The organism is Faecalicatena orotica (genome assembly GCF_905197545.1).
Classification (GTDB): Bacteria; Bacillota; Clostridia; order Lachnospirales; family Lachnospiraceae; genus Faecalicatena_A; species Faecalicatena_A orotica.
Map to the genome: position 1 here is coordinate 173,014 of NZ_CAJJZH010000003.1, position 57,671 is coordinate 230,684.

Annotated in this window: 52 protein-coding genes, 1 tRNA gene and 1 pseudogene (2 of these 54 only partly in view); 46 read left to right on the forward strand and 8 right to left on the reverse strand. The window is 45.1% G+C overall.

Going from position 1 to position 57,671, the window contains the following annotated elements:
- Positions 1-117 carry the beginning of a type I glutamate--ammonia ligase gene (gene glnA / locus ABIN22_RS07585; RefSeq protein WP_109732025.1) on the reverse strand. Its footprint begins 1,311 nt before the window's first position, so 117 of the gene's 1,428 nt are visible here — the first part of the coding sequence; the start codon lies at positions 115-117; its stop codon lies off the left edge, out of view.
- Between the two features lie 125 nt (positions 118-242).
- Positions 243-1,127 carry a MurR/RpiR family transcriptional regulator gene (locus ABIN22_RS07590; RefSeq protein ID WP_346907708.1) on the reverse strand — a complete coding sequence of 295 codons (885 nt, stop codon included), beginning with the start codon at positions 1,125-1,127 and terminating at the stop codon, positions 243-245.
- Positions 1,128-1,466: 339 nt separating this feature from the next.
- Here ABIN22_RS07590 and ABIN22_RS07595 point away from each other — a divergent pair, with 339 nt between their 5' ends.
- From ABIN22_RS07595 to ABIN22_RS07690, 20 genes and pseudogenes are all read left to right on the forward strand, one after another.
- A complete protein-coding gene (locus tag ABIN22_RS07595) occupies positions 1,467-2,150 on the forward strand; it encodes a cyclase family protein (RefSeq protein WP_109732027.1) in 684 nt (227 codons plus the stop codon).
- Positions 2,151-2,175: 25 nt separating this feature from the next.
- Positions 2,176-3,192: a sugar ABC transporter substrate-binding protein gene (locus tag ABIN22_RS07600; protein ID WP_109732028.1), complete on the forward strand. Its 1,017-nt coding sequence runs from the start codon at positions 2,176-2,178 to the stop codon at positions 3,190-3,192.
- A 78-nt stretch (positions 3,193-3,270) separates the two neighbouring features.
- Positions 3,271-4,773: a sugar ABC transporter ATP-binding protein gene (locus ABIN22_RS07605; protein ID WP_346907711.1), complete on the forward strand. Its 1,503-nt coding sequence runs from the start codon at positions 3,271-3,273 to the stop codon at positions 4,771-4,773.
- A 14-nt stretch (positions 4,774-4,787) separates the two neighbouring features.
- A complete protein-coding gene (locus ABIN22_RS07610; RefSeq protein WP_346907713.1) occupies positions 4,788-5,777 on the forward strand; it encodes an ABC transporter permease in 990 nt (329 codons plus the stop codon).
- A gap of 16 nt (positions 5,778-5,793) precedes the next feature.
- Positions 5,794-6,411 (forward strand): KpsF/GutQ family sugar-phosphate isomerase, encoded by a 618-nt coding sequence (locus tag ABIN22_RS07615; RefSeq protein WP_109732031.1) that lies wholly within the window; start codon positions 5,794-5,796, stop codon positions 6,409-6,411.
- Positions 6,408-7,469 carry an alcohol dehydrogenase catalytic domain-containing protein gene (locus ABIN22_RS07620; RefSeq protein WP_346907715.1) on the forward strand — a complete coding sequence of 354 codons (1,062 nt, stop codon included), beginning with the start codon at positions 6,408-6,410 and terminating at the stop codon, positions 7,467-7,469. The genes ABIN22_RS07615 and ABIN22_RS07620 overlap by 4 nt, the downstream gene beginning before the upstream one ends.
- Before the next feature lie 31 nt (positions 7,470-7,500).
- Complete coding sequence (locus tag ABIN22_RS07625) at positions 7,501-8,820, forward strand: NAD(P)H-dependent oxidoreductase (RefSeq protein WP_109732033.1); 1,320 nt, start codon at positions 7,501-7,503, stop codon at positions 8,818-8,820.
- 13 nt (positions 8,821-8,833) lie between these two features.
- On the forward strand, positions 8,834-10,348 hold the full coding sequence (locus ABIN22_RS07630) for an FGGY-family carbohydrate kinase (RefSeq protein ID WP_346907717.1): 1,515 nt from the start codon (positions 8,834-8,836) through the stop codon (positions 10,346-10,348).
- Between the two features lie 252 nt (positions 10,349-10,600).
- A pseudogene (locus tag ABIN22_RS07635) lies at positions 10,601-11,272 on the forward strand (Rpn family recombination-promoting nuclease/putative transposase); the annotation flags it as partial.
- A gap of 78 nt (positions 11,273-11,350) precedes the next feature.
- A complete protein-coding gene (locus tag ABIN22_RS07640; RefSeq protein ID WP_346907719.1) occupies positions 11,351-12,085 on the forward strand; it encodes a DUF6198 family protein in 735 nt (244 codons plus the stop codon).
- A 186-nt stretch (positions 12,086-12,271) separates the two neighbouring features.
- A complete protein-coding gene (gene rplS, locus ABIN22_RS07645; RefSeq protein WP_109732038.1) occupies positions 12,272-12,619 on the forward strand; it encodes a 50S ribosomal protein L19 in 348 nt (115 codons plus the stop codon).
- Positions 12,620-12,702: 83 nt separating this feature from the next.
- The gene (lepB, locus tag ABIN22_RS07650; RefSeq protein ID WP_118620647.1) at positions 12,703-13,368 is read left to right on the forward strand and encodes a signal peptidase I; all 666 of its coding nucleotides are present in this window, start codon (positions 12,703-12,705) and stop codon (positions 13,366-13,368) included.
- Between the two features lie 13 nt (positions 13,369-13,381).
- Complete coding sequence (ylqF, locus tag ABIN22_RS07655) at positions 13,382-14,233, forward strand: ribosome biogenesis GTPase YlqF (RefSeq protein ID WP_109732040.1); 852 nt, start codon at positions 13,382-13,384, stop codon at positions 14,231-14,233.
- A gap of 33 nt (positions 14,234-14,266) precedes the next feature.
- Positions 14,267-14,812: a signal peptidase I gene (lepB, locus tag ABIN22_RS07660; protein WP_118620870.1), complete on the forward strand. Its 546-nt coding sequence runs from the start codon at positions 14,267-14,269 to the stop codon at positions 14,810-14,812.
- Positions 14,805-15,569: a ribonuclease HII gene (gene rnhB, locus ABIN22_RS07665; RefSeq protein WP_109732042.1), complete on the forward strand. Its 765-nt coding sequence runs from the start codon at positions 14,805-14,807 to the stop codon at positions 15,567-15,569. Before lepB (ABIN22_RS07660) ends, rnhB begins: the two co-directional genes overlap by 8 nt.
- 149 nt (positions 15,570-15,718) lie before the next feature.
- A complete protein-coding gene (locus ABIN22_RS07670) occupies positions 15,719-16,081 on the forward strand; it encodes a YraN family protein (RefSeq protein ID WP_109732183.1) in 363 nt (120 codons plus the stop codon).
- Positions 16,082-16,123: 42 nt separating this feature from the next.
- Positions 16,124-16,981, forward strand: coding sequence for a peptidoglycan editing factor PgeF (gene pgeF / locus ABIN22_RS07675; protein WP_346907723.1), 858 nt, complete (start codon positions 16,124-16,126; stop codon positions 16,979-16,981).
- Positions 16,982-16,984: 3 nt separating this feature from the next.
- The gene (locus ABIN22_RS07680; protein WP_118620868.1) at positions 16,985-17,887 is read left to right on the forward strand and encodes a mechanosensitive ion channel family protein; all 903 of its coding nucleotides are present in this window, start codon (positions 16,985-16,987) and stop codon (positions 17,885-17,887) included.
- 3 nt (positions 17,888-17,890) lie between these two features.
- The gene (locus ABIN22_RS07685; RefSeq protein ID WP_346907725.1) at positions 17,891-19,117 is read left to right on the forward strand and encodes a metallophosphoesterase; all 1,227 of its coding nucleotides are present in this window, start codon (positions 17,891-17,893) and stop codon (positions 19,115-19,117) included.
- Between the two features lie 100 nt (positions 19,118-19,217).
- Positions 19,218-19,290, forward strand: a tRNA-Thr gene (locus ABIN22_RS07690).
- Positions 19,291-19,363: 73 nt separating this feature from the next.
- Here the strand turns inward: ABIN22_RS07690 and ABIN22_RS07695 are convergent.
- Both ABIN22_RS07695 and ABIN22_RS07700 read right to left on the reverse strand, forming a co-directional pair.
- Positions 19,364-20,221 carry an Ltp family lipoprotein gene (locus ABIN22_RS07695; RefSeq protein WP_346907727.1) on the reverse strand — a complete coding sequence of 286 codons (858 nt, stop codon included), beginning with the start codon at positions 20,219-20,221 and terminating at the stop codon, positions 19,364-19,366.
- Between the two features lie 184 nt (positions 20,222-20,405).
- On the reverse strand, positions 20,406-20,567 hold the full coding sequence (locus ABIN22_RS07700; protein ID WP_181368744.1) for a hypothetical protein: 162 nt from the start codon (positions 20,565-20,567) through the stop codon (positions 20,406-20,408).
- 206 nt (positions 20,568-20,773) lie between these two features.
- Between ABIN22_RS07700 and ABIN22_RS07705 the strand changes: the two genes are divergently transcribed.
- Together ABIN22_RS07705 and ABIN22_RS07710 are read left to right on the forward strand one after the other, a co-directional pair.
- Positions 20,774-21,217 carry a MarR family winged helix-turn-helix transcriptional regulator gene (locus ABIN22_RS07705; protein ID WP_109732047.1) on the forward strand — a complete coding sequence of 148 codons (444 nt, stop codon included), beginning with the start codon at positions 20,774-20,776 and terminating at the stop codon, positions 21,215-21,217.
- 1 nt (position 21,218) lies between these two features.
- Positions 21,219-21,989 carry a sulfite exporter TauE/SafE family protein gene (locus tag ABIN22_RS07710; RefSeq protein WP_109732048.1) on the forward strand — a complete coding sequence of 257 codons (771 nt, stop codon included), beginning with the start codon at positions 21,219-21,221 and terminating at the stop codon, positions 21,987-21,989.
- 55 nt (positions 21,990-22,044) lie between these two features.
- Here the strand turns inward: ABIN22_RS07710 and ABIN22_RS07715 are convergent, their stop codons facing one another.
- Positions 22,045-22,770 (reverse strand): GntR family transcriptional regulator, encoded by a 726-nt coding sequence (locus ABIN22_RS07715; protein ID WP_346907730.1) that lies wholly within the window; start codon positions 22,768-22,770, stop codon positions 22,045-22,047.
- Positions 22,771-23,177: 407 nt separating this feature from the next.
- Here ABIN22_RS07715 and ABIN22_RS07720 point away from each other — a divergent pair, with 407 nt between their 5' ends.
- Genes ABIN22_RS07720 through ABIN22_RS07745 form a run of 6 tightly spaced genes read left to right on the forward strand, consistent with a single transcriptional unit; the run spans position 23,178 to position 30,635 of the window.
- Entirely contained in the window at positions 23,178-24,968 is a 1,791-nt protein-coding gene (locus ABIN22_RS07720) for a glycoside hydrolase family 2 protein (RefSeq protein WP_346907732.1), read from the forward strand.
- 19 nt (positions 24,969-24,987) lie between these two features.
- Positions 24,988-26,301 carry an extracellular solute-binding protein gene (locus ABIN22_RS07725; protein ID WP_346907734.1) on the forward strand — a complete coding sequence of 438 codons (1,314 nt, stop codon included), beginning with the start codon at positions 24,988-24,990 and terminating at the stop codon, positions 26,299-26,301.
- Between the two features lie 54 nt (positions 26,302-26,355).
- Positions 26,356-27,258 carry a carbohydrate ABC transporter permease gene (locus ABIN22_RS07730; protein ID WP_346907736.1) on the forward strand — a complete coding sequence of 301 codons (903 nt, stop codon included), beginning with the start codon at positions 26,356-26,358 and terminating at the stop codon, positions 27,256-27,258.
- Between the two features lie 14 nt (positions 27,259-27,272).
- A complete protein-coding gene (locus ABIN22_RS07735) occupies positions 27,273-28,088 on the forward strand; it encodes a carbohydrate ABC transporter permease (RefSeq protein ID WP_346907738.1) in 816 nt (271 codons plus the stop codon).
- A gap of 30 nt (positions 28,089-28,118) precedes the next feature.
- Positions 28,119-29,435, forward strand: coding sequence for a family 4 glycosyl hydrolase (locus tag ABIN22_RS07740; protein WP_346907740.1), 1,317 nt, complete (start codon positions 28,119-28,121; stop codon positions 29,433-29,435).
- A gap of 21 nt (positions 29,436-29,456) precedes the next feature.
- Positions 29,457-30,635 (forward strand): SIS domain-containing protein, encoded by a 1,179-nt coding sequence (locus ABIN22_RS07745; RefSeq protein ID WP_346907742.1) that lies wholly within the window; start codon positions 29,457-29,459, stop codon positions 30,633-30,635.
- A 73-nt stretch (positions 30,636-30,708) separates the two neighbouring features.
- On the opposite strand, the gene ABIN22_RS07750 is transcribed toward ABIN22_RS07745, so the two are convergent.
- Positions 30,709-31,836: a glycerate kinase family protein gene (locus ABIN22_RS07750; protein ID WP_346907744.1), complete on the reverse strand. Its 1,128-nt coding sequence runs from the start codon at positions 31,834-31,836 to the stop codon at positions 30,709-30,711.
- A gap of 158 nt (positions 31,837-31,994) precedes the next feature.
- Positions 31,995-33,047, reverse strand: coding sequence for a CdaR family transcriptional regulator (locus tag ABIN22_RS07755; RefSeq protein ID WP_346907746.1), 1,053 nt, complete (start codon positions 33,045-33,047; stop codon positions 31,995-31,997).
- A gap of 78 nt (positions 33,048-33,125) precedes the next feature.
- On the opposite strand from ABIN22_RS07755, the gene ABIN22_RS07760 reads away from it, so the two are divergent.
- The 15 genes from ABIN22_RS07760 to ABIN22_RS07830 all read left to right on the forward strand — a co-directional run bounded on the left by ABIN22_RS07760 (position 33,126) and on the right by ABIN22_RS07830 (position 54,743).
- The gene (locus ABIN22_RS07760) at positions 33,126-34,220 is read left to right on the forward strand and encodes a CPBP family intramembrane glutamic endopeptidase (protein ID WP_346907748.1); all 1,095 of its coding nucleotides are present in this window, start codon (positions 33,126-33,128) and stop codon (positions 34,218-34,220) included.
- Positions 34,221-34,249: 29 nt separating this feature from the next.
- Positions 34,250-35,110, forward strand: a complete 861-nt coding sequence (locus ABIN22_RS07765; RefSeq protein WP_118620862.1) for an NAD(P)-dependent oxidoreductase — start codon at positions 34,250-34,252, stop codon at positions 35,108-35,110.
- Positions 35,111-35,156: 46 nt separating this feature from the next.
- Entirely contained in the window at positions 35,157-35,987 is an 831-nt protein-coding gene (locus ABIN22_RS07770) for an MBL fold metallo-hydrolase (RefSeq protein WP_346907750.1), read from the forward strand.
- A 181-nt stretch (positions 35,988-36,168) separates the two neighbouring features.
- The gene (locus tag ABIN22_RS07775; protein WP_346907752.1) at positions 36,169-44,952 is read left to right on the forward strand and encodes a prepilin-type N-terminal cleavage/methylation domain-containing protein; all 8,784 of its coding nucleotides are present in this window, start codon (positions 36,169-36,171) and stop codon (positions 44,950-44,952) included.
- A 36-nt stretch (positions 44,953-44,988) separates the two neighbouring features.
- Entirely contained in the window at positions 44,989-45,540 is a 552-nt protein-coding gene (locus ABIN22_RS07780; protein ID WP_346907754.1) for a hypothetical protein, read from the forward strand.
- Between the two features lie 15 nt (positions 45,541-45,555).
- Entirely contained in the window at positions 45,556-45,870 is a 315-nt protein-coding gene (locus tag ABIN22_RS07785) for a type IV pilus modification PilV family protein (RefSeq protein ID WP_346907756.1), read from the forward strand.
- A gap of 53 nt (positions 45,871-45,923) precedes the next feature.
- On the forward strand, positions 45,924-46,526 hold the full coding sequence (locus ABIN22_RS07790; protein WP_118620858.1) for a type II secretion system protein: 603 nt from the start codon (positions 45,924-45,926) through the stop codon (positions 46,524-46,526).
- Positions 46,527-46,694: 168 nt separating this feature from the next.
- Positions 46,695-47,117, forward strand: a complete 423-nt coding sequence (locus ABIN22_RS07795) for a type II secretion system protein (protein ID WP_346907758.1) — start codon at positions 46,695-46,697, stop codon at positions 47,115-47,117.
- Between the two features lie 39 nt (positions 47,118-47,156).
- Positions 47,157-47,594, forward strand: a complete 438-nt coding sequence (locus tag ABIN22_RS07800; protein WP_346907760.1) for a hypothetical protein — start codon at positions 47,157-47,159, stop codon at positions 47,592-47,594.
- Between the two features lie 99 nt (positions 47,595-47,693).
- A complete protein-coding gene (locus ABIN22_RS07805; protein WP_346907762.1) occupies positions 47,694-48,482 on the forward strand; it encodes a prepilin peptidase in 789 nt (262 codons plus the stop codon).
- A 50-nt stretch (positions 48,483-48,532) separates the two neighbouring features.
- The gene (locus ABIN22_RS07810) at positions 48,533-49,735 is read left to right on the forward strand and encodes a type II secretion system F family protein (protein ID WP_346907764.1); all 1,203 of its coding nucleotides are present in this window, start codon (positions 48,533-48,535) and stop codon (positions 49,733-49,735) included.
- Positions 49,736-49,747: 12 nt separating this feature from the next.
- Positions 49,748-51,235, forward strand: a complete 1,488-nt coding sequence (locus ABIN22_RS07815) for a hypothetical protein (RefSeq protein ID WP_346907766.1) — start codon at positions 49,748-49,750, stop codon at positions 51,233-51,235.
- A gap of 17 nt (positions 51,236-51,252) precedes the next feature.
- Positions 51,253-51,942 (forward strand): hypothetical protein, encoded by a 690-nt coding sequence (locus tag ABIN22_RS07820; protein ID WP_346907768.1) that lies wholly within the window; start codon positions 51,253-51,255, stop codon positions 51,940-51,942.
- A 47-nt stretch (positions 51,943-51,989) separates the two neighbouring features.
- On the forward strand, positions 51,990-53,675 hold the full coding sequence (locus tag ABIN22_RS07825) for a GspE/PulE family protein (RefSeq protein WP_346907770.1): 1,686 nt from the start codon (positions 51,990-51,992) through the stop codon (positions 53,673-53,675).
- 18 nt (positions 53,676-53,693) lie between these two features.
- Entirely contained in the window at positions 53,694-54,743 is a 1,050-nt protein-coding gene (locus tag ABIN22_RS07830; protein ID WP_346907772.1) for a type IV pilus twitching motility protein PilT, read from the forward strand.
- Between the two features lie 109 nt (positions 54,744-54,852).
- Here ABIN22_RS07830 and ABIN22_RS07835 read toward each other — a convergent pair whose 3' ends face one another.
- Entirely contained in the window at positions 54,853-55,704 is an 852-nt protein-coding gene (locus ABIN22_RS07835; RefSeq protein ID WP_243099325.1) for a prepilin-type N-terminal cleavage/methylation domain-containing protein, read from the reverse strand.
- A gap of 307 nt (positions 55,705-56,011) precedes the next feature.
- Here ABIN22_RS07835 and ABIN22_RS07840 point away from each other — a divergent pair, with 307 nt between their 5' ends.
- The 3 genes from ABIN22_RS07840 to ABIN22_RS07850 all read left to right on the forward strand — a co-directional run.
- Complete coding sequence (locus ABIN22_RS07840; RefSeq protein WP_509909730.1) at positions 56,012-56,755, forward strand: P-loop NTPase family protein; 744 nt, start codon at positions 56,012-56,014, stop codon at positions 56,753-56,755.
- A gap of 180 nt (positions 56,756-56,935) precedes the next feature.
- Positions 56,936-57,646 carry an ABC transporter ATP-binding protein gene (locus tag ABIN22_RS07845; protein WP_109732064.1) on the forward strand — a complete coding sequence of 237 codons (711 nt, stop codon included), beginning with the start codon at positions 56,936-56,938 and terminating at the stop codon, positions 57,644-57,646.
- Positions 57,647-57,671, forward strand: the 5' end (the start) of a protein-coding gene (locus tag ABIN22_RS07850) for a putative ABC exporter domain-containing protein (protein ID WP_346907774.1). The gene runs 1,553 nt beyond the window's last position; the window shows 25 of its 1,578 coding nt (coding positions 1-25); it begins with the start codon at positions 57,647-57,649; its stop codon lies beyond the right edge, outside the window.

The following is a 57,671-nucleotide window of genomic DNA, read 5'->3' on the forward strand; positions in this document are numbered from 1 at the left end:
CCTCTCCACTGGGATCGTAATATGACGCCATCTCCCGTCTAAGTCTGTCATCTTGAAATCAATCATCCTGATTCCATTCTCACTGCATACCTTTCTGATATCCGTGCTGTTTAACATGCTATCCCTCCAATTAATACGTTATTTTTTATGTGCCGTACCTTAGGTTGTTAGTATCATTCTAACATAGGAAGAACATAAAAAGGAAGAGGTTATAAAACTAAAACAGATGCTCAAACAGATGCTTACTGCTTATTGAGAGAAAGGTACTCATTGACGTTGTCAAGGAGCGGCTGCAGGCTGTCCTGTCTTTTCATCAATACAGAGAGGTACAGGGTATCCAGCAGGCACAATGCAGGCACACGCTTAGCCAGCACCTCATCCATTACCTCATAAGAAAAAGATGCTGTCAGTAAAAGGATGTCAGAGTGCTTTGCCAGCGGGGCACCGGGGAAATTGGAAATTGTAATGACAGGGATGCCATGTTCCCGTGCCACCTTAGCCAGATTGCAGACATTACGTGTCTTCCCGGAATGTGAGATACAGATAAGTGCATCTTCCGGAGTCATCTGGGAGAGTGCGATCAGCTGGGAATCGAAGTCAGAAGATGCTGTTGTCTGATAGCCGATGCGCATGAACTTCTGTGCAGCTGAAGCGGCGATAAAATGTGCATCTCCTGAAGCGGCAAATACAAGCCGCCCTGACCCGGTGAGCTGGTCGATTGCCCGGGACAGCGCTTCATAGTCGATGGACTGCAGGGAATCCTGAAGATATAGTACACAGGAATTGAAGACACTGGATGCGATTGTCTCAAGACCGTCTGATGCTGAGATGCCGATATAATGGAAGATATCTTCATATTCTTTCGCACGGATGCTGGCTCGTAATTCAGGGTATCCAGTATATCCAAGACGGCGCGCCAGACGCACAAGGGTGGCCTCGCTGCAGCCGCTCCGTTCAGCAACCTCGCTGATAGTCAGAGTAGCTACATCAGAAGGGTTACTCAGACAAAAATCAGCGGCTTTTCGTTCTGCTGATTTCAGATTGTCATAAATAAAATGAAATTTAATGAGACAAGCGTGTGATATTTCTTTGCTTTCTTTATTGGTTGGCCTGTTTTTGGTAATCAAATCTTTCCGCCTCCACAGTTAATTTTACCTTTGCGTGAGTTCTTGTAAGGTTAAGTGCATTCTACCATATATTGGGGGAAATGACAATGTGGTATTGGCATAAATCTGAAGAAAATGAACCGGGTGAAAATGTATGGTGGCAGAATAAACAGAATTTGAACCCTGATTTTGTACAAAATGTAGAAAATGCTTTCATTTTCACTTTTTATAAATAAAAATGAAAATATGTATTGAAAAGTAAAAATCCATGTGCTATGATTTGCCTAACAGGAGAAAAGGTTTCGAATAAAAAAGAAAGCAAAACCTGTACAAAATAATAAAAAAGAAAAGGAGGATATTATGAAAGTAAAAAGAGAGGATATTGTAGAACTGAACCATGTTTTAGAATCTGGGAAAGAGAATTTCCCCTTTGAATCTTCTTATCGTGATGTGGTAGAACTGGATCCGAACGGAAATGCCCGTGCGCATGCAAAAGATGTGTGGTACATAGAGAGTGAAGTAAAAATGCATTCTCATGTCGGCACACATGTGGAGGTGCCTTTCCATCATAAATTTGACGGGCCGGACTGCGCACAGTATCCTGTTGAACGTTTGGTGGGTGAAGCGTTTGTCATGGATTGTACAGGGAAAAAAGCCGGGGAATTCATTACTCTGGAAGAGATCAAAAGATATGAAGATCAGCTTGAGCCGGGCGACATGATACTTTTTTACACCGGATTTGATAAAAAATTCCATGATCCGGACTGGGAACCTTTTCCACATGTAGAGAAAGAAGCGATCCTCTGGCTTCTGGAAAAATTTAATCCGCCGGTTATTGGTACGGATGCGTCAGGTATCGAGGTGCCTGATGATGACCGCCAGCCAAACCACACAAATTGTTTTGAAAATAATACGGCAATCATCGAATCACTTACAAATCTGGAGTCAGTAAAAGAGGAGCGGGTAACCTTATTTGTTCTGCCATTACGGATGAAACGGGTTGATTCATGTGCTGCCAGAGTGATTGCAATCAGGGGTATCTGATGAAAGAAAGTGGAGGGAAAAAGGTATGAAGAGAAAAATAATTGCATGGATCATAACGGGACTCATGGTTTTGTCATTGGCAGCGTGCGGAAATTCGTCATCTGATGAACCAAAAGAAGCGGATAAGTCAACAGAAGATACAGCAGACGGTGAAAAGACGGACGGATATACGATTGGCTGTGTCATCATTAATGATGCTAATACACATTGTATTGCTTTTGCCGAGAAGTTTAAAGAGATTGTAGAGTCAAAAGGTGATACGGCAATTGTGCTGGCTGCAAATGATGATTCTGAGACGCTCCTTCAATGTATTGACGACCTGATGGCAGCGGGTGTGGACGGTATTGTCATGGAATCCCCAAATGCAACTGCGCCGGTAGAGGCGTTGAGGGAAGCAGCAGGGAAGGGTGTTGTAATCTCCGCGGCTGATGTACTGCTTGATATTGAAGAGAGCGAAGGCGTCCTTGTATCTCAGACGGTATCTGATAATTACGGTGCAGGCGTGCTCTGTGCAGAGGACTTTATTAAAAGGCTGGATGGCAAAGACGGTACGGTCTGCCATATGATTTATGAGGAAAATGAGGCTGTAACGACACGTGTGCAGGGATTCCTTGATACAATAGCAAAACATGACAATATCACTGTTCTGGAAGGAACACAGCCGACGCCTGTAACACAGGAGGCAGAGATGGCGGTTGCAGAATCCTGGGCGGCAAAATACGATGAGATTTCCTGTGTGTTTGGAGGCGGAGGTCCCATTTCCATCGCATTTATGCGTGGCCTTGAATCAGCAGGCGTAGACTGCGGGCCGGACGGCGGATGCCTGATATATGGCGTGGATGGTTCTCAGGATGAATATGCTTGTATCGTGGACGGAGACTATACAGGAACAGCGCGTCAGCAGCCGGATGAACTGGCAAGGATTGCGACGGAGGATGTTTATACTGTCCTTGGCGGCGGGAAGATCGACCATGACTGGCTGACCTATGTAGACGTTATTTATGTAGATGCTTCTAATGTGGATGATTACTACGAGAAATAGGCGGCATGTAAAGAGCGCACAGCAGCAGTGTTAGTGCGCTCTTATATTAGAAGACTCACGAATGAAAAGGATGGGCTTATGGAAGAAATCATTTTAAGGATGAAAGACATTACAAAATCCTTTCCCGGAGTAAAGGCTTTGAAGGGAGTCAGCATGGAACTGCGTAAAGGGGAGGTTCATGCGCTGCTGGGAGAGAATGGGGCTGGGAAATCCACATTGATCAAATGCCTTGGCGGAATCTATCCGATCGACAGCGGCAGTATTGAGCTCGATGGACGAAAAGTGGATATCAGGACACCGGGCGAATCCATGAAGCTGGGAATTAGTGTAATACATCAGGAATTGGTGCTGGCAGAACAACTGACAGTGGCCGATAACATCTTTATGGGAATGGAACCGGCGAACAGGGCTGGGTTCATTGATAAGAAGAAAATATTCGGGGAATGTGAAGAAATCCTTCAGTCTCTGAATGCAGGTTTTCATGCCTATAACCGGGTGTTTACACTGAGTACGGCCCAAAAGCAGATGCTGGAGATTGCAAAGGCGATTAATAAGCAGGTCCGCATACTGGTGATGGATGAGCCCACTGCATCTGTGTCACAAAAAGAAGTCGATAAGATTTTTGATCTGGTACGCAGGCTGAAAAGCAGGGGGATTACAATCGTGTACATTTCACACCGTATGGATGAAATTTTCCAGATAGCAGACCGGATTACAGTACTCAGGGATGGCAGCAATGTGGCAACTGCTGAGGCAGAAAGCATTACACAGGATGAACTTGTACATATGATGGTCGGATACGATCTGGAACAGTATTTTGCCAGAAGCAGCCGGAAAATCGGTGAAGTGGTTATGAAGGGAGAGGGGCTTACCCGGAGTGACGGAAAAGTAAAGGATGCCAGTTTCGAACTGCGTAAGGGTGAGATTATCGGGTTCGCCGGACTTGTGGGTTCGGGCAGGACGGAACTGGTGGAGATGCTGTCAGGGATTGTTCCGCCCGGAGCAGGAAAGCTGGAACTGTCCGGCAGAAAAGTGTTTTTCAGGAATCCCAGACAGGCTCTGGATGCAGGGATATGCCTTGTGCCTGAGGACCGGAAGCACGAAGGGCTCATTCTCCGCAATAATGTACGGTTTAATCTGAGCATAGGGATTCTGCCCCATTTTATCCGGTGGAATTATCTGGGGGTAAACAGGCGGAAGGAAGAGGAGATTGCTCAGAAATATATTGATAAATTAGCAATCAAAGTATCAGGACAGCAACAGCTTGCAATCAATCTTTCGGGAGGCAACCAGCAGAAAATCGTGCTTGGGAAATGGCTGGCCGCATCGAAGGATATTATTATCCTCGATGAACCGACCAGAGGGATTGATGTCGGCGCAAAGGCAGAAATCTATGCATTGATGGATGAGCTTACGAATCAGGGAAAAAGCATCATCATGGTGTCATCGGAACTGCCTGAGGTAATCAATATGAGTGACCAGATATATGTAATGCGGGAAGGGAGCATCTGTAAAGTATACAGGGACAGGAGCAGCTTTGATCAGCAGGAGATTCTGAGATATATGCTGGGTCTGCAGTGAATGGAGGGAATGTCATGAAAGAAAAAGAAAAATTACCCGGCAGCCGGCAGCGGAATGTCGTGGATGCCTTAAAGATAAACGGAGGCGTACTGGCTGCTTTTGTACTGATCTTTATCATAAGTTCATTATTAAATTCCAGATTTTTAACTGTTAACAATATGATGACCGTTTTGCGGACGAATGCATGCACGGCTCTCTGTGCATTTGGCATGACATATGTAATACTGACCGGAAATATTGATCTTTCCGTCGGATCATTCATGACATTATGCGGGTGCCTGACGAGTATTCTGATCGCACAGGCCGGGATGCATACCTTTCTGGCGATAGGATTATCATTAATTGTGGCGCTGATATTCGGGGCCATAAACGGAATCCTGATTACAAAGATGAGAATCCCCGCATTCATCGCCACACTGGCGTCTATGAATGTACTTCGGGGGGCCTGTTATGTGATGACGAACGGGAAGCCTGTTGTATTTTCAAAGGGCCTGTTCACCAGCATAGGCGGAGGGTATCTGGGAATATTTCCACTGCCTGCAGTCTATATGGTTATTGCTTTCGTTATTCTCTGGATTGTACTGAACCAGACCAAATTTGGAAGACGGATTTATGCAGTGGGTGGTAATCAGATGGCTGCCCGTTATTCAGGTGTGAATACTGATCGTACAATCATTCAGGTCTATATGATTTCAGGATTTATGTCGGCGTTCTCAGGGATCCTCCTGATATCGAGACTCGGATCCGGACAGCCGGTAATCGGCGAGGGTGCTGAATTGGATGCAATTGCGTCCTGTGTTGTAGGTGGCGTTTCTATGACAGGTGGGAGCGGTACTTTATTTGGAACACTCATAGGCTGTCTGATGATGGGAATAATCAGTAACATATTGAATCTGGCAGGTGTCAATTCTTATATGCAGCTGATCGTTAAAGGTATCATCATTGTTTTGTCTGTATATATTGATATTCTGCGGATGAGCCTTGCTACAAGAAGCAAGAATTAGTACAGGAGGCGTTTGTATGAATGACAAAGAGATACTTTGTGAGATAGACAGGTGTATCAGTATGGAAGCGGATGCCCTGCAGAAATTGACGGAACTGCCAAACGACGATGGGGTTTTACAGACAGTACATGCAATCAAAGAATGTAAAGGGAAGATTGTTCTGTCCGGCTGCGGGACATCGGCTATGGCTGCCAGAAAAATTGCCCATTCCTTAAACTGTGTGGACAGACCGGCTCTGTTTCTTGTGCCATCGGACGCGGTGCATGGCGGACTCGGTGTACTTGCTCAGGAGGACCTGCTGATTTTAATCAGCAAAGGCGGAAATACGCAGGAATTAGTCCGGCTTATACCGGCGTGCAGGAAAAGGGGCGCGGTACTGATCAGCGTTTCGGAGAATCCGGAATCCATACTGGCCAGAGAAGCGGATATTTATCTTCAAATTAAGGTTGAGCGGGAACCCTGCAGATTTAACATGCTGGCTACGGCAAGTACGCTGGCCGTGATATCTACGTTTGATGCTATTTGTATCGCGATGATGCAGCTCAGAGGTTATACAAGAGAACAATTTGCAGTGATCCACCCGGGCGGTGCCGTGGGGGACAGACTGCTTGGAAAGGCTGGGGATGTGAAATGAAAGGAATCATGAATGCGGCAGTGTTTAAAGATATTGGACACATGGAAATTGAGAAAAGACCCATCCCGGACTGCCCTGCAGATGGTGTTTTGATCAAGATATATGCCTGTGGGATCTGCGGAAGCGACGTGAGGAATTTTCATAACGGGCTTAAAGACGGCATCCTGGACCAGATTATGGGGCATGAAATAGCGGGGGAAGTCGTGGAGACCGGAGAGCAGGCCGAGGTTTTCCATACGGGACAGAGGGTGGCGCTTGCACCGGATGTGAGCTGCGGCAGCTGCTGGTATTGCAAACGGGGGCTTGTGAATCTTTGTGAACACCATAAGATGCTGGGGACGCATTACCCGGGCGGCTATGCGCAATATATAGCGCTCCCCGGTGAGGTGCTTAAGCGGGGGTTCGTGGAACTGATACCGGAAGGTATGAGTTATGAGCATGCTGCTTTTGCAGAAACCTGTTCTGCCGTTCTTGCCTGTCAGGAGAGGAACCAGGTATCATTGGGGGAAACGGTAGTCATCATAGGGGACGGTCCCGTGGGATGCCTGCATTGTGAGGTGGCACGTTCCAGAGGGGCGGCGCAGATTATTATGATTGGAAGAGACAAGCTTGATATGGCGGCGTCTTTTCAGCCGGACCTGCTTCTTGACGGGGCAAGATGTTCGGAAGAACTGGTTGATGAAGTACGATCTAGGACTGGAAACAGGGGAGCGGATATTGTCATCTGTGCGGTTCCTTCAGTCATGGTTCATCAGGAGGCGCTGGAAATGGTGCGTAAGCGCGGCAGAGTAGTGATTTACGGAGGGGTGCCGAAACATAATGAGATCAGCAACCTGAATTCAAACCTCATACACTATGGGGAAATCACACTGACAGGAGCTTTTTCGTATCCGGCTTCCGGGCTGTATGACGCACTGTCGGCACTTGAAAACGGGCATATACATGCAGAAAAATATATCAATGCAAAGGTGTCGCTTTATGATGTAGTGAAGGGAATGGACATGATCACAAAAGGACAGGCACTCAAAGTTATGATAGACCCGTGGCTGGAGCCATAGGGAGGATCAGCGGGATAGAAAGGAGAGAAATATGTACGAGATAGACAGCAAGCTGCTGGAACTGGAAGCAAAAGGGACTCCTGTCCATGTCAGCCTGATTGGCTGCGGCCAGATGGGAAAGGATATTGTGGCACAGATTAGTAAAATGAAGGGGATTTCATGTGATATTGTAGTGGATATTGATCCTGCAATTGCAGTGGATGGCTATCAGCAGGCAGGTTATCAGGCAGGGGACATTGTAGTGACAGATGACCTGAAAGCTGCTGAGAAAGCGGTCTCAGAAGGAAAAAAGGTCGCGTCTGCGGATTACCGGATGGCTGTTGCGGCATGCCAGACACAGGTAGTGATTGATGCGACGGGTTCCCCGGAGATGGGGGCAAGAGTTACGATGGAATGCATTTTTTATAAAAGGCATATTGTGATGATGAACGTAGAATGCGATGTTACAGTCGGACCTATTTTGCGCAAGCTGTGTGATCAGGCCGGGATTGTCTATTCACTGACAGCCGGGGACGAGCCGGGATCTATCTGTGAAATATACCGTTTTGCGAAGGCTTTGGGATTCAAGGTAGTGGCAGCAGGGAAGGGCAAGAATAATCCGCTGGATTTTTATGCAAATCCGGGAATGAAGGAGTGGGCCGATAAGGCGGCCGCACGCAAAATGGCGCCAAGGATGCTGATTGAGTTTGTTGATGGTTCCAAGACCATGATTGAAATGTGCGCGGTATCGAATGCAACGGGACTTGTGCCTGATATCCGGGGAATGCATTGTGCAAAATGTAATGTTAAGGATCTGACGAAGGTATTCAGTCTTAAAAGCCAGGGCGGGATACTGGAAAAAGAGGGCGTGGTAGATTTCGCGATTGGTGATATAGCGCCCGGTATCTTTGTTGTTGTCACAACAGATAACCAGAGGATCATTGATGGCCTGGTACAAAGAGACATGGGGGATGGCCCAAATTACCTCTTATACCGGCCTTACCATCTGTGTTCCATTGAGACACCGATAACAGCGGTGCAGGAGGCAGTATATGGAGAATCTACAGGACAACCGATGGACCACCTGACCAGTGAATGTATTACAATAGCGAAGAAAAATCTGAAGGCGGGAGAAGTACTGGATGCGATTGGTGAGTACTGCTACCGTGCCAGCATAGAACTGGCGGATGTGGCAAGACGGGGGAATATGCTGCCGGTTGGACTTGCAAAGGGCGCAAGGATGAAGGTGGATGTCCAAAAAGATGAAGTGATTACATATGATATGGTGGAACTGAATGAAACCTCAGTACTGTTGCAGCTTCGCCGGATGCAGGACCAGCTGTTGTGTAGTGCTGCCGTGCAGGCACAATAAAGGGGGGACTCATGTGGACAGGGCTTATCTGTTAGGGCTTGATGTAGGGACGACGGGATGCAAGACAGTAGTATTTGATCAGGAGGGCAGAGAACTAGGACGCGGTTACAGAGAGTACCCGGTGTTCTGCAAGGAACCTTTTCAGGCAGAGCAGAATCCGGATGCGGTATTCAGTCTGCTTGCAGAGAGTATGCAGGAGGCTGTAAAAAATGCGGGGATTCAGAATGCCGCCGCAGTCAGTCTGAGTGTTCAGGGGGATGCAGTGATACCGGTAGATAAGTCCTATGAAGTACTGCACCCGGCGGTGCTGGGAATGGACTACAGGCCGGAGAAACAGTGTGAAAAATACCGGGAGGACTTTGACGAGCGGCAGTTATATGAAGTAACAGGGCAGCCGCTGCATCCGATTAACATGATGGCTAAAATCATGTGGTTTCTGGATGAGAGACCGAAAATCTCAGAAAAGGCATGGAGATTCATTACGTATGAAGAATTTATCTTTCAAAGACTGGGCGGAGAACCGGTACTGGATCTGACAATGGCAAGCCGCTCGATGGGATATAGTCTGGAAGAAGGAAAATGGTCGGGGCAAATACTGGAGAACATGGGGATTTCAGAGAGTCTGCTTTCACCTCTTGTGAAATCAGGAGATGTCATTGGAAAGCTATCGTCACAATTGGCAGACAGGATCGGTCTGAATAACAGGCCGCTGCTTGTGGCGGGCTGCCATGACCAGCCCGCAGGCGCATTAGGGGCAGGAGTAATTGATAACCGGATGGCATTAGACAGTACGGGCACGGCAGAAGTACTGTCGGTTACCTTTCCGGAGCCGATCTTAAGTCAGAGTATGTGTGACAGTTTTTATTCCTGTTATGTGCATGCTGTGCCGGGGCAGTATTTCTCCTTTGCACATATGCAGACAGGCGGAATCCTGCAGCAATGGTACAGGGACCAGTTTGGATACCGGGAATTGGAGGAGGCCGGGCACTTGAATATGGATTTCTATACATATGCGCAGAGTAAATGTCCGGATGGTCCTTCCCCGATATTAGTGCTGCCATATTTTAACGGCAGCGGGACACCTTTGTGCGATATGGAAAGCAAAGGTGCTATTGTGGGATTAACGCTTTCAAGCACCCGGCATGATATATTGAAGGGGATTCTGGACAGTTTATGTTATGAACTGAAGTTCAATATAGAAACGATGGAGAAGTCAGGGATTCCGATCCAAGGCCTGCGGGCCACCGGCGGAGGAGCACGTTCACCCTTGTGGCTCCAGACGAAGGCGGATGTTACCGGGCTGACGGTCGGGACACTGGAATGCAAGGAAGCAGGCTGCTTAGGCAGCGCTGTTCTGGCTGCTGTCGGGGCAGGAATATACGATACCATTGAACAGGCAGTAAAACAGATGGTAAGGCCGGGCATAAGCTACCGGCCGAGGGAAGAACAGTCGGGCAGGTATCAGGAGCAGTATCAGGTGTATAAAAGTCTTTATGGATGCCTGAAACCTGTTTTTCATAAAATGTAACATAACGAGGGAAGAGGGGCAAATAGTAAATGGGGAATCCGATGCTGCATGATTAAGCTGCGGCATCGGGTTTTTCTGTGCCTTTCAATTTTCACCTTTCATTTTTCAATCGGCAGTTCGCCGGTTTACCCAATTAATTACTTATTTAGAACCGCAGAAAAAAATAAAAACACTACATTTTGAAGGTATTCCTGTCTTTTACATATCTGTATTTCATGATATGATAATAATAAATCAGAAGAACTTAAAGACGGGACGCAGATGAACATGGAAATGCAGGTCAAATACTTTGAATACTGGGATGAACGCGCCTTGTTCTACTTAAGTAAGATGTTTGACAGCCAGATCCGTAAAGGTGAGTCCTATGAAAAGCTGCAGAAGTGTATCCATGTAAGTATTTTAGACTTCATCCATTTTCCGAATGACAACAAGTGTTACCGCAGGATTCATTTCCGGGATGATCAGACATCACAACTGTATTCCGATAAAATGGAACTTCAGATACTGGAGCTGAAAAAACTGCCTCCTGAGGTTAAGACCGGAGAAGATGTTCTTGCATGGATGAGGTTCTTCAGCAGCAAAAACAAGGAGGAATTTCAGAATATGGCTAAAACTAACGAATATTTCGATGAAGCATACAATACATTACTCAATCTGAGTGCTGACGAGAAGAAACGGCTGGAATACGAGGCCAGGGAAAAGGCATTGAAAGATTATAATACCCAGATCAGCAGCGCTGAAAAGAGAGGACTTAAAGCAGGGGAGGAGATTGGGTTACGCAGGGGCAAGGAGTTGGGAGAAAAGGAAGGTGAACGCCGTACCCGTCAGATATTCAAGTTATACATGCAGGGTAAATCACTGGAAGAAATTGCCGGTCTCTGCAATATCAGTATAGACAGAGTGAAACAAATATTGGAGATTTAAAAATAGTAGAAGAAAGTCTATTTTATGTTAATATAGAAGAAGGCTAAAATTACGACTGGAAAGAAGCGTATTTATTTTATGAAAAAGGCATATTTATTCAGAGGATTCTTCTATCTTTTAGGGCTGCTTGTTCTGGCTCTTGGCATTACATTAAACACAAAAACAGGTCTCGGGGTATCTCCGATCATATCTGTTTCCTACAGCATTTCTACTATATGGAACTTGAATTTCGGAAATATGACACTTGTGCTATATGCATTATTTGTCGTGTTTGAGATGATTCTGCATGTGATCAGAAACAGGAAATATTCGATAAAGGAAGGTGCTGTTCTGGAACATGCAAATCAAGTGAATCTGAAATTAGTGCTTTTTATGGATGTGCTGCAGTTTCCTCTGAGTCTTATATTTACAAGGTTTTTGAATATATTTTCAGGCTGGCTGCCCGATCTTCAGAAAACATATGGTGACAGCTTTGTGGGAAGTTTTGCAGGAAGGGTTCTGTTTTTGGCCCTCGCAATTATCCTGACCGGGGCGGGTGCAGCCATGTCATTGAATATGAGGGTAATCCCGAATCCGGGGGACGGGATCGTGCAGGCGATTGCAGATTGTACTGGAAAGGGTGTGGGATTCACAAAGAACTGTTTTGACGTGGTGAACATTTCTATAACGATCACAGTTGGACTTGTGTTCGCGGGAAAGCTGGTCGGAATAGGTCTCGGCACTGTGCTGGCAGTAATCGGTGTCGGAAGGGTAATTGCAGTGTTCAATCACTTTTATATGGAAAGAATGGATGAACTGGCAGGGATTGGTTGAAACAAATAGAAGAAATAAATACCCTTTAAATAGTAAATTCTGCTTGAATCTTCGATAAAAGTATGGTAGAATACAACAGTTGTGAAATGAAAAGCGATGGTCCTCTGATGCACAAAAGGTCTGACAGACGCCAGATGAGTCTGCTGACAGGCATTAAGAACGTCTAAATATTAAGGAGGTCACACAATGAATGATATTATCAGAAAAATCGAAGCAGAGCAGTTAAAGGAAAATGCACCGGAATTTAATGTTGGTGATACTGTAAAAGTATACGCTAAAATTAAAGAGGGTAACCGTGAAAGAATTCAGGTTTTTGAAGGAACAGTCCTGAAGAAACAGGGTGGAAGCACAAGAGCTACTTTCACAGTTAGAAAGAATTCTAACGGTATCGGTGTTGAGAAGACTTGGCCGTTACACTCACCAAACGTTGAAAAGGTAGAAGTAATCAGAAGAGGTAAAGTAAGAAGAGCTAAACTGAACTACTTAAGAGACCGTGTTGGTAAGAGAGCTAAGGTAAAAGAATTAGTAAAATAGTAACATTGAGAGGGACAAGTACAACATGTATATTGTCCCTTTTATCTTTTAAGAAGGTATAAATGTAATTATGAGGGAAATATATGCAGGATTTGAATTTTCGTAAGAGGCGCCGGAAGCAGGCAAGAAAAAAACAGAAAATGAAAAAGCAGGGGCTCAGGTTTGAGACCGGCAAGCCGCAGCTGCGTTTCCGTAAGGAAAAGACTAAGGCTCAGCGGCAGAAAGCGGCTGCAGTCGTGAACTGGACGGTTCAGATTGCAATTACCTGTATGATTGCTTTCGTGCTTGTATGGTTTTTTGGACAGCGTGTCAGCAATGCTGGGGATTCGATGAAACCTGTTCTGCAGAACGGGGATGTTGTTCTGGTGAACCGGCTGATCTATAATGCCAGTAAACCAAAGCGGGGGGATATCATTGCATTTAAGCCCAACGGAAATGAGAATACCCATTATTCCATCAAAAGAGTTGTAGGGCTTCCGGGTGAGACGGTGCAGATTAAGGACGGGAGCGTCTATATCAACGGCACCGAGACACTGGAACATATTTTCGCAGAGGATATCGAGGAAGCAGGCATCGCGGAAGAGCCTGTTATACTGGACGGGACAGAATATTTTGTCCTGGGAGATAATCATTTAAGCAGTGATGACAGCCGTATGGCTGATATCGGGAATGTTAAGAGAAGTGAGATATATGGCAAGGTCTGGTTCGTAGCAAGTTTTGGATCAGATTTCGGCTTCGTGAAGAGATAAAGGAGGAAATAACATGCATTTTCAATGGTACCCGGGTCATATGACGAAGGCCAAACGCATGATGCAGGAGAATATAAAGCTGATCGACCTAGTGATCGAACTGGTCGACGCGCGGATTCCGGTGAGCAGCAGAAATCCGGAGATAGATGAGCTGGGAAAGAATAAGGCAAGATTAATCCTGCTTAACAAATCAGACCTGGCGGAAGAAAAATGGAATGATGCCTGGGCGGAGTATTTTAAGGGAAAGGGATATTCTGTTCTGAAAGTGAATTCCAGAAAAGGCGGAGGGGTGAAGTCCATACAAGGCGTCATTCAGGAGGCGTGTAAAGAAAAGATTGAGAGAGACAGAAAACGCGGGATCCTGAACCGTCCGGTAAGGGCGATGGTAGTCGGGATACCGAATGTCGGAAAGTCTACGTTTATCAATGCACTGGCAGGAAAGGCCTGTACTAAGACCGGGAATAAGCCGGGAGTGACGAAGGGAAAGCAGTGGATACGCCTGAATAAAAATGTAGAGCTGCTGGATACACCGGGTATTCTCTGGCCTAAGTTTGAAGACCAGACAGTCGGACTCCGCCTTGCATTTATCGGATCTATTAAGGACGAGATTCTGAACACGGAAGAACTGGCTATGGAGCTGATCGGATTTTTGAAGGAAAAATACACTGGTATTTTGAAGGACAAGTATCAGATAGAAGAGGCGGAAGATCATTTTGAATGCCTGAGATCCATTGCCGAAAGCCGCCATTGTCTGGTAAGGGGCAATGAACTGGATACAGAAAAAGCCGCAAAGATCCTGCTGGATGATTTCAGAAACGGCAGATTGGGAAAAATTACACTTGAATTTCCTGAAGATTATGCATAAGATAAGAAGAGATACTGGAAAGAAGGATAGGATATGGAGCAGGAGAGAAGCATTTTAAGGGAACTTCTGGGCTGGATTGTATATATACTGATTATTGTAGGGCTCACCTACCTTATCATTACATTTGTAGGGCAGCGGACACGTGTCAGCGGTTCTTCTATGGAAACGACACTTTCAGACGGGGATAACCTGATTGTGGATAAGATTTCCTTCCGTTTTAGAGACCCGAAGCGGTACGAGATTATTGTATTTCCTTATCAGTATGAGGACAATACATATTACATTAAGAGAATCATCGGCCTTCCGGGTGAGACTGTACAGGTAATGGACGGCAAGGTTTATATTGACGGGCAGGAACTGGATGAACATTACGGTAATGAAGAGATGCTGGATCCCGGAATCGCGGGAGAGCCGATCACACTCGGTGATGATGAATATTTTGTACTTGGAGATAACAGAAACCACAGCGCGGACAGCCGTCAGGAAAATGTGGGCATACTGCACAGGAAGGATCTGCTGGGAAGGGCATGGATACGGATCTGGCCTTTCAGCAAATTTGGTGTAATCAAGCATGAGTAACAGTATCAGTGAGATAAAATGGGAATTTGAGCGGGCAAAAGAGAAAGAACTCCACACCCTCTATGAAAAATACGGGGAAGATACAAGGAATGGAGTTCAGAATCTGATAGCAAGATATAAAAAGCAGGAAGAAAAGCTTAAAAAGGAACGCCAGCGCCTTGAGCAAATGCGTGAATATGAGAAAAAATATACCCAGTATGCATATATCTGCGGGATTGACGAGGTCGGCAGGGGACCGCTTGCAGGCCCTGTTGTGGCAGGGGCAGTGATTCTTCCCCACGACTGCGAAATATTATATTTGAATGATTCTAAGAAATTAACAGCAAAAAAGCGTGAAGAACTGTATGATGAAATTATGAATAAAGCAATCGCGACCGGAATCGGGATGGTGAGTCCGGCCAGAATTGATGAGATCAACATTCTTCAGGCAACATATGAAGCCATGCGCATTGCGGTGCAGGAACTACGCACTGCACCGGAACTGCTGCTCAATGATGCAGTGACCATTCCGGGGATTACGATACGGCAGGTGCCGATCATAAAGGGTGATGCAAAAAGCGTATCGATTGCGGCTGCCAGTATTATTGCAAAGGTGACAAGAGACAGACTGATGGCTGAGTATGATGAGATACTGCCCGATTATGGATTCGCAGAGAATAAGGGCTATGGCTCTGCGGCACATATCGAGGCTTTGAAAAAAAAGGGACCAACACCGATTCATCGGCGTTCATTTATAAAGAACTTTGTATCTGTTTAGCGTTTGTGGTGTTTTCTGGGTACAGGGTGAGCGGCCGCAGCCGGCATGATCTTTTCATGCAGATGTGGCTGGGTGGCTACTGTGCACACCCTGCGGGTGTACACAGTAACGCCGGGTGTTGTCTGAGGGATAGCAGTCTGGTACAGAAAATGCAACAGAGCATTAGAAAAAACAACAGAAAAGTAGGAACAGATTATGAACAGGCGGCAGGTTATTATCTGGAACAGCAGGGATATGTAATTCTGGAATATAATTACAGGTGCCGTATCGGGGAGATTGACCTGATAGCCAGAGATGGCGAATATCTGGTATTCTGTGAAGTGAAATTCCGCCGGGACCGGAGAAAAGGGAGTCCGCTGGATGCTGTCGGTGTAAAGAAACAGAGGACACTGTACCAGTGTGCCCTGCATTATCTTTCGGTACACAGGATTGACGGGATTCCGTGCAGATTCGATGTAATCGGTATTGAAGGCGGTAAGGTTACGCATATCCGGAATGCTTTTGAGGGATAAAGCCGTTATTTGCATATAGAATGAAAAGTGAAAGGATTTTTTATGAGTTTAGGACTTCATTATAAGAATCAGGAACAGATTTTCAGAGAGATTGAGACGGATACTCCTTATTTGGAATATCCGTTGTTTCAAAATACGGGGATTGTAAGACATGGTTTCTCGACGCGTCTGGGCGGAGTCAGTGAAGGCTGCTATTCTTCACTGAATTTAAGCTTTACACGCGGGGACGGGGAAGAAGCCGTGCGGGAGAATTTCCGCAGGATGGGGAATGCGCTCGGGGTGAGGTGTGAAGATATGGTCTTTACACAGCAGACCCATACGACCAATGTCCGTGTTGTGACGGATCAGGACCGCGGGATGGGGATTGTGCGCCCGCGGAGTTATGCGGATGTCGACGGGCTTGTGACCAATGTTCAGGGTATCTGCCTTGTCACATTTTTTGCAGACTGTGTCCCCCTTTATTTTCTGGACCCGGTAAAGAAGGTGATTGGCCTGAGCCATTCCGGATGGCGGGGAACTGTCGGAAAGATCGGAAGGAGGACCGTGGAACTAATGCAGGAGCAGTACGGCTGCTCGCCGGCCGATATCCTTGCGGCGGTGGGACCTTCCATCTGTCAGGACTGCTATGAGGTCAGTGAAGATGTGATCGTCCAGTTCCGGGAACATTTTGCAGAAAAAGACTGGCCCGAATTGTTTTATAAAAAAGAAAACGGGAAGTACCAACTGGACCTCTGGAAGGCGAATGAACTTGTTTTTCTGGAGGCAGGGATTCATAAAGAACATATAGCCGTAACAAACCTGTGTACTCACTGTAACAGCGACATTCTGTATTCCCACAGGACGACAGGGGACAAAAGAGGAAACTTGTGTGCGTTTCTTGCATTAAAGGAGGAGGCATAAGAAATGATATTAGCGGCATCAGATTTTAAATCTGCAGAAGAAGTGACGACAGAAGTCACGCAGGAAGTAAGCAGAATGTCACAGTACTTTCAGGATCATCTTCCGGGGCTGATTGGTTTTGGAATTAAGGTTTTACTTGCGCTTGTATTTTTCTTCATCGGGCGCGTTGTCATCCGCTGGATACAGAAGCTTGTGCGGCATTCTCTGGAGAGGACGAGTGCGGATAAAGGCGTGATCCAGTTCGTGGATTCCCTTTTGAAAGCCAGCCTGTATGTGCTGCTGATTTTCACCATAGCGACGAAACTCGGGGTAGAGTCCTCATCGGTTGCCGCACTGCTCGCATCCGGTGGTGTTGCCATAGGTCTTGCCCTGCAGGGAAGTCTGTCAAACTTTGCGGGCGGCGTCCTGATTTTGCTGTTGAAGCCATTTGTGGTAGGAGACTATATCATTGAAAACACAGGCAAGAATGAGGGAACAGTAAAAGAGATTCAGATTTTCTATACAAAGCTGTCTACGGTTGACAATAAGACGATTGTGATTCCCAATGGCACGCTGGCAAACAGCAGTCTGACGAACGTGACTGCAAGGCCGGAGCGGCAGTTGGATATGAAGGTAGGCATCGCTTACCATGCGGACCTGAAAAAGGCAAAAACCCTGATTGAGGACCTGCTGTTAAATGATGATTCCATTATGCAGGATGAGGATATTAAGGTGTTTGTAGATTCCCTCGGGGACAGTGCCGTAATGCTGGGACTTCGCGCGTGGGTGAAGACAGACGAGTACTGGCCGACAAGGTGGAGGCTACTGGAAGAAATCAAACTGATTTTTGACAGAGAAAATATTGAGATACCTTATAACCAGCTGACGGTTCATATGTATGGAGAAGAAAACAAAGGAGCAGAGTAGAAAATGCTGGCAGTTTATTTATCACCTGTTTATATACTGCTGAATTTATATATTTTAAGATGGCTGCTGCGGTGGATGAATGCCTGCAGCGGCTATTTTCACGGGAAAAAGCCGAAAGCGTGTGTCGCCGTGGTTTATACCCTTTTGGCAACAGCCCTGCTGACCGGCTTTCTGATGCCTGCGGGGAATCTGCAGAGAGTCCTCAAACTGATTGGCAATTACTGGCTTGGCGTGATGCTTTATGCCCTGCTTGTAATTCTTGCAGCGGACCTGATCAGGCTGATCTTAAGAATATTCGTGTGGAAGGACTGGGGACGGGACAAAGAGACAGATAAGAAATGGAAGATCCTGCGTGAAAGAAGGGGATTCGCCGTGATTGGGGCGGTATGTGTGATCCTGATGGCTGCTGCGTGCATCGGAGGGGCGGTAAATGCCCGAATCATCAGAACCACGGATTACGATATCAGTATTGATAAACATGCGGGAAATCTGGATGAACTTAAGATTGTACTGGCAGCGGACCTGCATCTGGGATATAATGTGGGGCACCTCGAGATGGAGCAGATGGTCCGGAAAATAAATGCACAGAAACCGGATTTGGTCGTGATCGCAGGAGATATATTTGACAATGAATATGAGGCTCTGGATGACCCTGACCGGCTGATTTCTATTTTAAAAGGCATAAAAAGTAAATATGGGACCTATGCCTGCTACGGGAACCACGATATTCAGGAAAAGATACTGGCGGGGTTTACGTTCGGCGGCAAACATGAAAAAAAGGAAAGTGACCCACGTATGGATGAGTTTCTTAAAAAAGCCGGAATCACACTTCTTAAGGACAAGGGATTGTTGATTGCTGACAGCTTTTATCTGTATGGCAGACCCGATTTTCACCGTCCCGGACGGGGGATTGACGTGCGCAGGACGGCAGAAGAGATTACTTCAGATTTCGACAAGGATAAACCGATCATTGTCATCGATCATGAGCCAAAGGAGTTGGACGAGCTTTCAAAGGCCGGTGTTGATCTGGACCTGTGCGGGCATACCCATGACGGACAGACATTTCCGGGAAATTTGACGGTGGGCCTTATGTGGGAAAATTCTTATGGATACCTCAGGAAGGGGGACATGCATAATATTGTTACCTCAGGAGTGGGCGTGTTTGGGCCGTTCATGAGACTGGGTACAAAAGCAGAGATCTGTGCGGTGAATGTAAGATTTGCCGGGTGATTTGAAAAATGTGGGGATTCTAAAAGAAAAAAGTAAAAAAACTGTTGAAATTATTGCTGAAAAGAGATATAATAATCAAGGTTCGTCTGACGGACCATAAGCTGGAATAGCTCAGTCGGTAGAGCACCTCACTCGTAATGAGGGGGTCGTCGGTTCAAGTCCGATTTCCAGCTTTGCGAGAAAAGGCCGCAAACCTGTTTATAAGGGATGCGGCCTTTTTAATGTCTTCTTGGACTAATTGCTCTTTTAGTAACCTACAGCTGAAACTCCATATTCGGCCTGCTCTGCTGAAAATCCTTCAAATATCAGCTGGTCAATTAATCCGTCTCTGGAAAAAGAGGAATAATCCAGATAACTTTTTGCCTTTTTTGCTGCTTGCTCATTCCAGTCGGCACCACAATTATCGGCAGCATATGTAGAAGCTTCGGTTGAAAAGCCTTCAAACTCCAACTGCTCTATCAGGCCGCTGTATGAAAATGCCGTGTATGCCAAATAGCTTGATGCTTTGCTCAATGCATTTTTTTGCTCCATTGTTGCACTTTCCTTTGCTTTCCGGTCAGCTTCTTCCTGGGCAGCCTTTTCAGCAGCAGCTTTCTTTTCTTCTTCGGCTTTCTTTTCTTCCTCAGCCTTCTTTTTATCATCTTCAGCTTTCTTCTGGGCAGTTATCTTATCAGCAGCTATTTTTCGGGCTTCGGCTTCCGATGCTTCTAATCCTTCGTATGGTTCCATTCGCTTTTTATAAGCAGTATATTCTTCTTCTACCTTCTCAAGCTGTGCAATTTCGGTCTTGTACTGTTCGGCTTTTGTACCGATTGAATTATAATCATCTTTTAATTTCATGTAATCGGATTTTGAGACCCTGCCAAATGAGGAAAACATAAAAATCAACAATAATAAAGCGCCTGCAATCTCAAAAATCAGCCGTAGAGGGACTTTCTTTCTAGGTGCCGGCGGTTCTGGGGTGGGCAGATTAAAAGCTGGTTCTGGCTGTGGTTGGTTAAAAACGGGCTTTGAATCTGTATTAAAGATCGACTTTCCGGCCGGTGTACCACAGCTGGGACAAAAATTTCCTTCAAATTCGGTTCCACAATTTGTACATCTCATATAATTTTCCCCCTGTACATTAATGTTTATATTATAAATATATTATGAAACGGAAAAAAACACAAGCAGCAAATCCTAAAAGAACCGAAGATCCCATTACTGTAAGGGACTACGGTTCTTTTTGCACCTTATTCTGCTGACTTGTATGCAGGATATGAGCTGCGGCGTGGCCTTTGGGTATACATTACTCCCCGCCGGGACCATCCCGTCTCGGGACTTCATCCGGGATAACGTTCGTAGCATTTGTTTCTGGAGCAAGGGGGATTTCTATATTCTTTTCCTGCTTCCCCGGGTCTATTGTACGTGCAGGGTTGGTACGGCCGGGCATATTCGTATAATTATCCATTTTGCACCTCCTTTATCTTATGTATCTAGTATTTCCCTAATTTCGAAAAAGTATGTCTTAGGAAATGCTTGACATTCTGGTTTTATATGTTAAAATAGTTCATTAAAGAACAGTTCTTTAATGAACTATATATTCTGAATGGATTGGAATAAATCCGATTTATGCGGTCTGCAACGATATGTCTAAGAAAGAGTGAGGTGCCATAGATGCTGACAACTATTGAGTTTTTGACAATTACAAACCAGTTCCAGAAAGTATATGGGAGCAAGCTGAGCGAGATTGCATCTGCATATGATATGACAAAGGTAGAAATTGATGTCCTGCTTTTCCTCTATAACAACCCACAGTATGACACAGCGAAGGAAATTGTAGAGTTCAGGCATATTGCAAAGTCCTATGTATCCAAGGCTGTTGACCTGTTGGTGAAGCGGGGATATCTGGCGGTGGAAGAGGATGCGTCGGACCGGAGGGTGGCGCATCTGACCATAGTGGATGGTGCGGCCAAAGTGGCAGCGAAGGCCAGAAAGGCGCAGGAAGAAGTCATGGGAGTTATTTTTGAGGGAGTAACTGAGGAAGAAAAGCAAACCTTTGAAAATATCCTGCGCAAGATGATGGAAAACATGGAAAAAGATAAACGAGGTGAAGATTAAGATGATTGCGAAGATACTTGTATGTCTGGCAGCCGGCATGGGCGCCGGAATTGGGACTGGCCTTGCGGGATTGTCCGCAGCGGCGGTTATTTCTCCGATGTTGATTACGTTTTTGGGTTTCGATGCATATGAAGCGGTAGGAATTGCGCTGGCATCTGATGTGCTGGCATCGGCGGTTTCTGCGTATACATACGGGAAACATAAAAATCTGGATATCAGGAACGGGATCGTGATGCTCTGTACCGTACTGTTATTTACGATGGCAGGAAGTTATATTGCCTCTCTGCTTCCGAATACGACGATGGGAGGGTTCTCGGTATTTATGACACTAATTCTGGGAATTAAATTTATTGTGCGCCCGGTTATGACGACCAAGGATAAACAGGAGGAAAAAGATAAGAAAACTAAGATTATACAGTCCATATTGTGTGGGATTGCAATCGGGTTTATCTGTGGGTTTATCGGAGCAGGCGGCGGAATGATGATGCTTCTCATGCTGACCAGCGTGCTAGGGTATGAATTAAAGACAGCCGTCGGAACAAGTGTGTTTATCATGTCGTTTACGGCATTTACAGGAGCTGTGTCACATTTCTCCATCAGCGGAAGCCTGCCAGACATGCCGGCGCTGGTACTATGTGTTCTCTTCACACTGGCCGGTGCGAGGGTTGCCGCGAGATTTGCAAACAAAGCACCAGCCAAGACATTGAACAGGGCGACAGGCGTTGTACTGTCTATTCTGGGGATTGCTATGGTTGCGGTGAAGTATTTATAATCATTTCAGGGGATCAGTACCGCCGTTACGAGCGGTACTGATCCCCTGTTTCATTTTAATTTAATTCTACGGTGTAGTAAAAGAAGTTCCCTTTAATTGTCGCTATCGTGTATTCGATGATGGAATCATAGGAATAAGTCGTTCTTTCAATCCTTATGGCAGTGTCCTGCTTTTTTACTCCCAGAGTCAGTGCATCCTCTTTTGAAAGTTTTACTGCTCGGAGATTCTCTGTCGCGTGTTCCGGAATGATGTTAAAGTACTGCATACTTCCGTACAGTCCCTTCTCGCTGATTAGTTCACGGGTCATTTCAGGATAAAGAAGGGATGGAATATATGAAACCTCGATTGCGTATGGCACTTTATCCGCATACAGGCAGCGTATTAGTTCGTAGACCGGCTCTTCATATTCAAGACAGAGATTATCTTTTACTTTCCCCAGTGCTTTGACTGTTTTGAATGAAAGGATTTTATTGGTATGTTCGATCCCTTTTGATTCAAATTCCTCACGCAGGGTATAGAATTTGGTCAGTTTCTGTTCAATCTGCCGTACGGCAACAAAGGTTCCTTTTCCCTGTTTTCTGTATATGTATCCGTCCTTGGATAATCTGTCAAGTGTATCCCTTACCGTAATTCTGCTGACATTATAGCGCTCACAGAGCTCGCGTTCAGTGGGCATCTTATCGTTTGGCTTCCAGATTCCGGAAGTAATCTTGCCCAGCAGGATTTCATAGAGTTGGGAATACTTATAAGTACTTTTCATTTCTTCACCTGTCTGTTTCATCTGCAAATTCTCCTTCTACACATTGAATTTTCGATTATACCATAATCAGGACCGGCATAGCACTGGGGCAATAGACATGATGCCCATTAACATTATAAATATTATATAACAAATATTTTGATTTTTTCAATCAGAAAACGAAATTCGTTTAGAAAATTTTATATAATGGTACTTATATAGTATAACAAATAATATAAACAATCAAGATAAAGATTTAAAATTGTAATTATGAATAAAAACAAAAGTAGAAATTTGTGTAATTATTCTAAAAATGAAAAATAAAACAAAGAAATATTGAAAATATAGAAAAGTTATTATATGATTATAATACCAATTAAGAAATCGCAATTGCAAACAATATTAAATAGTATTAAAATGACAAAATAAGTAAAATAAGGAGGCACCATATGGAAGAAAGAAACTGCTGTTATCCAAGGCCGCAGCTTGTAAGGGAGGACTTCTGCCTTCTGGATGGCAGTTGGGGTTTTGCCTTTGATGATACTAATATAGGGGAAAAGGAAGGATGGTTTGAAAGAACAGAGAGTAGAAGAGAGATTCAGGTACCCTATACATATGAGACAAGCGCGAGCGGAATAGGAGAAACGAACATTCACCCTGTAGTCTGGTACTGGAAAAAGGTAAAAATGGGTAGCTGGTATAAGCAGGGAAGTTATTTGATGCTGCATTTTGAGGGGAGCGATTATCAGACTAAGTTATGGGTGAACGGACGCTTAATCGGTGAACATACAGGGGGATACTCCCGTTTTTCCTATAATCTGGGAGTTCAGGAAGAGAATTCAGAAATTGCAGTCTGCGTGAGAGTATCAGACAGTTCTTCTGAAGAGCAGATGCGCGGGAAACAAAGATGGCTGAAAGACAGTTATGGCTGCTGGTATGTTCAGACTACTGGCTTATGGAAAAGCGTCTGGATGGAAAGTGTACCAGCCAGCTATATATCTAATTTGAAAATGACTCCGGATATAGCCGCACATACGATTGCTTTGGAAATTGAAACGGCAGGAATGCAAAAGGATCTTGCGGCAGAATGCACAGTATCCTACGAGGGCAGAAAGGTAAATTGTCTGACTGGCATGCTGCGTGAGGGCAGGCTTGATATTCTTATGAATATCTATGACAAGACGGTTCACGAATGGGGGACCGCGTTGTGGTCGCCGGAACATCCCGAATTGTATGATCTGGAGATAGTCCTCTATCGAGAGGGGGAACCTGTAGATAAGGTCAGTTCCTATTTTGGCATGCGGGATATCCGCATCCGGGGAAATAATATTCTTTTAAACGGTGAGCCACTTTTTCAGCGCCTGATTCTTGACCAGGGATATTGGAAGGAGAGTGGATTGACACCTCAGGGAGATGAGGCTCTGCTGACGGATATTGAAAGGGTACAGAGTCTTGGATATAACGGGGTGAGAAAGCACCAGAAGACAGAAAATGAAAGATTTTTATACTGGTGCGATGTGAAGGGACTGCTGGTGTGGGAAGAGGCTCCGTCTTTTTACAAATTTACCGAAAATGCAGTGAAAGAATTCTGCATACAGTGGATGGACATCGTGAGGCAGAATTATAATCATCCGTCCGTGATCACCTGGACTCCAATCAATGAGTCGTGGGGGATTATGGATGTGGGCAGGGATAAGGTACAACAGAGTTTCACACAGATGGTCTATCACCTGACTAAATGCATAGATCCTATGCGGCCGGTTATTGTCAATGACGGCTGGGAACATACGGTTTCAGATATCATAACACTTCATGACTATGAGGAGGATGGAAGCAGAATGGCAGCAAAGTATACAGAATTTAAAGAGGCCATTCTTTCGGGAGACTTTTATCACAACAATTACCGCAGTGCTTTTGCGGATGGATTTTCCTATCAGGGACAGCCGGTCATCATCAGTGAATTCGGGGGAATTGCATTCGAACAGGAAGGAGAGGAGGGGTGGGGATACGGGAATAAAGTCAGAAGCAGTGAGGAATTTCTGAAAAGGTTCAGTTCAGTTACACTGGCAGTGAAACAACTGCCGTATGTATGCGGTTATTGTTATACACAATTAACGGACGTACAGCAGGAAGTCAATGGCCTGCTGACGGAAGAACGGGATTTTAAAGTGGAACCGGAAAAAATCCGTGGGATCAATGAGGCCCGCACAGGAATTTTTTTCAATGAAAAGTGTCATTAAAAAGACGGGAGGAATCACTATGAAAAACAGAAAAAACAGAATAGTATCACTTGTACTGGCAGCGGCCATGCTGACCGGATGCGTACTTACAGGCTGCGGCGGAAATGAGAAGGGTGCAGAAGAAACGAAGAAGGGCTCAAAGGAAGTGACGCTCTGGACACATAACGGGGAAGCATTTGTAAAAGAAACAAAGAAAGCGGCAGAAAATTTTGAGAAAGAGACAGGCATTAAAGTCAATATACAGAGTTTTCCATATGATGCGATGAGCCAGAAGATGAAGGCGGCATTTACCGGGGGAAACGAGCCTGATATCATTCAGGGATTTGGGGCATGGATGCCTACTTACATCAACCAGGGTCTTCTTGCTGAGGTTCCGGAGGATCTGGCCTCCAAATTTGAGACAGACTATCTGCAGGGAGCGATTGATGGCTATGCAAAGGATGGGAAATATTACGGTGTCCCGATTGAAATGAATGTAGAATATGGTCTGTTCTATTATCCGGAGAAGGCGAAGGAAGCAGGCATAGAGGGTGCACCGTCTACGTTTGAGGATGTATTGAAGATTGCCAGACAGAGTGCGAAATATAATGGAGATGTTCAGGAATACGGCGGGCTTGAATTTCATAACGGGGATAATTTTGCGGCATTATTCCTTTCATGGATTCTGCAGAACGGTGGAAGTTTCTGGGACGATGGGCAGACACATATGGTGCTGACATCAGAGGAAGCGAAAATCTCATGGCAGCAGCTGGTTGACATGGTAGTAACTGATAAAGTGACAGACACCAAACATATTACGGAAAAAATGCCTACAGAGCAGTATTTCTTTGCGAATAAAGCAGCACAGCTCGTGAAAGGCTCCTGGGCATCCGCAGTCGGTGACGAGCTCGGCAATACTGACTGGGCATTCACCTTCATGCCCCCGGTAGCAGGAGATATCCCGTACTTTGTTGTAGAGGCAGGATGGGCATATGTGGTTTCCGAAAACAGCAACAGCAAGGATGAGGCATGGCAGTTCATAGAATATTGTATGCAGCCGGAGAATGCAAAAGCATTTAATCTGGGGACAGGTACGATTTCTTCCTTGAAGGAAGTGATTGATGACCCTTCCTACATGGAGGATGAGGCAAACGTCAGAGTAAAAGACCAGTATCAGTATCTGCAGTATGCAAACAGTGTAGGTCCTGTGCAGGATATGGACTTCGTGAAGAAGACGATGCTGGATACATTTGATAAGGCTGTTGCCGGCAAAATGACTACAGATGAGGCGCTGGCACAGATGGAAAAAGATATCAACGCCCATATAGACGAGCTGCTTGCACAGTCCAAATAGGAAACGGAGGATACGGCTTCCCGGCTGTATCCTTCTGTATAAGGAGGGACGAAAGTGAAAATAGAGAAGCGGAAAAGAGGCACCGGGCATTCTCAGAGAAACTTTATTATCTGCGGCCTGACTCCAATCATGATTTTATTTTTTGTGTTTTCAGTCATACCTATTATCTACACTGTTGTAATGTCACTTTATAATTATAACGGATTTCCGAATCCACCGTTTGTGGGGATGAAGAATTACACCCAGCTATTTCATGACCCGGAATTTCTGGGTGCTTTGAAAAATACAGTTATATTTGTTACAGTGGCAGTTCTGCTAAATATTTGTATAGCCACGTTTTTGGGCGTTCTGGTAAAATCTCTGAAAAAAGATAAATTAAGAGGTTTCTTCAGAGGCTGGTTTTTCCTGCCGGCAGTGGTTCCGATGGTAGCAGTATGCTATGTATGGCTTATTATGTTTGACCCCGCCAATGGAATCATTAATCAGGTACTCATGTTTCTTGGGATGGGAAGTCCGGTAAACTGGCTGAACGATACCCGGACGGCCCTGCTGTGTATAGTAGCGGTAACTTTGTGGTGTGATCTCGGGTACAATCTCGTGATTATTATGGCCGGGCTGGACAGTATCCCGTCTACATTTCTGGAAGCGGCACAGATTGACGGTGCAAATAGTATTTACCGCTTCTTTAAAATTACGCTTCCATTGATGGCCAGAAACATGATGTTTGTAGGAATCATGACCTGTATTTCGTATTTTCAGGTATTTGCGCAGGTGCAGATCATGACACAGGGGGGACCAGATAATAGCACGAATGTGATTGGCCTGAACATTTATAACTATGCCTTCCGGTATTCACAGATGGGATATGCATCGGCGATGGCAGTCATTATGCTCGGGATCATACTGGTTATTTCACTCGTACAGATGAAACTTGGAAAAACGGACTGGGAATATTAGGAGGTGTCATAACAATGAAAAAAGCAGTAAAAGCAGGTAAAATTCTTATTCTTTCCCTGGCATTTCTCGTAGTAGCATTTCCGTTTTTCTGGTGTCTCATGCTGTCTTTCAAAAGTAATGCAGAGATTATGAGTATACCGACCACATTTTTTCCTTCTAAATGGATTCTGAGTGGTTACGAAAAGGTTTTGACAGAGGCTCCATTTCTGAGATGGCTGTGGAACAGTATCTTTTCATCGGTGACGACAACTGCAATCGTTGCCCTGACAAGCTGTCTGGGTGGATATATCTTTGGTAAGTTTAAGTTCAGGGGAAAGAATGCCCTGTTCGTTTGTGTACTGGCAACCATGATGGTGCCGTTTCAGGTTACAATGATACCGACATATTTAATCTGCAGCAAGCTGCATATTCTGAACTCTATGTCGGCACTGATTATTCCATATATGGTTTCTGGGTTTGGTATTTTTCTGTGCAGGCAGTTTGTTGAGAATATTCCGAACGAGGTGCTTGAGGCTGCTAGAATTGACGGGGCAGGTGAGTGGCGTATCTTTTTCGGTATTGTAATCCAATCAATTAAGCCAGCGATTGCGGCACTATGTATCTTCATCTTCATGGGAAGGTGGAATGATTATCTTTGGCCTCTGGTTGCATTGATTGATGAGGAAAAAATGACACTGCCTCTGGCTTTGAACTTCTTTAACTCAAGCCTGCTGACAGATTACTGCACTTCCATGAGTGCAAGTGTATTGGTCATGATACCGATTATCGTTATTTATTTCCTGTTCCAGAAGCAGTTTGTAGAAGGAATCACAATGACAGGAATCAAATAGAGAGGATCGAAATACAAGGAGGGCAAAAAATTGAAGAAAGAATTTTTTAAGTTTGTGTTTGTAGGTGCCGGCAGTTCTGTGTTTACCCTGAGGCTGATTGGGGATATTTTAAAAGAAGAGAGCATAGTGAGCGGACATCTGGCATTGGTTGATATTGATGAGAAGCTTCTGATGGAGACAGAGGAAGCAGTCCGTAAATTGATTGCATTTTCCGGCAGGAATTTTAAGATAACGGCCCATACAAAGTACCAGGATGCACTTCCGGGGACGGATTATCTGTTTATGACGATTGCCACGGGCGCATATCCAAGATGGCAGAAAGACATCGAAATTTCGACCAGACACGGGGTGCTGCAGTCTGTTGGAGATACGATAGGGCCGGGAGGGATTATCCGTGCCCTGCGGACAATTCCTGTAGTACTTGATATTGCAAAGGAAATGGAAAAAATCTGCCCTGAGGCCTGGATTATAAATTATGCGAATCCGGAGGGCGCCATCTGTCTGGCATTACAGAAATACACGAAGATTAAAAACTTCGGCCTGTGCCACGGGACACCTGATATGGCTGCACGTCTGGCAAAAGAAGTATTCGGCGTTGATCCGGAACGTTTTACATACAGGGCCGCGGGGATCAATCATCTGACTTGGTTTACGGATATGGAGGTTGATGGTGAGGATGTATATCCGATTTTAAAAGAACAGCTTGTAAAGAGCGGATTTGATAAGAAAGAACCTATTTCCCGGCAATTATATGATGTGTATGGTTTATATCCGGCACCGGGAGACAGGCATGTGGGTGAATTTTTCCCGCATTATATGAAAGAACAGGTTCTTGCAGAACAGGATTATGAATGGAAAAATAACGACTTCAAGGTCGTTGACGGCTGGAGGGAAGAGGCCAGAATATTGTTTGACGAAGTAAGAAACAAGGAGTGCGGTTATGAAAAGTTCCTTGAAGGTTCAGGTGAGACGGCAGCCTATTTCATTCATTCGCTGTCTACAGGTGATATTTCGAGTGAAATGGTAAATGTCATTAATAATGGTTATATTGACAATGTTACCTCAGGAATTATTGTAGAACTTCCTACTTACATAGATCGTTTTGGGCTTCATCCGCAGAAAATCGGAAGTCTTCCCGATGCAATTGCAGCTCAGTGTGACAGACTGGGACGTGAATATCTGCTCATGGTACAGGCAGCTGCAGAGTGTAGCTATGAACTAGCGAGGCAGGCGATGTTTTTAGACCCACTGATGGCAAATTGTGATTATCCGGAAGAACTTCTGAAAGATCTGATCCGGGAAAACCTGGATCTTCTGCCGGAGGCATGGAAATATAATGGAAATTAAATAACAAGGATGGTTGACAGAATGGAAGAAAAAATTTTTGGCAGGACAATGGAATACTATAAAGAATGCGGCTGTAATCATACGGCGGCTGAAATACATTCCCAGCCAGGACTCTGGCGTAAAACGGCAGAAATGATGGAGGGGAGAAAAGAAGAGATCAGCCGTTTCATGGATCAGGTGATGTCTGTCGAGAATCTGAGGATTGTCACGGCTGGAGCAGGGTCTTCCGCTTTTATTGGTGAGACTATGCAGTATATGCTGGCAAAGGAACTGGGGATCAGGATAGACAATGTTCATACAACAGACATGATCAGTGCTCCGGACGGGGTTCTGTTCGATGTCCCAACCCTTCTCATTTCCTACGGAAGGTCCGGTGAAAGTCCGGAAAGTTCCGCGGCCGTAAGCTTTGCAGAGAACAGGATAAAAACAATATACCATATCATTATTGTATGTGACGGAGAAAGCAGGCTTGCAAAATGTGCCGGAGAAAAGGAAAAATCCCTTGTGCTTGTCATGCCTGAAGGGTCCTGCGACAAAGGTTTTGCAATGACCAGCAGCGTAAGCTGCATGAGTCTGGCGACATGGTGCCTGTTCCATTATAAAGAGCTGGAGACATATACAGCGTATCTGCGCCTGCTTGCAGATTATATGGAAAAAGAGATGGGGAAACTGGCCGCAGGAGCCGAAAAGATAGCAGAATATGATTACCGCAGGATTATCTGGCTGGGTACAGGGGCACTGAAAGGGCTGGCCAGGGAAGCGAGCATTAAATCGATGGAACTTTCGGATGGATATGTACATGCAGGCTATGATGCACCGATGGGATTCCGGCATGGGCCTAAAACGGTAATTAATGATGAAACGATTACGATTCATTTTCTGTCGAATCAGGATTACAGTCTGCGCTATGACATTGATTTTGCAGAAGAAGTGATTCGTGAAAAACAAGGCAATCTGATCGTGACGGTCGGAGAGGAAAGAACAAAGAATATGCTTACCGGTGAAGATGTGAAAGTGACTTATACTATACCGCAGGAACTGCCCGAAGTTTCAGAGATGGGGGCATATATAAACTGTCTTGTTTTTGCACAGCTCTTGTCCATGAAAAAATCTTTGAAGCTTGGTTTTACGACAGACAGCCCGAGCAAAAAAGGTGACGTAAACAGAGTAGTGCAGGGTGTAGTAATTTATGATCTTTGATTCATAGAAAAAGCAGAATCCGATGAAAACCGGGTTCTGCTTTTTCTTCATTTCAGAGTATGATTCATTGAAATCACAGCAGCCGGAACACCTGCTCCACGCTGTCAGCCATATTTTCCCGCGCGTGTTCCGGTGCCATTGCCTCCTCCAGTGTTGTGACTCCCCGCACGATAGGGAAGAATGCATCAATCCCGGATTCATTGCACACCCGTGCACCTTTCGTGACGCTGCCTGCAAATGCGAGAACTTTCGCCCCATGTTTCTTCGCCAGTTTTGCCACGCCGACTGGAGCCTTCCCCATCGCTGTCTGATGGTCCAGACGGCCTTCTCCGGTTACGACAATATCGGCATCTTTAAGTTCGTCCTCCAGACCGACCGCATCCAGAATCAGGTCAATTCCCGGTGTGAGTTCGGCATGCAGGTAACTGAGCAGCGCGAAGCCAAGCCCGCCGGCAGCGCCAGCCCCTTCCGCTTCTGCAAAATCGTTCCCGAGTGTTTCTTTTGTCACCCTTGCGTAGCTGGCCATATCTGCGTCCAACTGTGCCTTCATGTCATCCGTGACCCCTTTCTGGGGGCCGTATATATAAGTGGCGCCATTTTCCCCGCAGAGGGGGTTGGTTACGTCACAGGCAACCTGAAAACGGCATTCAGACAGTTTCGGGTAAGCATTGCTGGTGCAGACTGCAGCAATCCGTCCGAGAGCCTGTGCACCCTGTCCGACATCCTGCCCGTCCTGATCTATGAATAAATACCCCAGAGCCTGCAGCATTCCAATTCCACCATCATTGGTGGCGCTCCCGCCGATGCCGATGATGAAGTTCCGGCACCCTTTTTGTGCCGCGTCACGGATCATTTCCCCGACGCCGTAAGTTGTAGCGGCAAGCGGATTTTTTTCTTTCCCTGACACAAGCGTGATTCCGGCCGCCGAGGCCATCTCCATGATTGCGGTGTCAGTTTCTTTCAGATATCCATAATAAGCTGGGACTGGTTCACCGAGCGGTCCTGTCACGGTGAGGTCGATCCGTTCGCCTCCCATCCCTTCAATCAAAGCATCAACGGTACCTTCCCCGCCGTCTGCCAGAGGCTTTACGACAACCTGCGCCTCAGGATGGGCGCGGAGAATCCCCTCGCGGGCTGCAAGCCCTGCCTCCATAGAACTCAGACTTCCTTTTAATGAATCAATTGCTGCAACGACTTTCATATTCAATACCTCCGTGATGAATCGAACAGTAACACATTATCTGAATTCAGTATAACAGATGGGCGATAAATGAGTATGGTACAGGTAATAAAAAATATAGGCATTTATCCATAAAATTATCACCTGTACCAAACACGATCCAGGAAAAAACTGGTATCCTAATGGTTACAGAATAGTGCGAACTGTAGTAAAAAAGCATCCTGAAACAGACGGGGATTCAGTCCTGTTTTTTCGGTAATTCTGTCCAGCTGGTACTGGAGCGTGTTTTTGTGGATAAAAAGTGCTTCCGAAGCATCCTTCAGTGATAAATTGCAGGAAAAATAGATGTTCAAAATCTTTAGTTCCTTATCATTGAGAGAACTGAGAATGCGTCCGGCATAGAGCTTCTGGATTTGATCCGGCAGGCTCTCCAGTACGAATTCAATGGAAATGTCATCAATGCTGCAGAATACAGTATTCAGCTGCCGTGCGTGTCTGCGGGCAGTCTGTGCACTGTGGTAGGACTGGCTGAGCTGATAAAGCGGCCCGAAGGGCCCCATGCCGGCGTGCACACGGTCTTTGTATTTCGAACCGAATTCATCGGGCGAAAAGCCCTGCCATGTCTCACGGTCAAAGACTACCACCCATTCATTCGGGTAAAGGTAGACAGAAAGCCTGCAGCCGATGGCAGAAAAATAGAAACGCAGCGAAGGTTCCAACGTCGTATCCTTCATCTTAATGGACAGCACCGCATATTCCCTGGAGGAATCTATCTCATATTTTTCCAACAGAATATCCAACTGCTTCTGGTTCTGCACATTGTCATAGATCAGTGAAGTGATGAGGAAATGGATGGAACGGTTTTCAGACAAAAGTTCCTCATTCAGCTGCTGTTCTTTCAGGAAAACCTCTGTAATCTTGGTAATTAGGAAGCCAAATTGTTTCAGGTCGTCCGGATTTCCCGTGATCCCGATCACCGCAACCGGGGTACCTTCGAGAAAAATCGGATAGTTAATACCATTTCGGGCACCCTTGAAATCATGGCTGTCACCGACAAAGACGGGGGTCCCCCTTCTTATGGCTTCGCATCCGGCTTCATGGAAAGTTCCGATTCGCTTGGAATCCGTGCTTCCTATAATAATGCCGGATGCGTTGATAAAGTTAATGTCGTTTCCAACAACCTCATAGACTGCTTTAACAATCTGTGATGCAAGCTGTCTGGATAGTTCCATTAATATCACCTCCGTAACAAATATATGGTCATCGTACCATAAAAAAGGACTACAATCCATAAAAATCGATAACACGGAATGTATATTGTTAATTTTGCAGTGAGACGTTATAATAAAGAAGACAAAATGAAAGCAAAAGTGAGCAGGAGGATACGGATGCAGGAACATTTGGGGATAGATACAGTAAAGGAAGGAAAACGCTTTTTTTCAACAATCGGATTTTTGTATCTGGCAGGATCGGTCATTATATGGATTGTGCAGGACCTGACCATCGGTATGGTCCACTATATGAAGCCTGAACTACTGCAGAATAATACCCTTTTCATGATGCTGCCAATGCTGTCGATGTATATACTGGGAATGCCGATGCTGATTTTTCTGGTCAGCCGCATGAAAACAGAGAAAAAGATTGCCGTGCATAAGATGTCAGTGGGAAAGTTAATTATGGCTGCAATCATGTGTTATGGGATCATGTACGCAGGCAATCTGGCGGGGAATTTCCTGACGATGCTCATCGGATTATTCAAGGGTTCGGCGGTCACAAACGAAGTGGCTTCAATGGTGGCGGGGAACGCGCAGTGGGCGGTGTTTTTCCTTACAGTTCTATGTGCCCCGGTGTATGAAGAGGTCATTTTCAGGAAACTGATTATAGACCGTGCGGTGGTGTATGGAGAAGGCACGGCGGTGGTACTTTCAGGAATCATGTTCGGGCTGTTCCACGGAAACCTGAACCAGTTTGCATATGCATTCTTCTTAGGCCTGTTTCTGGCTTTTATCTATGTAAAAACCGGCCGGCTCAGATATACGGTCATCCTCCATATGGCGGTGAACTTTGTGGGGAGTGTTGTCTCAGTCTGGATTCTGAATGCATCACGTTTCAGTGAGCTTCCGGGGGCTACGAGCCTGCTTCAGACAAATGTGGCTGAGGGGATGGCGAAAATCAGGGAACTGATGCCGGGTATCGTGCTTATAACGTTATACAGTCTGGCTGTGATTGGGACTGCCGCTGCGGGAATTACACTTCTAATTGCCTACAGGAAAAGTTTCCGGCTGCTGCCGGGAGAAAAGATGATTCCGCAGGGAAGGCGGTTTGCGGTTGTGGCACTCAATGCCGGGATGCTGTTGTTTACTGCCTTCTGGCTGATACAGATGGTCATGCAGCTTATGGCTTAAATATAAAAAAGATAAGGAGAAAGAATAAAATGAAAAAAATTGGATTTATCGGTGTCGGTATTATGGGAAAATCAATGGTGCGCAACCTGATGAAGGCGGGATTTGAACTCCACATCTATGCAAGGAATAAGACAAAGGTGGAAGATGTGATCGCGGAAGGCGCATTTTTCCATGACAGCATCAAGAGCTGTGTGTCAGGCTGTGAAGCGGTCATCACGATCGTTGGTTTCCCGAAAGACGTAGAGGAAGTTTATTTTGACGAAGGAAATATTCTGGACAGTGCAGAGGCGGAGACTTATCTGATAGACATGACAACGACCAGCCCGCAGATTGCGGAGAAGATTTATGCAGAAGGGAAGAAAAAGGGATTCCACGTGCTGGACGCTCCGGTTACGGGCGGTGACACAGGCGCCAAAAACGGGACACTCTCAATTCTTGTAGGGGGAGATCAGGAAGACTACGAAGCATGTATGCCACTGTTTGAGGCAATGGGGAAGAACATCAATTATCAGGGAAAAGCAGGCTGCGGCCAGCACTGCAAATTGGCCAACCAGATCATGATAGCGGGAACACTTTCCGGGGTATGCGAGGCCCTCACTTACGCGAAGGCAAAAGGTCTGGATCTGGATACCGTTTTGAAGTCGGTTGCGACGGGCGCGGCCGGAAGTAAACAGCTGGATACGTTCGGACCAAAGATTCTGGAAGGGGACTACGAGCCGGGATTCTTCATGAAACACTTTATCAAGGACATGAAGCTGGCGCTGATTGAGGCGAATATGAGTGAACTGAGTCTTGATGTGTTAAGCCAGGTGCTTGCCAACTGTGAGGAACTGGAGGCAGAGGGCTATGGGGAACTCGGGACACAGGCACTGATGAAATACTACGAATAAAGGAAAGCAGCTTAGAAGGACGGAAACAAAGCATCAGGAGGAAGACATGAAACTGACAATTTTAGGCACTGGAAATGCCACAGTAACAAAATGCTATAATACCTGCTTCGTTTTGTCTGACGGGGACAGACATTTTCTGGTAGATGCAGGAGGAGGAAACCAGATACTGGGGATTCTGGACAAGGTAGACGTGCCGCTTCAGGATATCCATGATATTTTTATTACCCATGAACATATCGACCATCTGCTGGGGCTGATCTGGCTCATCCGTATGATCGGGCAGAAAATGAATCAGGGAAAATACGAGGGGGATGTACGGATTTACTGCCATAGTGACCTTGTGCCAGTCATCACGACAATTACAGGACTGACCATCCAGAAAAAGGTGACAAAGCATATCGGGGAACGTATTCAGTTGATCCCCCTTGAGAGCGGGGATACGAAGAAGATTCTGGACTGTGATGTGATTTTCTTTGATATCGGCTCAACAAAGGCAAAGCAGTTTGGTTTTACCCTGATAACAAAAGAAGGTGTCAAACTTTCCTGCTGCGGGGATGAGCCGTATAATCCGTGTGAAGAGGAGTATGTAAAAGGCAGCGACTGGCTCATGCATGAGGCTTTCTGCCTGTTTGGTGAGGCGGATAAATTTAAGCCTTATGAAAAGCACCACAGCACGGTGAAAGAAGCGTGCCAATTGGCGGAGGAGCTGAAAGTCCCGAACCTGATCCTTTACCATACCGAAGAAACACATCTGGCAGAGCGGAAGAAACTGTATACGAAGGAAGGGCAAGAGTATTACAGGGGGAATCTGTATGTGCCGGACGATGGGGATGTGTTTGAAGTGCAGATGGTTGGGAATATAAGAAATATACAATAAGTTATACCATTGAAATGTAATAAAAAGGCGTGTGATATGCGAGTGATGGCTGAATACAAAAACAGCCCGAAAACGCGGTCTGCACGTCTTTTTTTGTTGCTTTTAATGGGGTAACAGGGTATGATAATAACAAGTAAGTAAGCGGGGGAAAGATCGTCGTGGGAAATAAGAGGGAGTACATATGGATCACGTGAAAATAAAGAACAATACAAAAGGTTTTACACTAGTAGAGATGATTGTGACACTCATCATAACAGCGATACTGGCAGGTGTAGTCATAGGAGGGGTGATTGCCTACCAGAGATATGCCACATTCAAGAAAAATAACGAATATGCCCAGACCATTTATACAGCGGCGCAATCGGCATTCACAAGGGCGAAGGCGGGCGGGCAGCTGGATGCGCTCGCAGAGCTGATGGAAAAAAGTGAATATAAAGTCAATCAGTTTTCCGAAAATATGATAGAAAACGGAGCGTCCGGTTTCGGGACCGGCAGGGCTTACTATCTGTTTCTGGGGCCGGAGGCTCCGCAGACTGCAGAAGGAGAAGAGAGTGCATATAAAATTGTGTATGACATGATAGACGATTACGTCTATGATGCCACAATTTTAGATGCCGTTTTTTGCGTAGAATTTGACCCGATCGATGGGATTATTCTCGGAGTCTGCTATAACGACAAGGCGGATTCCTTCTATTATGGCATGGCAGGCCAGGCGCCGGGAAAAGGCACATCCAATGATATCAGTGACCGTTCTGTGGAGGCGCGGAAGAAGATGCTGTTGGGGTACTATGGGCTGGATGATGTATCCGACCGGGCGCCAAGTTCATTGAAAAAGACAGCGTTAAGCAACGCAGAACTGGTAAATGGCGATACATTATATGTGAAATGGAGTCTGACTTCAAAATACAAATATATGACGAACCAGCTCAAGTATAAGATCCAGTTATATAATGCAGATACGAAGAAAATGGCCGCATCACTGGAAGTGAATAATATTCCCGATGCGAAAAACATCGTGAAAAGGCAGAATGCATCCAACGTGGGTGAAGATGAGCTGTATATCCAGTGCAATGTGACGCTCTATGAAGAAGACGGAAAGAAAAAGGCTGTTTTAAAGGATGTGCGTTTTCGTGCGTATGCCTCTGAGAACAGTGTGATGTATCTTGTACTGGATGCAGTCGATCTGGAAGCCGCATCGCTGTCGGAAAAGAAAGATGCCGATTATGGAGATACATACAGTATTAAAAGGCTTGGTCTGGAAGGGATGAATCTGTATGCCAGAGTTCAGGCAGGCGGTTCTTTTTATAAGTCCAGCGCATGGAAACAGACGAATACAGAAAATGCCCTGTTTGCAGATACAAAAACCACGGACGATGGCAAGACGGTAACTTATGGAGTTAAGAATGCAAGACATTTAAGCAACATCCGTTTTGCAGAAACAAATAAAAATGACAAGGACAGGGTAAATGAAACTATATTCCTGCAAAAGGCAGACTTCAGCTGGGACGGGGAAAATGGCATAATCAGCCGGAAATCGGTTTTCAATAAGGGGAAAATCGTAAGTGCTGAGAAAGAAGGAAAAGAGAAGGCATTTCCCCCAATTGAAGAATTCGGTGAGGATTGTAAGTACACAGCGAAAGATGAGAAAAGCGGCAAGGTTTACCAGATTCAGAATATGCTTCTGTATGAAGTGCCTGTGTCTTCAAAGGCCGAATCAAAACCATTGGGAATTTTCCGCAATAATGCGGGGACGGTCGAATATGTATCCCTAAAGAAGGTTCAGGCAGAGGGCAAAGACTACGTCGGTACCATATGTGGACTGAACAAGGGCGTTTTACGGGATATTACGACTACAGGTGTCGTAAAGGGTAAAGATTATGTGGGTGGTATAGCCGGAAGCGATATCACCGGCAAAAAACAGACTGCAAATGGTGAGGAAGTCAGCTTAGTAGGCACTGAAAGAATATATGAAAACCTGAAAAATGGAGCCAGTGTGTCCGGGCAGTCCTATGTGGGCGGAATTACTGGATATATGTACGGGCGGTACAGGGTTATAAACGCAGAGAGAACACTTCTTATTCAGGACTGCAAAAACACAGGATATGTAGAAGGAAGCGGCTCCTGTATAGGCGGGATTGCAGGCTATAACAAGCTGACTATGATCAAAGACTGCACAAGTAACCCAATACCATCTGGCGAAAAGATGGCGGAAATTGAAGAAATGGCAGAAGCGGGTACATGGACCGGAGATTTTGTGGGCGGTATTATAGGACTCAACGAAAACGCAGCGATTACCGGATGCAGTACAGGTGCCGGGACAGCAAAAGGGTATGTGACAGGACGCTACTATGTGGGCGGCATAGCCGGAATCAATACGACGACAGCAGGCACGGCGTCCGGTCTTGACGGGGATGGCGCAGTCAGCCGCACTTATGTAATGGGTAAGGGATATGTTGGCGGTATTGTAGGGGCAAACGCCACTCTGGAAGGGGATATACAGAAGTATCTGCAGGGAGAAGGTACAATTGATGAGATTGTCCCGGCAAAGCAGCATGTTTCTTCTAATATAAGTAATTGGGAAAATACAGGAATTGTAGTTGCAGCAGAAAAATATGCAGGAGGTATTACCGGGTATAATGCCGGTAGTATTCTGGACTGCCGTACATCCTCAGATGCAGGCAGCCTGTCAGGCGCAAGTGCAATGGAAAATGCTTATGATATTGCCGTGAATGGGGACTATGCCGGAGGCGTGGCAGGTTATAACAACGGAACAATCAGCGGAGTAAACAGTATCCCGGTCGTAAGTATCGTGGCAGGGCAGAATTATGTGGGAGGAATTATAGGATATAACGACACAGATGCAGTAGTAACAAACTATATGCTGGCCGGAGGTTTCATAAAGGGAAATAATTTCGTGGGCGGATATGCCGGGGTAAACCGTTCCGTGCAGCTCTGCAGAGAATCTCTTGAGGCGAATCCTAATCTGGTAAAGGGTGAATTATATATCGGTGGTATATTGGGAGGCAATCTTTCAGCTTTGCAAAATCTTTATGTGAATATGTTATGTAATACAGATAATTTCCTCGGAGGCGTGACCGGAACGGCCTTTGTGGGCGGATTTGTCGGGTATAACCGCAATGTGGCAGACGGAAATGACGGCGGAGATTTGGCAGATATGGCAAAGATATACTATTCAGAAGAGGAGAGTAGTGATCCTTATGCATGTGCAGATTATAACTTACTATATGAAAAAGTGAAATCATATGATGATATAGCTTCTGCTGGTGAATTGTTTATCGGAAGTGACAAAATAATAACCGTAAACAGGCTGGGAAGCATTACAGGACAGATTCATGTCGGCGGAATACTGGGATATAATGCGAGTGGGTCGGCATTATATATTGTCGATGCAGTGAATAAGACACCTGTAACTGCTGAGTCCGTTATACAGGAAGATGGGAAAGCGTATTCCTACGCAGGCGGAATCACCGGTCTGGTAACAGAGAAAACATGGATTATGAGATGCTCAAATGATTCATCAGCGAGGATATCTTCAGAGGGGACTTATCTGGGTGGAATTGCGGAGCGGTGCAAAGGGGCTGTTAATGAATGTACAGTAAGCGCAGTAGGAAGTAGTGACAGAGACTATGTAGGTGGAATCGTAGGACGCAATGATACAGAGGGATCTCTTGCAAGTAATGTTATATTAAATACAGTGACAGGACATGATTATGTCGGCGGTATGGCAGCGGAGAACTTTGGCACGATTAGAGGCAAGAATAATTCACAGTACAATTTTACAGTTCAGGTTTCCGGGAATTACGCAGGAGGCGTGGCAGGATGGAACCACAAAGGTGCAGTCATACAGGAGCATATTTTTGATAGTGGATACAGGCTTGAATCAGAAGGAAATTATGCAGGCGGCCTGATTGGACTGAACGAGGGGGATTTAAATAACTGCTCCATAAAATCCTCTGCAATGGTCCGGGGGGATCAGTATGTCGGCGGTCTTGTCGGGAGTCAGCAGGGCGGTGTCATAACGGAATCCGTGAACGGGGCATCCGTAACAGCTGCACAGGGGTATTCCGGCGGAATTGCAGGCGAGATAATCAATGACAGTCTGGTCGATTCCTGTACAAATACCGGAGATATTCGCGCGGAACGTTCCGGAGATGCCGGCGGAATCACAGCCATATTAGAACAGGGTGCAAGAATAAATACTACGAAAAGTACGGGAAATGTAATCAGCTCGAACGGAAATGCAGCGGGAATTGCGGCACTTAATTATGGAGAAATTACAGCTGCCAGTGCAAGTGGAACAATCACAGCGTTAAATGATGTTGGTGGAATTGCAGCCATAAATGATCATATCATAAAAGAATCTGATGTGAGCCGACTTACATACACATCTGTTGCAGGCAGCTCCAACAGCAGGATAGGCGGGACCACAGCGTTAAATACAGAAAACGGAGTGATTGAAAACTGTACGGTCGGAAAAGACGGAAAAGTTGCTATCTCTGCAAAAGCAGCGGGCGGATATTATGGAGGCCTTGCGGGAATTAACCGGGGGACAGTCAAAGGAAGCAGTGCCGGGAATCTCTATACAAAAGTCAGTGCGGATATTAACGCGGATACTTCGGATTCCGCGATATCTGCATACATGGGCGGGATTACAGGATTGAATGAGGGCACGATCAGCTTCTATAGCTACTCGGGAACCATAAAAGGTGACGGTGGAAGGAGTTACGGATATGGCGGAATTGCGGGCCAAAATGACAACAGTATCACGGACTGTATTGCAGAGTCTGTAGAGATTATCGCTAAAGGTGCTGCAAACGACCCTGTGAGTGTTGGTGGGATTGCCGGACAAAATGGGTTAAATGCCCGCATTAGTCGATGTAATTTAAAATCCGGTACAGTCAAAGCAGAAGTTTACGGATATGTAGGAGGTCTGGCCGGAATCAATCAGGGAACTATCTCAGGGAATGACTGTGGGGGAGGCACTGTTACACTGGCCATTTCACAGGGAAATATAGGCGGTCTTGCAGGAGTCAATGAAGTATCGGCTCTTGTGGCAGAAAGCAGCACAGGCGGAACAAAAAAGGATGGTAATAAATGGACTGTAAGTGCCACTTCACATGCCACGGATAATGCAACCGGAGGTATTATAGGATACAACCATTCGTCAAAATCATTAGAGAAGCTTGTAAACTATGCAGATGTTACTAAAGCGAATTTAGGTAGTAATGTTTCAGGTACCGGTGGAATGGTTGGAAGACAGGAAAATCAGCTGTCTGATTCATGGGTTATGAAAGACTGCAAGAATTACGGCGATATAGAGGGCGCGGTTGCAGTGGGAGGAATGATTGGACGCTGGAAGTATAAGGGCGGTACAATTATTAATTGTGAAAATCATGGAAAAATTGCTGCAAACTGGAAAGATTCCGGCCGGACTGGTGGTATGGTAGGGGACTGTTATGCGATAGACAGCGGTCAGACATTAGACATTATACGGTGTACAAACCAAGGGGTAATTACCGGAGACAAGGCTGTCGGCGGGATGATTGGAATGGCGGCAGAACCTAGTGTGGAAATATACCTGAATATTTATCAGTGCGTGAATATTGGTGTGATATACGCTTCTTCTGAAAGCGGAGCCGGAGGTATGGCTGGAAGTCTGGAAAATACCGTTGCGAAATATAACATCATACAGTGCCGGAACTATGGACTTTCTTATGGCAAGACAAAAATGTCTGGGATTGTAGGGGCAACCAAAGCTAAAGCGACTTTGATTAAAGATTGCTTTGGAGTGACAAACTGTAATGCTCCAATAACCAATGCCAGTGTCGGAGAAGTGGCAGACAGCTATTATTTTATGCCCAATACTGACAAAGCTGTTGGAAAAGGTGCGAGATTAGTTATCATAAAAGAGAATAATGGATATACAGCGTATACTACTAAGAAAAACTGGCTGTCCCAAGAAAAACGTGATGAGGATCTACTGACAGGCCTTAATGCAGACCCGACCGCCTGTACGGATAAGACAGACGCAGGCGAGAAACGTCTGGAGTTATATAACAGCATTGACAGCCAGCTGCTGGCCTATTATGAACAAAAATATGGCAATGCAAAGCTGAATAATCCGACGAACGTTAACAGAACAGATGAAGGCGGTTCCTATCAGCTCTCATGGAACAAGGATGCGTCAGCATATTATTACGAGGTGAAGGCAGAACTTTTTGATTCCGCGGAAAGCACGAATCCGGTTACTCAGGTTTATCAGGTATACGGTGCAAATAGTTACAATATATCAATAGAAGATGACTGGGATGGCAAATATCTGCAGTTATCGGTAAGGGCAGTGAGTGGAAAAGAAGAGTACAACTCTGACTGGGTGCTGTATAAAAAGAATGGGGAAAGTAAATTGCCGGTTGCGCCGTTTTTAGCGATACCGCAGGTACATATGACACTTGAAGTGAACGATACGAACAACAGAGGGTATCGTTTCATACTGGACAATAAAGATGATTATCCGCAGGACGTACAGGATAAGATAACGATTCATACAATTATAGGTGATACGGATTATTCATTCACTGCAAAGGCAGGGCAGTCATCAGACATGTATAAAGAGAGCTCGGCTAATAATATTATTGTCATAAATTATGCAGAGTACACAGGTACAGATGAAAAGTATAGTAACTCAATCAAATATTCAAAACAGACATGGCCGAGGTCCTATACTCAGCTAAAAGATGACGATACGGCAAATATTACATTTGGTAATTTTGTCGGCAGCCTGACTGATTCGGTAGCGTATGATTTGGAGGCAAAAGCGGCGGGACAGTTACAGATCATCTATCGTGTGGAAATGCTTATGTATGATTCTGATCTGGAAATGGATGTGGCAGTATCTTCTGTGACGGCGCCTCTTACGGAAAGAACGTCTACTATTCAATTGATCAATCTGCCGGATGAGATACAAGATCCGAAGATAGATGTAACTGTGCGGTGTTATCCCTGGAGAAGCCAGAACAACGTCGCGTTCTATGCAGACAAAGTGGCGGAAAGCCTGACAGTGGAAGAAGTCCGTAATAGAAAGGAAATCTATGATACAAAAGGAAATTTAAAGAGTGGATATATCATTGAGAGGAGCGAGGACGAAAAATATGATATTATCTACAGTCCGGTGATTGCGGCCGGCCTTACAAAACAGGTGAAATCATCAGAACTTACAGTATCTAATGGAAAGAAACCAGACAGACAGCTGGCACCTGTACTTTCAGAGTCTTATAAGGAAGACAAAGGAATGTATACATTCAGCTGGGATGAGAATAAAAGCGGGGGGGAATACAGTGTTCTGATAACAGGCATCCCGTTTGGCTCAGATAAGGAGGTTCAGTTAAAGACTGAGAATACCACGAAACATTCAGTCGAAATAGACGGAAGTACATGGAACTATTCGAAAATAAATGTGTCTGTTACAAGGTTAGGAACTAAAAACGGTAATAAGATCACCAAATTCAGTAACAGCTCCAAAAAGTCATACCAGATAACACTCCGGCTTTCGAAGATTACGCAGCCGTCTGTGGAACTGGAGAAAGATGAGCACGGGGAAACAAATAAAAACGAATTGCGTTATTCCGTAGCATGGAGGGGATATCAGGATGAGAATATGCTGAAGGATCTGGATACCTACGTGATTTATGCGAAGGATGTAACTGAAGGCAAAGCAGAAGAGAACAAGGTGAAAACAGCGGAATGGAAAAGTTCAGATACCTCAGCAGTGATTAATCTTGAAGCATTCGCAGGATGTACCGTAGAGATCTATGTGAATGGATTGGTAAGGGCAGACGCAGAACATTACAGAAATTCGTTTGATGGAATCAGTTATTCCTTTGATGTCCCGACAAGAAAGGCAGGACCATCTGAAAATATCATCAGTCTGGATAAATCGGCATCCGATATTTTAGACTCTGCTGCGTTCGAAGACGAGGGAGTCCGGATTCTGGCAGCAGACCCTGACCGGACGGGAGCCGGAAAATATGAAATCAGACTGGCATTGTATGAGAAGTCCGGTCAACAGGAAGAGACAGCGGCCTTAGGCGATTTTGTGATGAATGGTTCCTTGAAAGACAGTTCATTTAACTTGAATAGAGATTCTGGTCTGCTGAAAGAGTATGCCGGTTATTATCTGGGTGTGAAGGTGAGGACTATTTCTGATAATGAAATCAGTTCCAAATGGTCCGCAGAAAAACGGTTCCCGCTTCCAAAGATGAGACTGGATGCGGTGCAGCTGACAGAAGAACAGATTCTCCGGAAATGCAGCCAGAAAGTAACGATGGTTGGTGGTATGGTCGACGATACAGAGATTTCAGTGGAGCAAAATGCGCTTACATGGAGCGATATTGAATTCGCGGAAGGGTATTCGATCTTGACTTCAACCAAAGACGGGAAGAATTATGATCTACGTCTGGTTAAGGGGGATGACAAACCTTTTACGCTGTCAAAGAAGAGGATAGATGATAAGACCGGTAAGGAATACTGGGAAGAGCAGGACCTTATAAGTGCTGAATCTGAACAGACGGAAAATGGAACGGTCAAGACAACCTACTCCTTTGCATTTGGTTATGAACATGATATTGTTAATCAATCTGTAATGAAATACGAGACAAAAGTGAAAGGTTTTGTAGAATTCATTCAGTATACTAAGGATGCTGAGAGCTGGTATACATTCCAGATTATTCTGCCAGATATAACAACAGAAGGTGGGTTCAATGAGGTGGCAGGTGACTACGAGAATGATCCATATGCATATCTGTTTACATCCGAAGTTACGATTACAGCCTTGACAAATGACACACAGCGGTATACGGATGCAAACCAGATGAAATGGCAGAGAAAATGGAATGAAGAAACCGGAAACTGGGAAACAAGAATTGAGGAACAAAGACCAGAGAATTAGTGGGGCCGGAGAAAGAATAAGAAAGGAGGGCAGACTATGAAACAAAAGCAGAAAAAACAAGACGGAAGTGCATTGATAATGGTAGTCTGCCTTCTGTGCGTTTTCGCGGCACTCTCGTTGTCAATGACAGTCATGGCCTATCAGACGCTGAGCCAGTCACAACAGTCGGCAACAAAGGAACAGTGCCGGATATCGGCGATTACATATAGTCAGGTGCTGGAGCAGGAAATTACATCTGAGAAGACCACGGAAATAAAAACCTATCTTTATAATGAAATACACGGAAATACGTGGCCATATTACAGCCAGGGCAAAAGCGGGCATGAGAAGGAAGACGCCTACCGGCATCTGACGACACATCTGGATTCACTGGCAACCACGAAATTCGGCGATATGAGTTCAGTCATGTACTGGGAAATGGATGGAGATTACGGTGAAATCGTGCTTGTAATGATTGTGGCGAGTGAGCAGCATAACCAGAAATACAGTGTGACGACCAGATATGAGCTTAAGAAGCCTGAAGATGCAGGCGACGAGGAATGGAATCTCGACACATGGAAATGGGTAGTCACATGGCAGGGATTATAGCGGGGAGGAATCATAATGTTAAAAGACAAAAAGGGAATGACTATGGTAGAAATCATAGTTGCATTTTCCATACTTTTAATCGGATTGAGTATGCTTTATAAAACAACAGTATTCTCCCTGCAGCAGATTCAAAAGGCGGATAAAATCCAGTCAGAAGTAGATGAACTGTTGAATGGGTACTATTTAAACCAAGACGAAGGAAAGTCTGCCGCCCCCCAGAATGCTGCGATTGAGATTGATGGGAAAAGTGCAGGAAGTTTAAAATTCTACACAGCGGATTACGAGAATGACGGCTATCACATATATTCGTTCATTCCTACAGGAGAATAAAAAGTCCGGCCCGCAGTGTTTGAGCAGCTTTAACAGGAAAGAGGTGAGACAGGATGAAGGCACTGTGCAAGAAGTATTATGGAAAATGGAAGAGTCAGGTGAGTGGGACAACGCTTGTAGAGCTGATTGTTTCTTTTGTTGTGCTTCTGATTCTCGTCACAGCGACTGTTGCAACCCTTTCGCCTGCTTTGAATGTCTTTGTCAAAGTCTCGGGTATGAGCCGCGCACAAAGCGTCAGTGATATCCTGATCGAAAAAATCACTGGGGAACTGGGAGCAGCCACGGGAAATGTCTACATAAGTAATGACGGCAGCCAAATCGCTTACGACGACCAGACCGGGCATCAGGTCATCATGATGACAGATGAAAGCGGCGAAATAAACAAACTTCTGCTCCATTATCAGTCTGTGCACTCGGCAGATAAGACAGAGATTCTGGAAGATGCTGTAGACTGGTATTTTACAGATAAAGCATATATGAATAACAGTATACAGGAACTTTCATTTTCAAGAGAAGACGGAACATCATGCATTAAAGTACATTTGAAATTAGAAAACAAAAAAACTGGGTATACATATGACCGTGATAAGATTATAGAATGTTATAAAGTAAATGTTGATGGGTTCAAAAGTGATGAATTTCCGGCTGTTGAATAGTAAAAGTGCACAAGGAAATGCCCGAAAACACGGCATTTTGAAGGGGTGCATGGCAAATTCAACAAAAAACGACAAAGTAGGCTTAGTTCTTGACTTTTGCTCAGAATAAAAATATAATAAGAATAAATAGGCAAGAGCTTATAATTAAAGAAAAGGGAGACGATTCTCATGGTTCAGAAATTGAAAGAGTTAAGAAAAAACAAAAAAGGTTTTACACTGGTAGAACTGATTGTAGTACTGGTTATCCTTGGTATACTGATTGCACTGCTGGTGCCTTCATTGACAGGGTACATTAAGAAAGCAGATCAGAAGGTAGTGTTGGCGGAGGCAAGAAGTGCACAGATGGCTGTTCAAACTATTGCATCTGAAAGCTATGAAACTAACCAAACAGCAGGAACAGATATAAGTGCAAAATTGGATGAGGCTAAAAAGCTTGCAGAAGTTAATGGAGAGATATCAGACGTTACTTTAGATGAGAATAATAAAGTAAAATCTATGACGTATACAGGAACAAAGTATACTATAGTGATGAATGATTATGTATGGGATTCAGATCATATTACTGCAAATTCGAAGGTTGAAACTGACTAAGAGTTACAAATTTTAGAATCATTAAAGAGGTTATAAAAGTTGGAAGATGAGAAGCTAGAAAAGAAGTCAAATGTGAAATTAGATATAGCAATTATCCTTTTAATCATACTCATACTAATTTCCATCATCTTCCCAGTTACATTCCACTACATACATAAGAGCGATGCCCGCTGGGCACTGCGCCATGCAAAGAATGTGAGGCTGGCGGTCACGGTAGTTGCATATGACTACAAGGGAAATACCAGCGATATAACGATTAACAGAAAAGACCGGGGGATTGCAGAGGATGCGATTCGTGAGGTGGAAGAACTCTCCGAATGTGAGGGTGAGATAGACTACATCATATTCGATTCAAATTCCTTCCGGGTAAAGAAGCTTGTATATAGAGAGAATAATTGTCTTGTTATATATGAGGATACAGATGGTGAATCTGGAACATGGAACGTGTATCAATTGAACAGCATGATTGAAGGCTAACGTACACGATGCAAGAGCAATCACAATGTCCTTTGCGGCGATGTCTGCAAAGGACATTTTTGAAGTTATTAAGATGAAACGACAGGATGAGTAATGTCAATGACAACAGTGATGTGGATTTTTTATATTATTATATTTTTTATGGGGGCGTCCGTGTTTTCCTTCGTAAATGTTCTAATTTACAGGATACCGGCACAGATGCCTTTTGGCAATGACAGGAGTATCTGTCCTGCATGTAAGCATGTCTTAAATGGATACGATATGATTCCGGTGTTCAGTTACCTGATTTTAGGCGGCAGATGCCGGTTTTGTAAAGCAAAAATATCTGTGAGATATCCGCTGGTCGAAGTGCTTGGCGGGGGTCTGGCGGTTTTTTCGTTTTATTGGTTTGGAAAATTAGAGGATGGCAGTCTGGAGGGGATTCTGCGGGCGGTACTTGTTTTTGTCCTGCTTGCAGTCCTGACTGCAATTTCGTTTATTGATATAGATACATTGGAGATACCGAATGGACTGGTTATTGCGGTTCTGTCCTGTGGTATAGCGTCCATAGTTTTATTCCCGGAATTAGGGATTGTGCCGAGAATCATTGGCGCTCTGGCAGTCAGTCTGCCGATGATGATTCTTGCACTTGTTATCGCTGGGGCTTTCGGCGGTGGTGATATCAAGCTGATGGCTGCGGCGGGACTGTTTCTGGGCTGGCGGTGTGTCATTGTCGCTTTTTTAGTGGCTGTGCTGACAGGCGGGATTTATGGCATTTATCTGCTGGCTTCGAAGAAGAAGGACAGGAAAGGCCAGTTTGCATTTGGCCCGTTTTTATGTGTCGGGATTGCGGCGGCAGTATTTGCCGGAGAATCGATTATACAGTGGTACATGGGATTTCTTATATAAAAATGGGTGCGCTGTGAATGAATGGTGATTAAGAAGCCGGAGGAGAGAGTATGGCTCAATACAGATATACAGCAAAAGATATGGATGGAAATACAGTGAAAGGCATAGTGGAGGCCGCGAGTGAAGAGGCCCTCTATGATACACTGCGCGCTGAGGGCAAGTATCTGGTCGACTGCCGGAAAAAGGGCGGCGATAAGAACGGGTACAGTAAGATCAAGACACCCGTTGTCGCTGATTTCTGCAGGCAGCTCGGGACCTTGCTGGCGGCCGGGGTATCTTTGGTGCGTACACTGAATATCATAGCAGGGGAGGCGGACCTGAAGCCAAAGTATGCCAAAGTTTACCGCTCTGTTCAGGAGGCGATTATTCAGGGGATTTCGTTGTCAGAAGCAATGGAACAGCAGGGCAGGGCATTTCCGGTTCTGCTGATCAACATGATACGTTCTGCGGAAACAAACGGGAACATTGATGCAGTGGCGCTCCGTATGGCCAATCATTATGAGAAAGAAAACCGTCTCAATACAAAGGTGAAGAATGCGATGATCTATCCGGCAGTACTCATGGTGCTGCTGTTTGGTGCGTCCGCATTTATCCTTATCTTTATTATGCCGCAGTTCGAGGATATGTTTGCGGAGATGGAGAGCCTTCCGCTGATTACGCGGATGCTGATGGGAATGAGTGATGCATTTCAGAAATACTGGTACCTGATTATCATTGTCATTGTGGCGGTCATCGGACTGTTTAAATGGCTGTTTACCATTCCGGCAGCAGCCCGGCTGAAGGACCAGTTCAAGCTCCATATCCCGATCGTTGGAAAGTTATTGAGGAAGATTTATACTGCCCGCTTTGCGAGAACATTAAGCTCGCTGTATGGAAGCGGAATTACGATCGTGAATGCGCTTCCGATTGCAGCGGATACGATCGGCAATGCCTATATAGAGAGCCAGTTCGAAAAGGTTTCAGGACGCGTCAGGATGGGGGAACCACTTTCCCGTGTTTTGAGGGATGTAAAGGGATTTCAGAATAAGCTTGCTGCGTCGATCATGGTAGGGGAAGAGACAGGAAGCCTGGATGATATGCTGGATTCGATCGCTGAAAGTCTGGATTATGAAGCAGAGAAAGCCCTGGAACGTCTGGTTGCACTTTTGGAGCCGGTGCTGATTATCCTGATGGCAGTGGTAGTCGGTTTTGTGGTAGTTGCGGTGATTTTGCCGATTTATCAGTCTTATTCGACGATAGAGCAGGGATATTAGGAGGAGTATGGTATGGGAGTTTCGGTATATTTATCGGGCAGTAATGTCCAGATAATCGTAGGAAATGTGAGTAAAAACCAGATTAAGATACAGAAATGTTATAGTCTTGAGATCGGGGAGGGCCTGCTTCTTAATGGTGTTATTATTGCGGAAGATGAGCTGAAGGCAGAGCTTGCAGGAATCTGGAAAGAGTACCAGCTTCCGAAGAAGGGGATCCGCCTGATTGTGGACAGTACCCAGTTATATACAAAGATTCTGACATTGCCAAAGGTGGCCGATAAAAAGATCCGGAACATGGTAAAAAAGGAGTTCTCAGAACTCGAGAACCCTGAAAATTATGTTTACGACTATAGAGTGATGGAAGTTGAGAATAAAAAGGGGCTGATCCACCTGATCGGAATTGCAGCAAACCAGCATTTTGTGGAAGTGTATCAGGAACTCTTTAAGGGAATCGGTGTTGATCTTGACAGTATGGATACTTCTATAAATGGTATTGCGAAGGTTATTCAGAGACACCCCCAGATGCGCAGGCAGTATTTCATTGCCGTTCATCTGGACGGGGACAGCCTGCTCTGCTGTCTGATGGAAGAAGGGCATATCCGGTTCTTTAACAGAACACGGATTTTCAGCGAACACGGGACTCGTGATTTTGCGGCAGAAGTTGCACAGCGTGTCAGCAATGTCCAGCAGTTCAGTGCGTCAGAACTGAAGCGTGCAGACATGAAGCAAGTGTGTATCAGCGGTTTTAAGCAGGAGGACTACGATGAAACTGCACGGATGCTGGAAGGACTGGACCTGGAAGTAATTGATCCGGGCAGTGTGGAAATGATAGGGACGGTTGACCGTGAGAATCTGCGGGAAGAACTTGTGTATGCAAAGCAGAATAATATTCTTGGAAATTACTGTTATACCATTGGTAATCTTCTGGCTGAGAAAAATGATATTAATCTTTTAAAAAGGATGGGGCATAAAGGGAAGGAAGAGAATGCTTCTGCATGGAAATATGTACTGCCGGGAGGCATTACTCTGGCAGTCTGTCTGGTCATTACCGTGCCGCTGTTTATTACGAATCATATGGAACGCAGCCAGATTAATGAGCAGAAAGCATATATAGAATCGGAGGAAAACCAAAGTGCTTTTGCCGAGGCTAAGGAGCTGGAGAACCAGCTGCAGGAGGTACAGGGGAAAATCAGGGAGGCGCAGCTGATCAGTGACGTGAATGAGACCTATCCTCTGCCGGGAAGCAAGGTAGAGCAGGCGATTCTGAATTGTGCCGAGGATAAGGTGACGATTCAGATAGATGCATATAATGCTGAGACAGGGACCTATGAATTCACGGCGATGGCCGCCCAGGTAACCGAGATCCATGCATTTATCAACAGGCTGGAAAAGAGTGATGTATTCGCAGATCTGGAATATTCCGGATATAATTACACAGAGGATGCCGGAAAATATGACATTCAGATAAATGGATATTTGAGTGAACATGCAGGAATGTAGAAGGGAAGGAGTAGGCTATGACATTTACAATCACAGAAAGAGATAAGAAGCTGCTCAGTATACTTGCGGTAGTTCTGATAGCCGCATTGTTTATCAAGTTCCTGATCATTCCGCAGCTGGAGGCGAAGTCTGACCTTGCGTCAGAGAGCATTGAAGTGGATACACAGGCGATGGAGATGAAGCTTGCAATTGATACGAAAGGGACTCTGGAAGAGAAACTGAAAGATGCAGACGAAGAATTTGTACAGAGGGTGGCCGATTATTACCCGATGATGCAGTCCTATGAGATAGAAGCACTGATTACGAAAATGATACTGAATAACGGGATGGAATCCCGGGATCTGGAAGTCAGCAGTAAGTCTTATGTGGCTGAGGTGAATCCGTATTTTGCATCAACAATGGGACTGGAAATGGCAATGACTGCCGAAGGCGGGGAGGGTGCCGGCAGCACGGACTCTGGTTCGTCAGATGGCGCGCAGTCTGTGGAGCAGACGCAGTCGACGGTATATGCTTCTCAGGTGAATGTGACCGTTACAGGGACACTTAAGCAGGCAAAGCACCTGATTGATGTTGTAAATCAGGAATATCCGTCTGTGCGTATCCAGACATTTCATATAGACTCAGAGGCTGCCGAGACTACAGAAGGAGCAGCTGTGGATATGACTACATTGGACCTGGGACTGGAAGTCTACATGTGTGAGAAATAATGACCGGGTGATTTAATATAGGAAAGAAAATCAGGAAAGTAGGGCAGATGATGAAAAATATTCCGATTGGTAAAGTTTTGCAGGAGTATGGTTACATAACAGAAGAACAGGTACAGGAGGCGCTTGCTTATCAGAAGGAACATAAAGACCGGCGTCTGGGAGAAATTCTGATTAGTCTGGGCTATGTTCAGGAGGAACAGGTTCTTGTGGCGCTGGGGGAAAGGCTTCAGCTGGATGTGATTGATCTGTCCCGGTACTCAGTGGATGTGGAAGCTGTCTCAAAGATTCCCCGCCAGCTGGCAATGAAATATCATATTTTAGCCATTGCCATAAGCGGCAATAATCTTACAGTGATCGTGAATGATCCGCTGAACTTCTATGCTCTGGAGGATATTCGTCAGTTGACCGGTATGCATCTGGATATCAAGCTGTCCAAACTGGCTCCGCTTATGAAATCGCTGGAATATTATTATACAGAGGTTTCCGCGAAGCAGGCGGCAAAACAGGCAAATCAAAGCTCTGATGAGAATCTGGATGAACTGGAACTGTCTGATTATGATATCGACGGTGACATGGACAGCGAAGCGCCTACCATCCGCCTTTTGAACACATTAATCATAAGGGCCTATAATATCAATGCAAGTGATATCCATATTGAACCATTCGAAGACAAGACGGTGGTCCGCATGCGTGTGGACGGTACAATTACTGAATATGTCACCCTGAAACGTACCTTGCAGGCATCCATCATTGCCCGTATTAAGATTATGGGGGGAATGGATATTGCTGAAAAACGTGTTCCGCAGGATGGACATTTTAAGATTAAACTGGAAAATGAAAATGTAAACATCCGTGTATCTGTGATCCCGACTGTATTTGGTGAGAAAGCCGTTTTAAGACTTTTGAGCGGCAATACAAAGATACTTCATAATGATACGTTTGGCATGAACGAACATGATTATGAACAGTTCGCACCACTATTAAATTCCCCTAATGGAATCCTTTATCTGACCGGGCCTACCGGTTCGGGAAAAACAACAACGCTATATATGATTCTGGCATATTTATCAAAGCGGAGCGTGAATATCTCCACGATCGAGGACCCTGTGGAGAAGAATATGCCGAAATTAAACCAGATGCAGGTAAATAACACGGCTGGCCTTACATTCGAGGTAGGACTCAGGGCACTGCTGCGGCAGGATCCGGACATTATCATGGTAGGGGAAACAAGAGATTCTGAGACGGCATCTATTTCTGTCAGGGCCGCCATAACAGGCCATCTTGTACTTTCTACGCTCCATACGAATAACGCGGTTTCTTCTATTGTACGTTTGATCGATATGGGAATCGAACCATACATGATTGCAAATTCACTCGTCGGGGTTGTTGCACAGAGACTGATGCGGCGTGTATGCCCGGACTGTGGGAAAGTGGTAGAAACGACAGCAGCAGACAGGGCTGTGCTGGGTGAAGATGTGATGTATGTAAAGCAGGCGTGCGGCTGTGAAAAATGCAATAATACTGGCTATGTCGGACGAATTGCTATTCATGAGATCGCGGTAATTACAAAAGAGATACGCCGCATGATTACCACAGGGGCAAGCATGGAGGAGATGGAAGATTATCTGATTCAGAATCAGGATATGCACACGCTGAAGGAACAGGGGGTTAACCTTGTACGGGAAGGCGTAACTACAATGGAAGAATTATGGAAAGTAGCTTATTATGCATAGATTTATTTGGAGGTGGGTATGAATACAATTGCTCAGATCATAGAAACTGCAAGGGAGAAAGGTGCCTCGGATATTCATATATCAGAGGGACTGCCGCTTCGGTTCCGCATACAGGGAAGGCTCATGAAGATGGAAGAAGACACTCAGCCGGAAGAAACACGGCTGGCAATCCTGTCTGTCTTATCGGAACACAACAGGACGCTGTTCGAAAAAGGGGAGGATATTGATATTGCCATCCAGACAGAAGACGGCAACAGACAGCGTGTCAATATTTTTCGCCAGCAGGGAAAGGTGGCGGCTACAATCAGGCTGCTGAACAATCATATCCCTACATTGGAAGAACTGAAGCTCCCGGATGTCCTCCGGCAGCTTGCCAGGCAGCCGAGGGGGCTTGTACTGGTGACAGGGCCGACCGGAAGCGGTAAATCTACCACACTTGCGGCCATGATTAATTATATCAATGAGAGACGGGCAGAACATATCGTTACGATAGAGGACCCGATAGAATATGTATACAAAGAGAATCAGTCGATTATCCACCAGAGAGAAGTCGGCATAGATACGAAAGGATTTGCTCCTGCCCTGCGCTCCGTACTACGTGAAGACCCGGACGTAATTCTTGTAGGGGAGATGAGGGACTATGAGACCATCTCAGCAGCACTGACAGCGGCCGAGACAGGCCATCTGGTCATGTCTACACTGCACACAACCGGGGCGGCCCAGACAATAGACCGTATTATTGATGCATGCCCCTCCGAGAGCCAGAACCAGATACGGACACAGCTTTCCGCCATATTAAACGGTGTCGTGACACAGTGCCTGATACCAACGCAGGACCAGCAAAGGAGAGTTGCTGCAACAGAAGTCCTGATCGGGACGGACGCAGTCTGCAACCTGATCCGGGAAAACAAATGCCACCAGCTCAATACGGTCATGCAGTCCGGGGCGGCACACGGGATGCATACACTGAATACGGACCTCGCAAGACTTGTGCGGACAGGGATTATTACGAAAGAAAATGCCAAGAAGTACACGAATGATGTGCATGACCTGACGCAGTATCTGTAGCAGAGTTTTTCACTGATATCATTATTGTAATCTAATATAAAAAAATTATCCCGGAAGCATATAAATAACTATAATATGCATTCCGGGATTTTTGAATTTGAAGGCGGTATTAATTAGCAGGAACAAAACCAAGGTCTTTAATATGCTGTGTAATTCCTTCCGAAGTCTGTGGCACAGTGTGCATATCGCTCATTCCTATAGGTGCATTTTCAGAACCTTCAGGCAATACATAGACGACACCTTCAAAGTAAATCATATATGCTTTCCAGCTATTTTGAATATTACTAAGATTCCCGCTGCCATCATTAGGTGTTGCAAGTAAAAGTGTAGATGTAGAGCCTTGTAAACCAGTTTTATTGTTGGCTATATAATATGGCTGCCAATAGAGGGATGTATTGGTATAACGGTCAGGGATTAAGGTGGAATCTACAGAAGGAAGTAAGCCATATTTTTCTATTAGCAGGCGGGTTAAAGTTTCCCTTCCAGCGTATTTATTACTATTAGGAGATGATAACCAATCCACAGTAAAATCCTGATAACTTTTTATAAATTTTTCGAGATTACTTAATATATCGCCGGTCTGGTCATCAGTAATCACATATTTCACATCCTCATCTTTTCTATACAGAACACACAGCTTATTTTCTGCAAGATAGGTAAGTGTTGTGATCTTACGCGTCTTTTCATCGAAATCAGCACCTATAATCTTCCCATCTACCCCGACTTCTTTTAAAATCTCTTCGGTATTGGGCTTCAGTGTACTGTCATTCTTTGCGTATATATCCATATAGGCGCTCTGTGTAGCAGCCACAATCAATCTGCATTCCGAGATTGCTTCTTTTTCCTTCTGCCTGTTGAGGTACCCAGAGAAGGCCGGTACGGAAACAGCCACAAGGATTCCAAGTATTACCAGAACAACAATTAATTCAATTAAGGTAAAACCCGAGGTATGTTTCTTCATCTTTTTCAATAGACTTTCCTCCTGAGAACTACTGATTTTATTGTAGAGGTTTTTGAAATAAAAAGCAATATAGAATCAGACGATCTCAGAGAAATGTATCTTTTTGTATCTTTTTGCAGCGATTTATATGTGATTTAAATACAGAAGTGACGCGGAAATGGAATGATACTTAAGCAAATACCGGAACCAGTTTTCCGTCATTCATATTTCTTTTAATGACATTTCGAGAAAATGCACTTCCTATGAGGAGTATATTGGACGGATAGAAAGATGGCTGGTAGAAGATTTGAGGGCGGAATATCCCAGTTTGAAAACAGATGAAGAAGAGGATGTTATTGATATTCTGCTTAGTATTTACAGAAAAGATCCTTCCGTACGTTTTATCTTTGTATTGGACGAATGGGATTATATTTTCCATCAGGATTTTGTGACAGAGGAAGATAAGAAAGAATATCTGCTGTTCTTACGAAGCCTGCTAAAAGACAGGCCCTATGTGCTTATGGCATATATGACGGGCATCCTTCCTATCGCGAAGTATTCGAGCGGTTCAGAACTGAATATGTTCATGGAATACACGATGATAACGGAAGAGCGGTTCAGCGAGACTTTTGGCTTTACGGAAACAGAAGTGGATAAGCTTTACGCAAAGTATCAGGCATTAGAGAAAAGAGAAAGGGTAACAAGAAAGAACCTGAAAAACTGGTATGATGGCTACCATACCTATGGGGGAGAGCGGGTTTATAACCCACGCTCAGTCGTCCTCTCGTTGCAGAATAATAATCTGGGGAATTATTGGACCAGTGCCGGGCCTTATGATGAGATTTACTATTACATCGAACATAATGTAGATGATGTCCGGGATGACCTGGTTCTTATGGTATCCGGTGTTTCCATACCGGCCAAAATTCAGGAGTATGCGGCCACTTCCATGAACCTGCAGACAAAGGACGAGATTTTTTCAGCTATGGTTGTTTATGGTTTCCTGAGTTATGAAAATGGGAAGGTCTGCATCCCGAATAAGGAGCTGATGGAAGTAATTGCAGCTATGTAGCATAAAAAATAATTTGAACCAGAATGCCCCGAAAGTATATGCAACAATGAGTCATATGCTTCCGGGGTGTTTTTAATACAGTATTGACAAGATTTTGAATTACATGTATTATTGTATTAAATGAATAATACAAAAAGTATCAGGGAATGTAGTTTTTATTACATATGCAGGAGGGGAATCATGCTGGAAATACAGGAGTTAAGTAAATCATATGGAAAGTATCTGGCAGTTGACAGGGTTAGTTTTTTTATCCCGGACGGTCAGGTCGGGGTTTTGTTAGGGCCTAATGGGGCGGGAAAGTCTACCATTATTAAGAGTATAGCGGGGCTTTTGCGCTACACGGGGCGAATCGGTATTCAGGGGATTGATGCAAAGAAGCTGGATGCGAAGCGGCTCTTTGCCTATGTGCCGGAGATTCCGTCCATGTTCGAGGCACTGACTGTCAGAGAGCATATTGAGTATGTGCGCAGAGCCTATGACAGCACTGTCACGGATGAGGAGATTGAGGCTCTGCTGAAACGCTTTGATCTGGATGATAAACAGGATAAGCTTGGCAATGAGCTGTCGAAAGGTATGATGCAGAAAGTCAGCATCTGTTGTGCACTTTCAATTAAGCCGAAAGTGATTCTTCTGGACGAACCTATGGTGGGTCTTGATCCAAAAGCGATTAAGGAGCTAAAGGAAGTTGTCATTGAGCTGAAGAACCAGGGAGTGACCGTGCTGATCAGTACGCATATGCTGGAGATGGTGGAGGAGCTCTGGGATGTTATGTTTGTTATGGAGAAGAGTCATATTATCGGTTCCTATCATAAGTCAGAAGTAGGCGAGAAGGATCTGGACGACCTGTTCTTTGAGATGACAGGCGGATGGGAAACGGGCGGTGATGAATAGATGAGAGCGCTTTTATATGTAACGA

Coding starts and splice junctions, on each gene's coding strand:
- ABIN22_RS07595 (WP_109732027.1), top strand. CDS start 1,467: ATGAAAGTAAAAAGAGAGGATATTGTAGAACTGAACCATGTTTTAGAA.
- ABIN22_RS07600 (WP_109732028.1), top strand. CDS start 2,176: ATGAAGAGAAAAATAATTGCATGGATCATAACGGGACTCATGGTTTTG.
- ABIN22_RS07605 (WP_346907711.1), top strand. CDS start 3,271: ATGGAAGAAATCATTTTAAGGATGAAAGACATTACAAAATCCTTTCCC.
- ABIN22_RS07610 (WP_346907713.1), top strand. CDS start 4,788: ATGAAAGAAAAAGAAAAATTACCCGGCAGCCGGCAGCGGAATGTCGTG.
- ABIN22_RS07615 (WP_109732031.1), top strand. CDS start 5,794: ATGAATGACAAAGAGATACTTTGTGAGATAGACAGGTGTATCAGTATG.
- ABIN22_RS07620 (WP_346907715.1), top strand. CDS start 6,408: ATGAAAGGAATCATGAATGCGGCAGTGTTTAAAGATATTGGACACATG.
- ABIN22_RS07625 (WP_109732033.1), top strand. CDS start 7,501: ATGTACGAGATAGACAGCAAGCTGCTGGAACTGGAAGCAAAAGGGACT.
- ABIN22_RS07640 (WP_346907719.1), top strand. CDS start 11,351: ATGAAAAAGGCATATTTATTCAGAGGATTCTTCTATCTTTTAGGGCTG.
- rplS (WP_109732038.1), top strand. CDS start 12,272: ATGAATGATATTATCAGAAAAATCGAAGCAGAGCAGTTAAAGGAAAAT.
- lepB (WP_118620647.1), top strand. CDS start 12,703: ATGCAGGATTTGAATTTTCGTAAGAGGCGCCGGAAGCAGGCAAGAAAA.
- ylqF (WP_109732040.1), top strand. CDS start 13,382: ATGCATTTTCAATGGTACCCGGGTCATATGACGAAGGCCAAACGCATG.
- lepB (WP_118620870.1), top strand. CDS start 14,267: ATGGAGCAGGAGAGAAGCATTTTAAGGGAACTTCTGGGCTGGATTGTA.
- rnhB (WP_109732042.1), top strand. CDS start 14,805: ATGAGTAACAGTATCAGTGAGATAAAATGGGAATTTGAGCGGGCAAAA.
- ABIN22_RS07670 (WP_109732183.1), top strand. CDS start 15,719: ATGCAACAGAGCATTAGAAAAAACAACAGAAAAGTAGGAACAGATTAT.
- pgeF (WP_346907723.1), top strand. CDS start 16,124: ATGAGTTTAGGACTTCATTATAAGAATCAGGAACAGATTTTCAGAGAG.
- ABIN22_RS07680 (WP_118620868.1), top strand. CDS start 16,985: ATGATATTAGCGGCATCAGATTTTAAATCTGCAGAAGAAGTGACGACA.
- ABIN22_RS07685 (WP_346907725.1), top strand. CDS start 17,891: ATGCTGGCAGTTTATTTATCACCTGTTTATATACTGCTGAATTTATAT.
- ABIN22_RS07695 (WP_346907727.1), bottom strand. CDS start 20,221: ATGAGATGTACAAATTGTGGAACCGAATTTGAAGGAAATTTTTGTCCC.
- ABIN22_RS07700 (WP_181368744.1), bottom strand. CDS start 20,567: ATGGATAATTATACGAATATGCCCGGCCGTACCAACCCTGCACGTACA.
- ABIN22_RS07705 (WP_109732047.1), top strand. CDS start 20,774: ATGCTGACAACTATTGAGTTTTTGACAATTACAAACCAGTTCCAGAAA.
- ABIN22_RS07710 (WP_109732048.1), top strand. CDS start 21,219: ATGATTGCGAAGATACTTGTATGTCTGGCAGCCGGCATGGGCGCCGGA.
- ABIN22_RS07715 (WP_346907730.1), bottom strand. CDS start 22,770: ATGAAACAGACAGGTGAAGAAATGAAAAGTACTTATAAGTATTCCCAA.
- ABIN22_RS07720 (WP_346907732.1), top strand. CDS start 23,178: ATGGAAGAAAGAAACTGCTGTTATCCAAGGCCGCAGCTTGTAAGGGAG.
- ABIN22_RS07725 (WP_346907734.1), top strand. CDS start 24,988: ATGAAAAACAGAAAAAACAGAATAGTATCACTTGTACTGGCAGCGGCC.
- ABIN22_RS07735 (WP_346907738.1), top strand. CDS start 27,273: ATGAAAAAAGCAGTAAAAGCAGGTAAAATTCTTATTCTTTCCCTGGCA.
- ABIN22_RS07745 (WP_346907742.1), top strand. CDS start 29,457: ATGGAAGAAAAAATTTTTGGCAGGACAATGGAATACTATAAAGAATGC.
- ABIN22_RS07750 (WP_346907744.1), bottom strand. CDS start 31,836: ATGAAAGTCGTTGCAGCAATTGATTCATTAAAAGGAAGTCTGAGTTCT.
- ABIN22_RS07755 (WP_346907746.1), bottom strand. CDS start 33,047: ATGGAACTATCCAGACAGCTTGCATCACAGATTGTTAAAGCAGTCTAT.
- ABIN22_RS07760 (WP_346907748.1), top strand. CDS start 33,126: ATGTATATTGTTAATTTTGCAGTGAGACGTTATAATAAAGAAGACAAA.
- ABIN22_RS07765 (WP_118620862.1), top strand. CDS start 34,250: ATGAAAAAAATTGGATTTATCGGTGTCGGTATTATGGGAAAATCAATG.
- ABIN22_RS07770 (WP_346907750.1), top strand. CDS start 35,157: ATGAAACTGACAATTTTAGGCACTGGAAATGCCACAGTAACAAAATGC.
- ABIN22_RS07775 (WP_346907752.1), top strand. CDS start 36,169: ATGGATCACGTGAAAATAAAGAACAATACAAAAGGTTTTACACTAGTA.
- ABIN22_RS07780 (WP_346907754.1), top strand. CDS start 44,989: ATGAAACAAAAGCAGAAAAAACAAGACGGAAGTGCATTGATAATGGTA.
- ABIN22_RS07785 (WP_346907756.1), top strand. CDS start 45,556: ATGTTAAAAGACAAAAAGGGAATGACTATGGTAGAAATCATAGTTGCA.
- ABIN22_RS07790 (WP_118620858.1), top strand. CDS start 45,924: ATGAAGGCACTGTGCAAGAAGTATTATGGAAAATGGAAGAGTCAGGTG.
- ABIN22_RS07795 (WP_346907758.1), top strand. CDS start 46,695: ATGGTTCAGAAATTGAAAGAGTTAAGAAAAAACAAAAAAGGTTTTACA.
- ABIN22_RS07805 (WP_346907762.1), top strand. CDS start 47,694: ATGACAACAGTGATGTGGATTTTTTATATTATTATATTTTTTATGGGG.
- ABIN22_RS07810 (WP_346907764.1), top strand. CDS start 48,533: ATGGCTCAATACAGATATACAGCAAAAGATATGGATGGAAATACAGTG.
- ABIN22_RS07815 (WP_346907766.1), top strand. CDS start 49,748: ATGGGAGTTTCGGTATATTTATCGGGCAGTAATGTCCAGATAATCGTA.
- ABIN22_RS07820 (WP_346907768.1), top strand. CDS start 51,253: ATGACATTTACAATCACAGAAAGAGATAAGAAGCTGCTCAGTATACTT.
- ABIN22_RS07825 (WP_346907770.1), top strand. CDS start 51,990: ATGATGAAAAATATTCCGATTGGTAAAGTTTTGCAGGAGTATGGTTAC.
- ABIN22_RS07830 (WP_346907772.1), top strand. CDS start 53,694: ATGAATACAATTGCTCAGATCATAGAAACTGCAAGGGAGAAAGGTGCC.
- ABIN22_RS07835 (WP_243099325.1), bottom strand. CDS start 55,704: ATGAAGAAACATACCTCGGGTTTTACCTTAATTGAATTAATTGTTGTT.
- ABIN22_RS07845 (WP_109732064.1), top strand. CDS start 56,936: ATGCTGGAAATACAGGAGTTAAGTAAATCATATGGAAAGTATCTGGCA.